Annotated in this window: 42 protein-coding genes (1 of these 42 running past the window's edge); 16 read left to right on the plus strand and 26 right to left on the minus strand. The window is 41.3% G+C overall.

Features of this window, described 5'->3' with window-relative positions; genetic code table 11:
• Positions 1–260 (plus strand): transposase (locus D464_RS0106495; protein ID WP_018910684.1); only part of this gene is annotated, 260 nt, incomplete at its 5' end.
• 502 nt (positions 261–762) lie between these two features.
• On the opposite strand, the gene D464_RS0106500 is transcribed toward D464_RS0106495, so the two are convergent.
• The 6 genes from D464_RS0106500 to D464_RS0106525 all read right to left on the minus strand — a co-directional run bounded on the left by D464_RS0106500 (position 763) and on the right by D464_RS0106525 (position 8,184).
• Positions 763–1,521 carry a succinate dehydrogenase/fumarate reductase iron-sulfur subunit gene (locus D464_RS0106500; protein ID WP_004382960.1) on the minus strand — a complete coding sequence of 253 codons (759 nt, stop codon included), beginning with the start codon at positions 1,519–1,521 and terminating at the stop codon, positions 763–765.
• Positions 1,522–1,568: 47 nt separating this feature from the next.
• A complete protein-coding gene (locus D464_RS0106505) occupies positions 1,569–1,922 on the minus strand; it encodes a four helix bundle protein (RefSeq protein WP_018910685.1) in 354 nt (117 codons plus the stop codon).
• Between the two features lie 110 nt (positions 1,923–2,032).
• Entirely contained in the window at positions 2,033–4,015 is a 1,983-nt protein-coding gene (locus D464_RS0106510; RefSeq protein ID WP_018910686.1) for a fumarate reductase/succinate dehydrogenase flavoprotein subunit, read from the minus strand.
• Positions 4,016–4,052: 37 nt separating this feature from the next.
• Entirely contained in the window at positions 4,053–4,730 is a 678-nt protein-coding gene (locus D464_RS0106515) for a succinate dehydrogenase/fumarate reductase cytochrome b subunit (RefSeq protein ID WP_004382958.1), read from the minus strand.
• A 1,181-nt stretch (positions 4,731–5,911) separates the two neighbouring features.
• Positions 5,912–6,466, minus strand: a complete 555-nt coding sequence (locus tag D464_RS0106520; protein WP_004382956.1) for a DUF3332 domain-containing protein — start codon at positions 6,464–6,466, stop codon at positions 5,912–5,914.
• A 56-nt stretch (positions 6,467–6,522) separates the two neighbouring features.
• Entirely contained in the window at positions 6,523–8,184 is a 1,662-nt protein-coding gene (locus tag D464_RS0106525; RefSeq protein ID WP_018910687.1) for a DUF6377 domain-containing protein, read from the minus strand.
• Positions 8,185–8,417: 233 nt separating this feature from the next.
• Between D464_RS0106525 and D464_RS0106530 the strand changes: the two genes are divergently transcribed.
• Positions 8,418–10,556, plus strand: coding sequence for a glycoside hydrolase family 97 protein (locus D464_RS0106530; protein WP_018910688.1), 2,139 nt, complete (start codon positions 8,418–8,420; stop codon positions 10,554–10,556).
• A gap of 175 nt (positions 10,557–10,731) precedes the next feature.
• Positions 10,732–10,887, plus strand: a complete 156-nt coding sequence (locus D464_RS13925; protein ID WP_234396066.1) for a DUF6377 domain-containing protein — start codon at positions 10,732–10,734, stop codon at positions 10,885–10,887.
• 514 nt (positions 10,888–11,401) lie between these two features.
• Here the strand turns inward: D464_RS13925 and D464_RS0106535 are convergent.
• The 7 genes from D464_RS0106535 to pnp all read right to left on the minus strand — a co-directional run bounded on the left by D464_RS0106535 (position 11,402) and on the right by pnp (position 19,611).
• On the minus strand, positions 11,402–11,908 hold the full coding sequence (locus D464_RS0106535) for an LOG family protein (protein ID WP_018910689.1): 507 nt from the start codon (positions 11,906–11,908) through the stop codon (positions 11,402–11,404).
• A 382-nt stretch (positions 11,909–12,290) separates the two neighbouring features.
• The gene (locus tag D464_RS0106540) at positions 12,291–12,752 is read right to left on the minus strand and encodes a copper resistance protein NlpE N-terminal domain-containing protein (protein ID WP_018910690.1); all 462 of its coding nucleotides are present in this window, start codon (positions 12,750–12,752) and stop codon (positions 12,291–12,293) included.
• Positions 12,753–12,843: 91 nt separating this feature from the next.
• Complete coding sequence (locus tag D464_RS0106545) at positions 12,844–13,320, minus strand: DUF4625 domain-containing protein (RefSeq protein ID WP_018910691.1); 477 nt, start codon at positions 13,318–13,320, stop codon at positions 12,844–12,846.
• A gap of 148 nt (positions 13,321–13,468) precedes the next feature.
• Entirely contained in the window at positions 13,469–14,200 is a 732-nt protein-coding gene (locus D464_RS0106550) for a DUF4625 domain-containing protein (RefSeq protein WP_018910692.1), read from the minus strand.
• A gap of 187 nt (positions 14,201–14,387) precedes the next feature.
• Positions 14,388–16,544 (minus strand): TonB-dependent receptor, encoded by a 2,157-nt coding sequence (locus D464_RS0106555; RefSeq protein ID WP_018910693.1) that lies wholly within the window; start codon positions 16,542–16,544, stop codon positions 14,388–14,390.
• A gap of 261 nt (positions 16,545–16,805) precedes the next feature.
• A complete protein-coding gene (locus D464_RS0106560; RefSeq protein WP_018910694.1) occupies positions 16,806–17,144 on the minus strand; it encodes a hypothetical protein in 339 nt (112 codons plus the stop codon).
• A gap of 211 nt (positions 17,145–17,355) precedes the next feature.
• The gene (gene pnp / locus D464_RS0106565) at positions 17,356–19,611 is read right to left on the minus strand and encodes a polyribonucleotide nucleotidyltransferase (RefSeq protein ID WP_018910695.1); all 2,256 of its coding nucleotides are present in this window, start codon (positions 19,609–19,611) and stop codon (positions 17,356–17,358) included.
• Positions 19,612–20,082: 471 nt separating this feature from the next.
• On the opposite strand from pnp, the gene D464_RS0106570 reads away from it, so the two are divergent.
• On the plus strand, positions 20,083–21,237 hold the full coding sequence (locus D464_RS0106570) for a TlpA disulfide reductase family protein (protein WP_018910696.1): 1,155 nt from the start codon (positions 20,083–20,085) through the stop codon (positions 21,235–21,237).
• 123 nt (positions 21,238–21,360) lie between these two features.
• On the opposite strand, the gene D464_RS0106575 is transcribed toward D464_RS0106570, so the two are convergent.
• Entirely contained in the window at positions 21,361–22,185 is an 825-nt protein-coding gene (locus tag D464_RS0106575; protein ID WP_004382935.1) for an alpha/beta hydrolase, read from the minus strand.
• A gap of 312 nt (positions 22,186–22,497) precedes the next feature.
• Here D464_RS0106575 and D464_RS0106580 point away from each other — a divergent pair, with 312 nt between their 5' ends.
• The 6 genes from D464_RS0106580 (at position 22,498) to D464_RS0106605 (ending at position 29,319) form a co-directional block, all read left to right on the plus strand.
• Positions 22,498–23,034 carry an NUDIX domain-containing protein gene (locus D464_RS0106580; RefSeq protein ID WP_018910697.1) on the plus strand — a complete coding sequence of 179 codons (537 nt, stop codon included), beginning with the start codon at positions 22,498–22,500 and terminating at the stop codon, positions 23,032–23,034.
• Positions 23,035–23,113: 79 nt separating this feature from the next.
• Entirely contained in the window at positions 23,114–25,450 is a 2,337-nt protein-coding gene (gene topA, locus D464_RS0106585; protein ID WP_018910698.1) for a type I DNA topoisomerase, read from the plus strand.
• A 90-nt stretch (positions 25,451–25,540) separates the two neighbouring features.
• The gene (locus D464_RS0106590) at positions 25,541–26,116 is read left to right on the plus strand and encodes a shikimate kinase (protein ID WP_018910699.1); all 576 of its coding nucleotides are present in this window, start codon (positions 25,541–25,543) and stop codon (positions 26,114–26,116) included.
• A gap of 59 nt (positions 26,117–26,175) precedes the next feature.
• Complete coding sequence (gene speA, locus D464_RS0106595; protein ID WP_018910700.1) at positions 26,176–28,068, plus strand: biosynthetic arginine decarboxylase; 1,893 nt, start codon at positions 26,176–26,178, stop codon at positions 28,066–28,068.
• A 269-nt stretch (positions 28,069–28,337) separates the two neighbouring features.
• On the plus strand, positions 28,338–28,850 hold the full coding sequence (locus D464_RS0106600) for an RNA polymerase sigma factor (RefSeq protein ID WP_018910701.1): 513 nt from the start codon (positions 28,338–28,340) through the stop codon (positions 28,848–28,850).
• On the plus strand, positions 28,840–29,319 hold the full coding sequence (locus tag D464_RS0106605; protein ID WP_018910702.1) for a hypothetical protein: 480 nt from the start codon (positions 28,840–28,842) through the stop codon (positions 29,317–29,319). The genes D464_RS0106600 and D464_RS0106605 overlap by 11 nt, the downstream gene beginning before the upstream one ends.
• Positions 29,320–29,477: 158 nt before the next feature.
• Here the strand turns inward: D464_RS0106605 and D464_RS0106610 are convergent, their stop codons facing one another.
• The 12 genes from D464_RS0106610 to D464_RS0106665 all read right to left on the minus strand — a co-directional run bounded on the left by D464_RS0106610 (position 29,478) and on the right by D464_RS0106665 (position 49,206).
• Entirely contained in the window at positions 29,478–30,707 is a 1,230-nt protein-coding gene (locus D464_RS0106610; protein WP_018910703.1) for an anaerobic sulfatase-maturation protein, read from the minus strand.
• Positions 30,708–30,759: 52 nt separating this feature from the next.
• Complete coding sequence (locus tag D464_RS0106615; protein ID WP_018910704.1) at positions 30,760–32,304, minus strand: arylsulfatase; 1,545 nt, start codon at positions 32,302–32,304, stop codon at positions 30,760–30,762.
• A gap of 55 nt (positions 32,305–32,359) precedes the next feature.
• Positions 32,360–32,749 (minus strand): hypothetical protein, encoded by a 390-nt coding sequence (locus tag D464_RS0106620; RefSeq protein ID WP_018910705.1) that lies wholly within the window; start codon positions 32,747–32,749, stop codon positions 32,360–32,362.
• Between the two features lie 501 nt (positions 32,750–33,250).
• Positions 33,251–34,132, minus strand: coding sequence for a carbohydrate kinase family protein (locus tag D464_RS0106625; protein WP_018910706.1), 882 nt, complete (start codon positions 34,130–34,132; stop codon positions 33,251–33,253).
• A 12-nt stretch (positions 34,133–34,144) separates the two neighbouring features.
• Entirely contained in the window at positions 34,145–35,308 is a 1,164-nt protein-coding gene (locus D464_RS0106630) for an MFS transporter (RefSeq protein ID WP_018910707.1), read from the minus strand.
• 176 nt (positions 35,309–35,484) lie between these two features.
• Positions 35,485–37,173 carry a DUF4980 domain-containing protein gene (locus tag D464_RS0106635; protein WP_026284651.1) on the minus strand — a complete coding sequence of 563 codons (1,689 nt, stop codon included), beginning with the start codon at positions 37,171–37,173 and terminating at the stop codon, positions 35,485–35,487.
• 186 nt (positions 37,174–37,359) lie between these two features.
• Entirely contained in the window at positions 37,360–38,955 is a 1,596-nt protein-coding gene (locus D464_RS0106640) for a glycoside hydrolase family 32 protein (RefSeq protein WP_018910709.1), read from the minus strand.
• Positions 38,956–38,968: 13 nt separating this feature from the next.
• Positions 38,969–40,354, minus strand: coding sequence for a DUF4960 domain-containing protein (locus tag D464_RS0106645; protein ID WP_018910710.1), 1,386 nt, complete (start codon positions 40,352–40,354; stop codon positions 38,969–38,971).
• A gap of 2 nt (positions 40,355–40,356) precedes the next feature.
• The gene (locus D464_RS0106650; protein ID WP_024985748.1) at positions 40,357–42,090 is read right to left on the minus strand and encodes a RagB/SusD family nutrient uptake outer membrane protein; all 1,734 of its coding nucleotides are present in this window, start codon (positions 42,088–42,090) and stop codon (positions 40,357–40,359) included.
• Between the two features lie 23 nt (positions 42,091–42,113).
• Positions 42,114–45,215 carry a SusC/RagA family TonB-linked outer membrane protein gene (locus D464_RS0106655; RefSeq protein ID WP_026284652.1) on the minus strand — a complete coding sequence of 1,034 codons (3,102 nt, stop codon included), beginning with the start codon at positions 45,213–45,215 and terminating at the stop codon, positions 42,114–42,116.
• Between the two features lie 216 nt (positions 45,216–45,431).
• Positions 45,432–48,062, minus strand: a complete 2,631-nt coding sequence (locus D464_RS0106660) for a hybrid sensor histidine kinase/response regulator transcription factor (protein WP_018910713.1) — start codon at positions 48,060–48,062, stop codon at positions 45,432–45,434.
• A 55-nt stretch (positions 48,063–48,117) separates the two neighbouring features.
• The gene (locus tag D464_RS0106665; protein WP_018910714.1) at positions 48,118–49,206 is read right to left on the minus strand and encodes a lactonase family protein; all 1,089 of its coding nucleotides are present in this window, start codon (positions 49,204–49,206) and stop codon (positions 48,118–48,120) included.
• Positions 49,207–50,245: 1,039 nt separating this feature from the next.
• Here D464_RS0106665 and rplM point away from each other — a divergent pair.
• The 6 genes from rplM to porU all read left to right on the plus strand — a co-directional run.
• Positions 50,246–50,710, plus strand: a complete 465-nt coding sequence (rplM, locus tag D464_RS0106680) for a 50S ribosomal protein L13 (RefSeq protein ID WP_004382913.1) — start codon at positions 50,246–50,248, stop codon at positions 50,708–50,710.
• A gap of 10 nt (positions 50,711–50,720) precedes the next feature.
• Positions 50,721–51,107 carry a 30S ribosomal protein S9 gene (gene rpsI, locus D464_RS0106685; RefSeq protein WP_004358788.1) on the plus strand — a complete coding sequence of 129 codons (387 nt, stop codon included), beginning with the start codon at positions 50,721–50,723 and terminating at the stop codon, positions 51,105–51,107.
• 223 nt (positions 51,108–51,330) lie between these two features.
• A complete protein-coding gene (rpsB, locus tag D464_RS0106690) occupies positions 51,331–52,143 on the plus strand; it encodes a 30S ribosomal protein S2 (protein ID WP_018910716.1) in 813 nt (270 codons plus the stop codon).
• Between the two features lie 122 nt (positions 52,144–52,265).
• The gene (gene tsf / locus D464_RS0106695; RefSeq protein WP_018910717.1) at positions 52,266–53,264 is read left to right on the plus strand and encodes a translation elongation factor Ts; all 999 of its coding nucleotides are present in this window, start codon (positions 52,266–52,268) and stop codon (positions 53,262–53,264) included.
• A gap of 150 nt (positions 53,265–53,414) precedes the next feature.
• A complete protein-coding gene (locus D464_RS0106700; protein WP_018910718.1) occupies positions 53,415–54,032 on the plus strand; it encodes a fumarylacetoacetate hydrolase family protein in 618 nt (205 codons plus the stop codon).
• Between the two features lie 96 nt (positions 54,033–54,128).
• A protein-coding gene (porU, locus tag D464_RS0106705) for a type IX secretion system sortase PorU (RefSeq protein WP_024985750.1) crosses the window boundary here: on the plus strand, positions 54,129–57,671 show its 5' portion. The gene runs 39 nt beyond the window's last position; only the first 3,543 of its 3,582 coding nucleotides appear in the window; it begins with the start codon at positions 54,129–54,131; its stop codon lies off the right edge, out of view.

The following is a 57,671-nucleotide window of genomic DNA, read 5'->3' on the forward strand; positions in this document are numbered from 1 at the left end:
TTATAACCAAATTGAAAAGTAACATGAAAGGATGTTTAATGAGTGTTTCAGACAGACTTTTACTCAGAAAAAGAGCCATTATAGAAACGGTGAATGATGAACTTAAGAACATTGCACAAGTAGAGCACTCCAGACATAGATGCTTTGACAATTTCATCGTCAACTTATTAGGAGCCATTGCCGCCTATTGTCTGTTTCCAAAGAAGCCTTGTATTAATAATGTACAAAGGACTATGGACACACAGCTTGCATTGTTCTGAATTCGTCGAACTCACGTTAAATTAGGGTGTGGAGGCGGACAGAAGAGGGCGTCTGTCCCTGCGTTATCGTGTCATATCGTGCAGTTAGTCCTAAGACTCTCTAAAAAATATGACGTCGTATTTATAATGATATGATGTCATATTTATTAGATTGTCCTATTACTTTGATTAGTAAGTGATAGGATTGAGGAAACATCGTGGTTGTGCTCTCCTTGTTTATTCCTTATGGATTTATGGCTGTCCCTCGTAGTTCCTGCCTCGTTTTTGCCTTATTGGATAGTCCCGAAATACCCTATTTTATTTTTTATTATAGTTGCTGTCAGTTTTAACATTTGGTGTGATGCACACGTTTTCAATGACTTATGAGGACGGAAGGCGTGACAGATGTGACAGCAAATTCAAAATGCGTCATAGCCATATATACGAAAAGAGGATATGTCAACGGGTGACATATCCTCTTTGTTATGTTCGTGTTAGTAGTTTACTAACCTATTACATCAGATTAATCAGCAAACTTTGCTTTGATGAACTCACGGTTCAAACGAGCGATGTTAGCAATCTTCTCGTTCTTAGGGCATACTGCCTCACAAGCGCGGGTGTTGGTACAGTTACCGAAACCAACCTCATCCATCTTAGCTACCATAGCCTTAGCACGCTTAGCAGCCTCAGGCTTACCCTGTGGCAAGAGAGCCAACTGACTAACCTTAGATGAAACGAAGAGCATTGCTGAACCATTCTTACAAGCTGCAACACAAGCACCACAACCGATACATGTTGCGCAGTCCATAGCCTCGTCAGCATTGTCCTTAGAGATGAGAATAGCGTTTGCATCCTGTGCCTGACCAGTGCGGATTGATGTGTAACCACCAGCCTGAATAATCTTATCGAATGCTGTGCGGTCTACCATACAGTCCTTGATAACAGGGAAACCAGCCGAACGCCATGGTTCAACAGTGATAACATCACCATCGTTGAAACGGCGCATATAGAGCTGACAAGTTGTTGCGCCACGCTCTGTCTTACCATGTGGAGTACCATTAATATATAGTGAACACATACCGCAGATACCTTCGCGGCAATCGTGATCGAAGACGAATGGTTCATCACCAGCCTCTATCAACTCCTCGTTAAGGATGTCAAGCATCTCAAGGAATGAGGTGTCGTCTGGGATGTTCTTCATCTCATGTGTATCGAAATGACCCTGATCCTGTGGACCGTTCTGCTTCCAATACTTAATTGTGAATGATATATTCTTTGCCATTGTATTATGTTTTAGTTGACAAGTAAACAAGTTGTAAAGTAAACAAGTTATTTGTTCAGAGATTTAATCAAAGACGTTAGCATCCTAATTATGCCTTGGGTCTTATCGCATAGTTGCCGTGCAAGTTCTGTCGGGATATACCCTAAGTCTTTTGATAGAATCAATTGAGTTTCTAACTCACACGCAGAACCTAATGATATACTAAGGAATCTCTCAGTCTCACGAGTATGGATTCTGCCATAGCCTTCTGCTATGTTCGAGGGAATTGATACAACGGCTCTACGCATTTGGGAAGCTAATCCGAATAGTTCCTCCCGTGGATATATCTTTGTAGCCTTATATACTTCTAAGACAAGTTCCATTGCTTTCTGCCAGACGATCAAATCCTTGTGAGTATTCATCGACCTTGTTTGTATTACATCTTGTATATTGTCTGTATTATACTAATAGAATATGTTTAAGGCAGAACAAGCTAACAACTTGTCAACTTGTCCTCCCGTCAACTCGTCAACTAGTTTTTATAATTACGTGTTTGTACCTTGATTGCCTCATACTCGAGAGGTTCCTTGATAAGCTCCGGAGTCTTGGTGTCATCACCCTGATACTCCCAGCAACCAACATAGAAGAAGTTCTCATCGTCACGCTTAGCCTCACCTTCCTCAGTCTGGTGCTCCTCACGGAAGTGACCACCACAGCTTTCCTCACGATGTAATGCGTCATAAGCTACGAGTTCACCCATAAGGATAAAGTCACGGAGGTGGATAGCCTTATCAAGCTCAACGTTCAAGCCTTCCTTCTTACCGGGGATAAAGAGATTAGAGTTGAACTCCTCGCGAAGAGCCTTCAACTGCTTGAGACCTTCCTCAAGACCTTCCTTGGTACGACCCATACCTACATACTCCCACATAATATGACCCAACTCCTTGTGGATAGAGTCGACAGAACGCTTACCATGGATATTCATCAAGCGATCAATCTCTGCATTAACAGCCTTCTCAGCCTCTTCAAACTCAGGACGATCCGTTGGAACCTTGCCCCAGAGTGCCTGATCAGCGAGATAGTTCTGAATAGTATAAGGCAATACGAAGTAACCATCAGCAAGACCCTGCATCAAAGCAGAAGCACCAAGACGGTTAGCTCCGTGGTCAGAGAAGTTACACTCACCAATAGAGAACAGACCGGGAACGGTTGTCATCAGCTCGTAGTCAACCCAAATACCACCCATTGTGTAGTGGATAGCAGGGAAGATCATCATTGGATTGTAGTACTTCACGCCGTTAATCTCATTTGCCAACTCACCTGGGTTGACGTCTGTAATCTCCTCATACATATCGAAGAGGTTACCATAACGCTGCAGAATTGTATCAATACCGAGGCGGTTAATAGACTCAGAGAAGTCCAAGAACACAGCCAAACCAGTGTTGTTTACACCGAAGCCCTTATCGCAACGCTCCTTAGCAGCACGTGAAGCAACGTCACGAGGTACGAGGTTACCGAATGCTGGATAGCGACGTTCCAAGTAGTAGTCGCGGTCTTCTTCTGGAATATCAGAGCCCTTCTTTGTACCAGCCTGCAATGCCTTAGCATCTTCGAGCTTCTTAGGAACCCATATACGACCATCGTTACGCAAAGACTCTGACATCAATGTCAACTTAGACTGCTTGTCTCCATGTACTGGAATACAGGTTGGGTGAATCTGAACGTAAGATGGGTTAGCCATGTAAGCACCCTTACGATAGCACTGAACAGCAGCTGTACAGTTACAACCCATAGCGTTGGTTGAAAGGAAGTAAGTGTTACCATAGCCACCAGTAGCGATAACTACGGCATTCGCTGTGAAACGCTCCAACTTACCAGTCACAAGGTTCTTAGCAATGATACCACGTGCGTGACCGTCAACGATAACGATGTCTTCCATCTCATAACGTGTATAGAGCTTTACCTTACCAGCCTGAATCTGTGCACTTAATGATGAGTATGCACCAAGCAACAACTGCTGACCTGTCTGTCCCTTAGCATAGAAGGTACGGCTTACCTGAGCACCACCAAAGGAACGGTTAGCCAACATACCGCCATACTCACGAGCGAATGGCACGCCCTGAGCAACGCACTGATCGATGATGTCGTTAGACACTTCTGCCAAACGATAAACGTTCGCTTCACGTGCACGATAGTCACCACCTTTCACTGTATCATAGAACAAACGGTAAACAGAGTCACCATCGTTCTGATAGTTCTTAGCAGCATTGATACCACCTTGTGCAGCGATTGAGTGTGCACGACGAGGGGAGTCTTGGATGCAGAAGTTCAATACGTTGAAGCCCATCTCACCTAGAGAAGCAGCTGCACTGGCACCAGCCAAACCGGTACCAACAACGATAACATCCAGTTTCAGTTTATTCTTTGGGTTAACCAAACGCTGATGTGCCTTGTAGTTAGTCCACTTCTCGGCTACAGGACCTGCTGGTATTTTGGAATCTAATATCTTTGTCATGATTGTTTTGAATTTAGTTTTCAATTTAGATACTTAACTATGCAAGGCTAGGAGCACATCCGAAAGCGAATGCGAGTACTACAATAAGGAAGCACAACATCAATAATGTCACATAGACAAGACCGATTGTCTTCCAGCGATTGAACCATACTTTACCATTGACACCTACTGTTTGCATAGCACTCCAGAAGCCGTGTGAGAGGTGGAACCACAATGCACAGATCCAGATAACATACAGAACTACGTACACAGGATTGGCAAATGTATCCTGAATGAACGCAAAGCCGTCAGCTGGGTGATGTGCTACTGTCATCCCAACAAGCTCTGCAAACATCATGTTATACCAGAAGTTGAACAAGTGAAGAGCGATACCAAGCAAGATGATGATACCCAATACGAGCATGTTCTGGCTTGCCCACTCCACCTTTGCAGGCTTTTCTGTGACTGCATAACGGTTGTCGCCACGTGCACGACGGTTCTGTGCTGTAAGGATGAAGGCGTAGACAATGTGACAAACAGCCAATGCGCCAAGACCAACTGTTGCAACAACTGCATACCAGTTAGCACCCAATAGCTCACAAATCATATTGTAGGCACTACCTGAGAAGAGCGCTACAAGATTCATACAGCAGTGGAACGTCATGAATAGAATAAGGGCTATACCCGTCACGGACATAATCACCTTTCTACCAATAGATGAATTGATTAACCACATAAATGTTTTGATTTTAAATATTTAAACTGTTAGAATTATTACTTCTAATGGTTATCAGGAGGCAAGATAATTATTAACTCCCACCTAAAAGACTTCGTTCTCTCCGAGAGATACCAAAAAGTTGGTATGCAACGAGGGCTATTTTGCTGCAAAAGTACTATATTTTAATGATTTAACAAAGCTATTTCATCAAAATGTATAGTATTTAGACTTAAAATAAGGAAACGCTATCTATCCTAACAAATGAGGATAGAATAAAAGTCATAAAAAGCCTTTTTCAATCCTATCTTTTTCCTATTTAAAATCCTATTTATCGTCCCTTATTTTCAAGAAGAAGTTCTGTCTGTTTCGTCATAGTTATGTTCTATCAGATTGCCAAGCCTTAGGTCAATCTCAATCATAGTTTCTTACTATCGGAAAAGAGGCTTCTAAGAACGAGAAAATAGATTAAAAAATCCAGAAAAATGAATTAAAGTAGAACTAAAAATAGTCTATTTTCCTAAGTAGATAAGTCTCTTTTCAAAGATAGACAAGTGTTTTCTCCGTTATTCATAGGTGTATTCTGTGTTTTTATCTCTGTTTTCTTATGTGTGAATCAGCTATTCTTCTTTTATATAATTCATCGCTTCGAAGTTATACAATTCATCGCATCAAAGTAGGGACAGATGCCCTCATCTGTCCGCCAGTTGCCCCCTACATGATAACCCGTTAGGCAATATCCCTCTCTTCAGAGGGGCTTGGAGAGATTTCTGTCAGTTGTATTTGGGCGGACAGACGAGGGAGTCTGTCCCTACTTGTAAAATCTCATTCCCTCTCTATATCAATGGTTATTGACTAAAAGGAAGTAATGGAAAGGAGGGTAAACAGTGCCACTTTCTACAGAACCAATAACTTGCAAACTTGTCAACCATTCACCTCGTCAACTTGACCTAATACCTCGTCAACTTGTCAACCAGCCACTTCGTCAACTTGATCTCATCATAATTTTGAATAAAAGAACCATGTTACTAACCATTCTGTTCTTATGTTACTTTGTCTTATCTGTGCGTTACTAAAACAAGATGTTTCTATGCTCTCTGTCTTAATTGAACCGTTACTCTGTCCTAAAACTACATGAAAATAGGGACACACAAGCTGTGCATCCCTATGAATCTATACTTTGTTATGGTATTTATATCGGCTTATCGTCTTGCCATGAAGTAGCTTGTACCAGCCTGTGCCTGCTGAAGTTCATACAAACCAGTGGCATCTGGCGTTACATCAACCGTCAAACCGTTGTTGAGGAAAGCCTTAACAGAACCATTACCATTAAACTGGATCACCTTCTGCTCTTTGCCTTCTGCATTCATATACCATGTGTTCTCTTGCTTATTATACGTGAAGTAGTAAACCTGACCATCGGGTTTTGTGATCTGATAACCATTCTCTAAGTACTTAACAGCATAGATGAGACCATCGTCACCTTTGATGTTTCGGGTCTTACCAACACGATTGGCAACAGGGTTGTCACCCGTCCAGAACTCAATAGAATTAAGTACTAACGTGTCTGCCATACCGCAGAATGCGTATGCAGGAGATATTACTAAGAAGATAATCTCATTGATGAACTTAGACTTAGTGGCGTGTTTATTCCACTGCGCAAGCTTGTTGAACAAGGCAAATGAACCTACACAAGAACTCATGAGGGTTGCTGCTACGAGCAAGCTAACCACTGTTTTAATACTTTTTGTCGTCATACTTTTTGTTTTAAAGTGAATAATAATAATGTTGTTAATTAATTTGTTGTTTCTTATTAGTCGTTTTCAATGATCGTACACAGCTTTGCCACTTCCGCTTCAAAGTCTGTTTTGTTGATAGCTTTGGCTTTAAGTGCAGAGCGATAGTTGTATATTGTCTGTGGAGAATAGAACAGTAAGTCGGCTATCTCGGCACTTTCTTTCACGCCAAGGCGTATGAGTGCCATGATACGTTGGTCTGTTGTTAACTCGTTGGAATGGGTGTTTTTTATCTGATAGTTCGCTTTTAAGAGTGCATTTAACTCTTTCGTGAAACTTGGATAGAGGTCTAAAAAAGCCTTATCAAAGCGTGAGAGGAATGTAGAAGCATCCTCTTCGGAGAGCCGTTCGGATGAGAGTTGACTCAAGAGTTCGCTTGTTTGGTTGGCTTTTATCTTCCTTTTCACCAGCGTTTGTTGCCGTTTTAAACGTGAGATATACTTTGCGCAGAGGTCGATATACAGCTTTGCCAGTCCTTCCCGTTTACGGTTTGTGTCCATTAATAGGGCATTTAGCTTGTGTAACTGGGTGTTCAAGTCTTTCTGTCGTGTGTTAAGTTCCGACAAGCTATCATTGTTCTTTTGTAGTTCTCGTTGTTGCAAACGTAGCCGTTTGGTCTGTTTTACAATGTAAGTGATGGCTACGAGGAGGAAAAGAAGGAGCAGTGAAACAGCTATGATAGCGATCATTTGTACCCGATTACGTGCATTCAAGGTCTGTTGATAGCTGTTGACAATGACTGGCAACTTGTTTGATATCTCAATAATGCGCAGTCGGTTGTTATAGAAACGCGCATCTTCCAACGACTTCTGAATATACTCCTGTGCCCGATCAATTCGGCTTTTATCGTGCTCAAAGATGTACATAGCGAGCGTTTGTAAGGCGTAATTCTCCATCGTGCAGTTCTCTGCATCAGCGATACTAGACAATAGGAGATACTTTTCTTGCTGATCCGTTCGCCCTTTATTGGCGTAGTTACCAGATAAGGCAAAGCATGCCATGGCAAAAAAACGTGAGTGGGAGGGAAGCTGATGGATTGCTTTTAGGTAATGCAAGCGTGCTTTCTTCGGGGCATTCAGTACGAAAACGCAATACTCGCCGTAGTAGTATTCGTAAGTTTTGGCGGTTTCATCGCAATAATCCATAGCTTTAATCAATGCTTGCTTAGCTTTCTCACGATGGATGGGAGCGTATTTCTGGTCATTACAAAAGTCTGCCCAATAGGTGTGAATACGGAAGATAGAGAAGTAAAAGTCGAACTTTTGAGTATTATCCAATGCCGTTGTATCCACTAAACTCATGGTTTCTATAGCCTCACCATATAATCCGCCAATAGAAAGAAGTTCTGCTTTATGAATGAGATTATTGTTATAATAATAGGTGTTTGCCGTTTTCTCTGCCAAGGTGATGCCCTTGTCAAGGTAAATCATAGCTGAATCAAATTGGAAAACATAGTATTCTTGATAAAGCAAGTCGTATGTTTGCAATCGTTTTAAAGCCCCTCCTTCCGTAAATAATCCCCTTTTTATTTGATTAATAGTCTCATTCTTTCTTTTAATATGAGCCGTTTGCTGGCTCAAGAGAAGGTCTAACTTCTCTTGTAAATATTGTGTTTCATTGTCAGCAAAGAGTCCTGTTGGCAATGCTAGTAAGGATATATATAAAAGTAATCTACGCATCTTTTAATCCTTTCTGACTGCAAAGATAATACATTATGATCAATTAAAAGGTATCTACCTGATATAATTATTATACTTATGAAAGGACTTGATTGATAACATCCTAAGTGACTCTACTTGTCTGACTCGTCTACTTGTTGATTACTCAAAGAACCTTTTATCCACTTTTTTAGTTATCTTTGCAAATAGAGATAATTAAAAATTGAAATCCAACTTATACTTTTAACAAAACAATGAAGAAGACCAGTATTGCCCTTATAGGGCTTTTGATGGGAATGGCAAGTTATGCTTCTGCGCAGACGGTGACCTCGCCTAATGGAAAGATAGCAGTTAAGTTCTCACTTACAGGTAATGGTGTGCCAACCTATGAGATGACTTACAAAGGTAAGGAAGTCGTTAAACCCTCTCATCTCGGTATAGAACTAGCAAAAGACAAGCACGCTAGTAAGGGGCTAAATGAGACTAGTTTGATGGATGGCTTTCAAACAACTAACACCAAGACAACTACCTTTGACGAAACATGGAAGCCTGTTTGGGGAGAGACTTCAACGATTCGTAACCATTATAATGAGCTTGAGGTAGACCTTAACCAACCGAGTAGTAAGCGCAACATCATCATTCGTTTCCGCGTTTATGACGATGGAATGGGATTGCGTTATGAGTTCCCACAACAGAAAGAGTTAAATTACTTCGTTATAAAAGAGGAACACACGCAGTTCGCAATGGCTGGTGATCACACTGCATGGTGGCTCCCTGGCGACTATGACACACAAGAGCAAGAGACGCAGGAGAGCAAGCTCTCAGAGATACGCTCACGTTTCCATGATGCTGTGAATTGGACTAACTCTTCTGTAGGAGTGTTCTCAGAAACGGGCGTTCAGACCTCTTTACAGATGAAGTCAAACGATGGTCTCTACATTAATATACATGAGGCTGCATGTGAAAACTACGCTACGATGCACCTTAACTTGGATGATAAGAACATGGTGTTTGAGTCTTGGTTGACTCCAGATGCTACTGGTTTAAAAGGCTTCATGCAGACACCTTGCACAACACCTTGGCGTACGGTCATGGTGAGCGATGATGCTCGTGATATGTTAGCAAGCAACTTGATTCTCAATCTCAATGAACCATGTAAGATTGAAGATACCTCTTGGATTCATCCAACTAAGTATTGTGGTGTATGGTGGGAAATGATAGCTGGTGGTAAGTCATGGGCTTATACCGATGATTTCAACTCTGTTAAGCTCGGTCAAACAGACTATGCTCATGCCAAACCAAACGGTCATCACGCTGCAAACACAGCCAACGTGAAGCGATACATAGACTTTGCTGCAGCGAACGGATTGGATCAAGTGTTGGTAGAAGGCTGGAATATCGGTTGGGAAGACTGGTTCGGGCACTGGAAACAAGATGTGTTTGACTTCGTAACTCCCTATCCTGACTTTGATATCAAGGCTCTTAACGAGTACGCCCATTCGAAGGGTGTGAAGCTGATGATGCACCATGAGACCTCTTCAAGTGCTCTTAACTATGAGAGACACTTAGAGGATGCGCTCAACCTGATGAATAAGTACGGTTATGATGCAGTAAAGACTGGATATGTCGGAGACATCATTCCACGTGGTGATCATCACTATTCTCAATCAATGAACAACCACTACATGCACGTAATTAAGGAGGCTGCAAAGCATCATATCATGGTGAATGCACATGAGGCAACGCGCCCTACAGGTCTTTGTCGTACTTATCCAAATATGGTGGGCAATGAGTCTGCACGTGGAACAGAGTACGAAGCGTTCGGAGGAAGCGACCCTAACCACACTGTGATATTGCCTTTCACACGCTTACAGGGCGGTCCTATGGATTACACTCCTGGTATCTTAGAGACACAACTGTCTACTTGGTGCAGCAACAAGAGCTGGGTTCACACCACACTCGTTGGTCAGCTCGCTCTTTACCTAACAATGTATAGTCCATTACAGATGGCTGCCGACCTTCCAGAGAACTATCAGAAGTACAACGATGCATTCCAGTTTATTAAGGATGTAGCCGTTGACTGGGACGATAGTCGTTATCTTGAGGCAGAACCAGCACGCTATATTACAGTTGCAAGAAAGGCTAAAGGCACCAATAACTGGTTCGTTGGAGGTAAGACGGGACTTGCTGCTCATACGAGCAACATCAAGTTAGACTTCCTAGACAAGGGTCGCAAATATGAAGCAACCATCTATGCTGATGCTAAGGATGCCGATTATGAGAAGAATCCAAAGGCGTATACTATCACAAAGCGTAACGTTAAGAAGGGGGATGTTCTTAAGTTACAAGAGGCTCGAGGAGGTGGTTTTGCCATTAGTATTAAGGCTCTTTAAAGAGAATGAAACACATTACGTGTAAATAAAATATTGGCGAGTCGCATGACTTATACTGGTTTCCACGGGTTATTCTCGTGCCAGTCATAAGTGTTGCGACTCGCTATTTTATCTCTCTTGAATACCCTTTTTCCCTTGAATATACTAAAGACTTAGAGTGTACGTATATATATTGATGAATTCAGTTAATAGGTATTTTCCAACCTTTGCAAAGGATTTTAATGCTCTATTAAAGCCCAACGAACAGATCATACCGAGGCAATTAAGACGCCTGTCAACTAATCTTCGCATTTTCGCCTTCATCCGTCTTGGCGTAAAAGAGGTGAATTGATCTGCTCATTCCAGGCGTTGTTCCAAGACCACCATCTATGCTTATCGCTCGCGAGTACGCCTTAAATCTATCAGTCCTGATAAGTTTGATGATTAGGTGATGGAGCTCTGATCAGTTAAAGATAGCATTGAGAAATATTATAGCTGATAGTGAGAATAGACGATAAAGTAAGTTTTTATCGTTATATTCCTACTATCTATTGAAGTATTTCCACTACTTTTATTCGATGGAATGGGGCTTTAGTAGTTTTCTTTCCCCTGCTTTCCTGTGGTCTTGTTGATGCCTTGTTATTCAATAGGAAACGCCCCTTTATGATGAAGCTAATATCCGATATACTTTGTAGATAGGCTCTTTTAATCAGAAAAATAATCTATTTATTCAGCTATTTTAGTCTATTTATAAATTATTTTTAATCTATTTTTTATTGAACGAAAACCCATTTCGCAGTAGACGTATCGTCTCCGTACTATTAAAGAGGCACTCTCTTGGCATGTAGGACACATAGAATACACTTCTAAAAGACTTCCTTTACCTCTATAAAGTCATGGTAATCTCCACGAATCATGTTGCGTTGCTGGAGATCATCTAATAGGGCGATAAGACTATTCCAAAAGCCTTTCATATTGTATAGAACCACCTTTTTATGATGATAACCGATAGTGTGTGAGGCCGTAATAGTAAATAGTTCGTCAAGAGTTCCTATCCCACCGGGTAGTACGTAGAACACATCTGCACGCTCCATTATGATAGCTTTGCGGTCTGTGAGGTCTTCGCAAGGGATCTCTACATCCACGTAATCACTCATTCTGCGCCCTTCCTCCATGATACGAGGGATGACGCCGATGGTTCGCCCACCTGCTTCATGAACGGACTTACCGATACATTCCATCAGACCAGAGTTCCCTCCTCCATATACTAAGGTGTGCCCATTCTCGCCAATCCATCTTCCCAGCTCCTCTGTCAATCGGAAGTAATCTGGATCGATGTTGTTATTTGCTGAACAAAATACTGCTATCTCCATCTTATTGCCTATGTTTTTGTTAGTCTGCAAAGATACTAAAAATAGATGAATTGAGTACTGACTATTGCTTTCTAATTCATTTCCTTGCTTCTATGAGAGTCTCCCCAATCCTTTCCGAAAGGAGGAAATGTCTCCCACGAGGCGTGGATGTGACCTGAAATAACACCCGCAAAGTAGGGACAGACGAGGGCATCTGTCCCTACTTTTCAGCATCATTTCAAGCAGAAGTAATCATAATTTTGAATTTTTGAATTATGAATTATGAATTAAGAAGAGGGGCTTGTCGGGAAACAAAAAGGCTACATAAGCGATTGTGCAAATGGTTGCAAATCGGCTTACGTAGCCCATGTTTTAGTTTTTAAAAACCTTAAGTCTATAAGAATTACTTCTTTAGCTTCAAGTCATAATTCATGCCCTTGCTGTTAACAGCAGGCTCTTCAAAGTCAGAGTTAACCAATCGGAGGGTTGAATCATTCACTACGAGAAGGTTGGTGGTGTTGCCCTTGCCCAACTCAAACTGGTAGTAAGTATTCTTCTTACCCTTAACATCCTTCTCTACTACCTTATACTTACCAGTGTAGCTGTAAGTGGTGTCTACTTCTGTATCAGACTTCATATAAGCCTCTGAAACGCTGTAGCCATTGGTTGAATCTTTCGCTAATGCGACATGATACTTGATACCTGCAACGTCTGCAGCAGGTGTCATTCCTTCATAAACTGATGAGTCAGCTGCAGCAGAATCCTGCGTTGTTGAATCCTTACTCTCTGCGTTTGTTGTAGTCTTGCCATTGTTGCAAGCTACCATAGCTGCGCATGCAGCTACCAATAACATTACTTTTTTCATAACTTTCTATACATTAGTATGTGATTAATCTTTATACTCTTGGGCTGCAAAGATATTATATTTTCTTTGAAAGAAGCAAGTTTTTTAACCTTTATTTTATCTTTATAGCCATTGCACGCAATTGCTGGTTGCCAGTCTTATCGGTAACTCTAATGACGAAGTGATAGTCTCCTGGGTCAATGTCTGTTGGTATTTCGATATCTTGCTTAGCATCGAAAGACTTACTTCCGCTAGGTATCTTGAAGCTTTCATCATAGTGGAACGGTTTTACAGGCGCCTTCTTTGGATCCATAGAACAGCCTTGAGCCTGTGTGCCATGTGTGTGATGGTCAAAGTTGTTGTGTATCTCTATGTTGTAACTACCTAATTCGTCATTATCAGTAAGGCGATAACGGAAAGGAATAATGCCTCCTCTTTGAAATACATCACAATCCATTGGAACGGCAGTAATGCCTTGATCGGTGATAGTTGGTAGTTGGTTGTCTTTTACAATGTCGTCGTTATTGGTGCAAGCTACTGTTCCGAGTAGCATTGCAGCGGTTGTTAAACCGAATAAAACCTTTCTCATAAGTCTCTTGTTCTATGTTCGTTCGTTGTTAATTAGTTGGTTCTTCGTAAAGATGTAAGGTATATGTGCCCGCCACCTCATAGAAGGGTAGGGCGGACACATGTGCTGTTTACTCTTATTGTTATTGATGAAGAATATTACAAGGAAGTTATTTTACGATAAAATCCTCAATCTCTTCGGTTGTCTCGCGACCATCAACATCCTTCACAGTGAAGTGTATGTGGTACTTTCCTGGTTTACATTCAGCAGGTACAGTAAGCTCTTTGTTAAAGGTAACCTTACCTGTTTTGCCGTTGAGATCATTGACATCCATCTCATGTTCCTTGTCTCCGTGGAACTCTACCTCAATCTCTTTAATGGCTGACGTTGTCTCTATGTTGGCTTGGAAAGTAAGCTTTTCATTAGGTGCAGCGGTCATCTTGTTTACCTTTAGATTGGTTATCTTCGGTGCCTTAGGATCGACAGCCTTCTTCTTTAACTGGATCTTTTCACCGATGTAACGAGTGGTGTTATCAACCGTTGTAACTGCAATAATACAAGTATATTCACCTTCTTCGAGGTCGTTTGAGAGCTTGAGATGTTCATGGAACTTGGTGTTTAACACGCCAACATACTTTGCATCTGTGTATGATTGAAGCTTTACTTGCCTATTATCCTTTAATAGGGCAACTTGGATAACACGGATTTTTGCACTTGAGACAATGTCACACTCAAGGTGAATATCACCTCCGATGATACCTATCTTGTTGTTGTCATGACCGAACTCTGGGTTCTTAAACTCAATAGTACTTGGTGTAACGTCATCGTTATCACATGATGTCAACACCATTGCAAACACGCTTAAGAGTGCTAAAGCACCAATAAATAATTTCTTTTTCATTGTTTAAATTGTTTTAAGTAAGGCTTTCACCTTGTTTTGTAAATTAGTTAATTGTATATAGCGAAATGTTAATTAACATTTTAGGAAAGGGTGTCATGGAAGGAAGGGGGGCTACCCCTGAATGCCTACCATAACTATCCCTTCACCTTCTCAAATTTGATTTATAAGATTAAGTGCTATTTCTTCTTTAGAAGTCCAGCCCTACCATTAATGCTACATTGCGTCCCGGTTCGGGCACATCGATGAGTCGATAGAAGCTAGTATGGTCGTAATACTTTTGGTTCAAGAGGTTTTCTGCATTGAGATTAATGCGTAGTTTCTTGTTACCGAGGTTGAAATTCTTTCCTGCATTGAGGTTTAGAGTGTAGTAACCTGGAGTCTGCTTCTCTGGTGGAACTATATTGTTTTGCCTGCCAGTGACATGCAAGTTGAATGCTACAAACCCCTCATTACCCATCTTCTCACGACAGAAATCATACTTGATAGTGGCATCTGCTGACCAAGGAGTGCTGAATGGGAGGGTGTAACCCTTCTTTGCTCCTGACAACTGTTCGGCATATAGATACTCACCCTTTAGTTCCGTGCTTAGAGAAGGGAGTATCTTCCAGTTTAATTGTAGCTCTGCTCCATAGCGAATCACGCGACTTTGTGTATAAAAATACCATTGTAAGCCTTCGTAGTAATCGGGAGTTGGATTCATGTAGATGTAGTTCGGGAAGTAATTGAGGTAGGGATCGAACTGAACGGAAAGTCGATCATTGCCCCAGTGAATACCTGCATCCATTTGATAAGACTCTTCTGGTTTGAGGTCTGGATTACCTTTCTCGTATCTAAAGATGTGATAATTGACACCATCTGTACCGAGTTCCTTTGGTATTGGAACACGGAAACTCTTACCGATATTGAGCTTCAATATCCATTGCTTGACTGCATAGTTTACACCAGCTGACCATGTCAAGCTATTGAAAGAACGGCTAAGATTGATGGAACGTTCCTTATATACGGAGTCAGTAGCATTGATTGGTGTCTTGAACCAGTCGTTGTAACTGTGCAAGTGAGTATGTACGTGGTCATAACGAACACCAGCATTCAAAATCAAGTCGTTCGTCACTTTAAAGCGGTCGAAGGCGTAAACTCCGAACGAGGTAGTCTCAAAGTCTGGAATAATAAAGCCCCATCCTGCACGGCGGTTATGCTGATATTCACTGTTGATACCTGTTGTCAGTGTGTGTCGTTCACCCATTGTGAGGCGCATAATGACGTTGGCTGTGTAGGTATCTTTCTTAAATTCGCGCTCAAGGGTATGTGGGGGAATTGGCATATAACCATGTGATACCGCTTCTGCAAGCTCCTTTCTATGGTTGTTCTGATAGGCTAGGTTGGCTTCAAGGGCTAGGTTGCCATGTTGATAAACAGTGTGGCTCATTGCCTTAAAATGGTTCACACTCTGATAGGGTAAGTCGATGTCTCGACGTGACTTGTCATAGTCAATACTTGACAATCTGACCTCCAGACCATGTGCATTAGCAAAGAATCCGCTCTTTGAATATGTATCAGAAAACTTCAACTCTGTATGGAAGTTATAATGCTTGTAACCAATGGTTACACTCCCATCACGCTCTAATCCAGCTGTGTTACGAAGTCTTTTCTTATAGAGAGGGATGTCGTAAGAGAAGTACTGAATACTATTGGTTGGTACTTTGTAATCGGCATAATCAATGTAAGTCGCGTTTGCTTTCCAATAGAAATGCTTACCGGTTCCTTGCAAACGGGCTGCTGCTCCAATTGATGCGTTATTGCTTCTCGTGAAGAGAGAGGCACTTCCTTCAAATGGTTTTGTAGGTATGAAGTTGGTGTAAAGGTTGATAACTCCACCAATAGCGTCCGATCCATAGAGTAGAGCAGCTGGTCCTTTGATCACTTCGATACGGTCGATAGCGAACTGATCAATCTCTAATCCGTGGTCATCTCCCCACTGTTGTCCTTCATGTTTGATGCCATCTTCGGTTACAACCATTCGATTAAAACCAAGTCCACGTATCGTGGGTTTTGATTGTCCGGAACCGATACTCATTGCCTTAACTCCAGGTATTCCGCTGAGTGATTGCATGAGACTTCCAGTGAAGTTAGTCTGTAAGTACGATTTGTCAATATGTATGGTATTGACTGAAGATGACATTTGTGTCTCTTTCTGACGATCGCCTAATACGGTGACATTTTGCATAACAATACTACTATCAACGTCGCTTTTTTCTTTCGCTGGAACGACTATTGAAGTGTGTTGTACGGCTACTGCTGTCACACAGATAGGTGATAGAACGAAAGCTAAAATAGCTTTATTCATTATCACGTGTTCTAATATTTAAATAAAAGAAATGCTGTTTCAACTCTCCTTTATATGCGTTGGAAGCAATATAAAAGAGGGTGTTTGTGCGCCATGACGACAGATTATAGACTTACAATAAGGTGTATTCTCCCCTATACGAGAGGATGCAATATTACGCTATTATCCCTGTCGCGATGACGGAAAGAGGGCTTAATAAAAGATAATAAACTGATAATCAGGAAGACTAATAACAGTGATTATCATTTATGAACGTCCCCTTTAAAAGCGTACAGGGGGAGCTCTAAGGCTGGTGACTTCTACTTCTGGGCGTACATAAGAGATGTGCGTAAAAAGGAAGAGGAAGCCCAATAAGATAGGGGTTGCTGTTGCAAGCAAGATATCCGCACCTTTTACAAAGTTGAAAAAGGCAAAGTGACAGATGGAACAAGAATCAGGATTGTGGCTTTGACCTTGTTGTCCTGTTGCGTGATGACCGTTAGCAAGCTCAGTTTCAACCTGACATACATGCACAGACTTTACTACCATTGGCAACATGAAGAGTGCCAACAGCAGCCATGCAATAAATGTCTTTTTTGCGTTATAAGCCTGCTTTGTCATCTATAATCTATCTATTTGGAAGCAAAGTTATTTATTATTTCGTTATGAAGCAAGTATTATCTTTCCTTTTTGATATTCTTAACATTGAAGTTGAGAATACCAATTTTGTTGGTTAGTATAGGTCGATGGGTATTTAACTATTGGATATAAAATACCCTCGAAAAGCCAAGTAGTGGGCTTTCCGAGGGCAAGGTATTATGGAAAAATCTTATTAATTGTTATTCTCTACATCGTTATTCTCACGACGTGGACGACGCTCTTCATGACGATGTTCACCATCACGACGTGGACGACGTTCTCCTCTTGGGCGACGTTGAGGCTCTACATAACCCTCTGGCTTCTCAAGCAATACACGACGAGAAAGCTTGTACTTACCAGTCTTAGGATCGATGTCGAGTAATTTAACCTTAATCTTGTCGCCCTCCTTGATACCTGCTTCTTCAACTGTCTCAAGACGCTTCCAGTCGATTTCAGAGATATGGAGCAATCCATCTTTACCTGGCAGAATCTCTACAAAGCAACCGTATGGCATGATAGAACGTACAGTTCCTTCATATACCTCGCCAATCTCTGGAACCGCAACGATTGCCTTTATCTTACCAAGAGCAGCATCAATAGAATCCTTGTTAGGCGCAGACACCTGTACCTTACCAATTCCCTCTGTCTCTTCGATGGTGATAGTAGCACCTGTTTCTTCCTGTATCTGCTGGATAATCTTACCACCAGGACCAATCACTGCACCAATGAACTCCTTTGGAATCTCCAATTGGATAATACGTGGAACTTGTGGTTTCATTTCCTGACGTGGCTCTGCGATAGTCTCTGTCAATAGGTTAAGAATATGCTCACGACCAGCCTTAGCCTGCATCAAAGCCTTCTCCAAGATTTCGAATGATAGACCATCACACTTGATATCCATCTGTGTTGCAGTCAAACCATCCTTAGTACCTGTAGTCTTAAAGTCCATATCTCCTAAGTGATCCTCATCACCAAGAATATCGCTCAATACGGCATATTTGTCCTCACCTGGGTTCTTGATAAGCCCCATTGCAATACCAGATACAGGCTTCTTCATTGGGACACCTGCATCCATCAATGCCAATGTTCCTGCACAGACGGTAGCCATTGATGAAGAACCATTAGACTCAAGAATCTGGCTAACTAAGCGTACTGTGTATGGGAAGTCTGCTGGAATCTGACCCTTCAAAGCGCGCCATGCAAGGTGACCATGACCAATTTCACGACGACCAACACCACGTTGCGCCTTAGCTTCACCAGTACAGAATGGAGGGAAGTTATAGTGTAAGAGGAAGCGTTGATAGCTCTTATCTAACACGTTGTCAACCATCTTCTCGTCCATCTTGGTACCGAGTGTACAAGTTGATAAAGACATCGTTTCACCGCGTTGGAAGATAGCACTTCCGTGTGGCATTGGTAGAGTATCTACCTCACACCATATTGGTCGAATCTCATCCGTTGCACGCCCATCCATACGCTTGCCAGTGTCAAGTACACTGCGACGCATAGAGTCACGTTGAACATCAGCAAAGTATCTTTCTATTTCTGCGTGTTTTTCTTCGAGGTCGTCTTCACTTAAGTCAGTGTGTGCTGCATCGTATGCTTCAATGAAATCAGACTTTATTTTCTCGTAGGTTTCCTCACGATGCTTCTTATCGTTGTCACCGCTTTGAGCCTCAGCATAGCAAGCATCGTATGTCTCTTTGCGTACTTGTTCGCGTAAGTCTTCATCATTGATTTCGTCGTCATACTCACGTTTCACGTCAGTACCACATGCCTTAGAAAGCTCTTCCTGCATCTCACACATAGGTTTGATAGCCTCATGTGCTGCCTTCAATGCGCCTATAAGATCTTGTTCAGAAACCTCATCCATCTCACCCTCAACCATCATAATGTTGTCCTTAGTGGCACCCACCATGAGATCCATGTCTGCATGTTTCATCTGCTCGAAGGTAGGGTTAATGACATACTCACCATTAACACGTGCAACGCGCACCTCTGATGTAGGATAATCAATAGGGATGTCAGAAGCTGCTAAAGCTGCTGATGCTGCAAATCCTGCGAGAGCGTCTGGCTGATCAATGCCATCGGCTGATAACAGCATTACCTGTACATAAACTTCGCAGTGATAATCTGATGGGAATAGTGGGCGAAGTACGCGATCCACAAGGCGTGAAGTAAGGATTTCATCGTCATTTGCTTTGCCTTCGCGTTTGGTGAAACCACCTGGATAACGTCCTGCTGCAGCATATTGCTCGCGATAATCAACTTGCAAAGGCATAAAGTCTGTACCCGGAACTGCCTCTTTAGCTGCACAAACAGTGGCGAGAAGTACTGTGTTGCCTATGCGGAGCACTGCGGCTCCATCTGCCTGCTTTGCAACCTTTCCGGTTTCAATTGAGATGGTTCTTCCATCTGGCAATTGAACTGTTTTCGTAATTACGTTCATCTAAAATTTTAAAATACTTATTGTTTTGACCAACATCTAGGGAACAAAAAGTGATATATACGTAAGGTTTGATACCTTCTAACGTCCCTTTTCACGCATCCCTTCAAAATTAATCTGTGCAAATTTACCTATTATATATGTAACGGACAAATAATTAGCTATTTATTTTCGACTGATGCTCTTTATCTTAGAGAATAATACTATAGCAAATAAAATAGCCTTATGAGCTAAAGAGAGAAGATCTCTTTCTAAACTTATTTGGTGGTTGCGTAAATTGACGTAAAGTTTCTTGTGAGGTAGAAATGAGGCGTAGGAAAAAGAAAAATGGAACAATCAGAAGATTAGGAGAGAATACTTTGTTATTTATATTTCACTTTGATAATATTTGATACTAATTGCTTTGCTGTTTTATCAATTTGAGTTACCTTTGCACGAGACATTAAAAGTTAAGAACGTAATATCTATTAATCAATGAAGCATACTATCAAAAGAATATTCGTTGCAGGAATCATAGCAGTGGGGGTAATTGTGCTGGCTAGTTGTGCTGGTGAGCAATTTCATGTAAATGGTTCCATCGCAAATGCTAAGGATTCAGTGCTCTATTTTGAGCATAATGGACTAGAAGGCTTCTCTACTGTCGATTCTGTTAAGCTCGATGAAAAAGGCGGTTTTTCGTTCTCTTCAGATAAGGTTGATAACCCAGAGTTCTATCGATTACGTATAGCCGGACAGATTATTAATATCGCTATAGACTCTACTGAAACGGTAAATGTGCAAGCTACTTATCCGCAGATGGCAACAGATTATTCTGTAAAAGGTTCTTATGAGAATGAGAAGATAAAAGAGTTAGCGTTGAAGCAAGTTGACTTGCAAGCTCAATGTCAAACTATTTATGCCGAGCGACCGGATATTGCCGACTCTTTAGTGAATGTTCTTGTTAGTGGTTATAAGCAAGACGTGTCACGTAATTACATCTTCAAGGAGCCAATGCGAGCTTATAGTTATTTCGCTCTGTTCCAGTATATTGTTGTTGGAAATGAGGCTCGTTTGATATTTGATCCTACTAAGGATGCTAAGGATAATAAGGTGTTTGGAGCAGTTGCAACGAGTTGGGACACTTATTACCCAGGTTCGGAGCGTACACAGAACCTGCATAATATCACCATCAAGGGTATGAAAGACGAGCGAATTGTGCAAGCTCAAAGTAAGCCTGTAGAGGTTGATGCGAAGGAGATGTGCGTTATTGACTTGCCATTACGCGATAATCGAGGTGTAGAACATCATCTTACTGATTTGAAAGGGAAGGTTGTTCTGCTTGACTTCCATGTCTTTGCAGCTGAAGGATCAACTGAGTATATTATGAAAATGCGTGAACTTTATAACAAGTATCATGATCGTGGATTAGAGATATACATGGTTTCCCTCGATGATAACGCCCATTTCTGGAAAGAACAAGTAGCCAGTCTTCCGTGGATAAATGTTTATGACGATACGGGTATCAGTCGTGCATATACTGCTCCAGCGCAGACTATGCCAATCATCTATCTCATTGATCGTGGTAATAACGTAGTGAAGAATCCTTCACAGATAAAGAATCTAAGTGAGGAAATAGAGAGACTATTATAATAAAAGGTTGTAGATTTAATAAGGAGGGTGTGCCAATAACTTTTGACACACCCTCTTACGTCTTATCTGTATAACAGTTTACTGTTAGTATTTCGTTTCTATGGATACAGCAGGGGAAAGTACTTAAAAGCTCTTCAACCATGCCTTGAGATCCATCATCAGTTCTTCGTGATAACGGAAACCAATCTTACTACCCCAACCATGACCACCACCAGGGTAAACATGGAGTGAAGCACGAACATCATTGCGATAAAGTTCCGTGTAGTAGTTGACACCATTTGCAGGTGGAACAGTATCATCATCGTCACTAAGAGCGATGAATGCGCGAGGAGTAACACGACTAACGTTCATATCTGCACTGTATTTCTTCTCGTCACGCTTGCTTGGACGCTTACCTAAGAAGTTGATACGACTACCTTCATGTCCATAGCCTTCTACCATCGAAATGACAGGGTAGAAAAGAATTTGGAAGTTTGGCTTTGCCTCACCTTGGCTACATGTTGCAATAGTTGCTGCAAGGTGTCCACCAGCAGAAAATCCCATGATACCAATGTCATTACGGTTAATCTTCCAACTGGTAGCATTCATACGTACCAACTTCATTGCTTGTTCGGCATCAGAAATAGGTACATTGGGTTCGCCATGTGGTAAACGATACTTTAGAACGATGGCAGCTATACCTTGATTCTGGAAGAATTCCCCCCAATCATAGCCTTCTTTATCCATAGAAAGAGAGGTGTATCCGCCACCAGGGCAAATGACAACAGCGCGCCCAGTGGCTTCTTTCTCTATTGGAAGGTATACACGTACCTTTGCTGTGTCCTGTGGATCGCCGTTATCATAAGGTGGGCGACCATTATAGAGTTTAACATCAAAAGCCCTCTGAGCCGACATTGACATTGCAATGGCAGCTAATCCAGCTACAAGAAAAAGTTTTCTTAATTTCATTCTAATATAATGTTTATTTGATTCTTATCCGCTAAGATGTAATAATCAAAACTTTAATTAATAATGACGGTTGAGCCTCCTTCGCTATCACCTGATTGTAGCGCATTGTTGCAAAGATAACAAAAAGAAAGGATTAAACTATTGCATGTTTAGAGTTTTTAGTATATTTGCAGGCAGAAGAAACAAAAGGCATAGTGCCTAAAGGTATTTTAAAGATTGCGAGGTTTCTGTTAATAACTGTTCTTGAATAGCTCATTTAATGTTGAAGAAGTTGTACCCTCACAATTCATCATTCATTCCCAATCATAGTCTATGCACGTATTAGAGAAGTTTAAGTATTGTCCTGTATGTGGAAGTAAGCATTTTGTTGAACAGAGTGAAAAGAGTAAACGCTGCGAGAGTTGTGGCTTTGAGTATTTTCTAAACCCTAGTTCTGCGGTTGCAGCCTTTATTATGAACGATAAAGGTGAGCTCTTAGTGACACGAAGAAAGTTTGATCCAGGACGTGGAACGTTGGATCTTCCCGGTGGTTTCTGTGATATTGGTGAGACGATCGGAGAAGCTTTAGCACGTGAAGTAGAGGAAGAAACGAACCTTATCATCAAAGAAAAGCATTATTTCTGTTCGCTTCCAAATAAGTATCGTTATAGTGGCTTTGATATTTCGACATTGGATACTTTCTTCGTTTGTAAGGTCGAAGATGAGGCGAAGTTACGTCCCGCAGACGATGTATCAGAAGCCGTTTGGACGCCTCTAAAGGATATTCACACAGAACAATTTGGGCTTCGCTCTATCCGACAAGCCCTTCATGATTTTCTTCAGAGGCATACTGAATACTTAAAAAAGTAGAAAATTTATCTATTAAATAAGGTGTAAGCAAAAAGTTTAAGTACTTTTGCGCTCTTGAAAAAATGTACAATTAGTGATTATGCAAGAGAATCTGGTAATAGTAGAGAGTCCTGCAAAGGCTAAAACAATTGAGAAGTTTCTTGGTAAAGACTATAAGGTGATGTCTTCTTATGGTCATATTCGTGACCTTAAGAAGAAGGAGTTGAGCATAGATCTCGATACGTTGAATCCCGACTATGAAATCCCTGACGAGAAGAAGAAAGTAGTTAGCGAACTGAAGAAGAATGCTAAAGCAGCAAAGAAGATTTGGTTGGCTTCCGATGAGGATCGCGAGGGAGAAGCTATTAGTTGGCACCTATGTGAGGTGTTGGGACTTGATGAAGAGAAGACCAGTCGTATTGTTTTCCATGAGATTACCAAGCCTGCTATCTTGAAGGCGATAGAGACTCCACGTCATTTGAATATGAATTTGGTCAATGCACAACAAGCTCGTCGTGTATTGGATCGCCTTGTTGGTTTCCGTCTTTCACCTGTTCTTTGGCGAAAGGTAAAGCCAGCTTTGAGTGCAGGTCGTGTACAGAGCGTTGCTGTTCGACTGATTGTTGAACGAGAACGTGAGATTCAGAACTTCCAAGCAGAACCTTATTATCGATTGAATGCTATTTTTGCTGTGACTGGAGAGGATGGTGCAAAGAATGAAATTAAGGCCGAACTGAATAAGAGATTCAAGACACATGATGAGGCTATAGCATTTTTGGAGTTGTGTAAGACGTCAAAGTTTACGGTTTCATCGATAACGAAGAAACCCTTAAAACGTACGCCAGCTCCTCCTTTCACTACGTCTACTCTACAGCAGGAAGCTGCTCGTAAACTTGGATTTACTGTTAGTCAGACTATGATGGTGGCGCAACGTCTGTATGAAGCAGGACGTATCACTTACATGCGAACCGATAGCGTTAATCTTTCGGCACTAGCCATTAATACAAGCAAGGCTGAGATTGAACGCTTGTATGGAGTAGAGTATGGTAAAGTTAGAAAGTATCAAACGCATAGCAAAGGTGCTCAAGAAGCACACGAGGCTATCCGTCCTACTTATATGGAGAATGTTTCTATTGATGGAACAAGTCAAGAGAAACGACTTTATGACCTTATTTGGAAGCGTACCATTGCTTCTCAGATGGCTGATGCACAGATAGAGAAAACAACGGTAAATATCACTTTAAGTACGGAAGAAGGTAAAAGTCAGACAGATTTGCAGTTCATTGCAAATGGTGAAGTTATCGCTTTTGAAGGCTTCTTGAAAGTTTATTATGAGTCTACTGACGATGAAGATGGAAATGAAGAATTATCACATGCATTGCCAGTAATACATGAAGGTGAAGAGTTGGAACGTCGTGAAATAGTCTCAACAGAGCGTTATTCTCAAGGTCCAAATCGTTATACGGAAGCCAGTCTGGTTCGTAAATTGGAAGAGCTGGGTATCGGTCGTCCTTCAACTTATGCCCCAACTATTTCAACCATCCAGCAACGTGAATATGTTCAGAAAGGTGATCGTAAGGGTGAGGAGCGTAAGTATGCCGTTGATTCTTTGCTTGGATTGAAGATAACATCTAAGAACAAGAAGGAAATGGCAGGTGCTGATAAGGGAAAGTTGATACCAACTGATGTCGGTATCGTTGTTAACGACTTCCTGATGGAGAACTTCCCTGATATCATGGACTACAACTTTACTGCCAAAGTGGAGCAAGAGTTCGATAAAATCGCAGCAGGTCAAGTAGAGTGGAATAAGGAGATGAAACTCTTCTATCAGAACTTTGAGCCAGAGGTGGAGAAGGTTATGAATGCCCGTTCTGAGCATAAGGCTGGTGAGCGAGAACTAGGTATAGACCCCAAGAGTGGTAAACCTGTATTCGTAAAGATTGGTCGTTATGGTCCTGTTGTACAGATTGGTAGTGCTGATGATGAGGATAAACCGCGCTTCTCACAACTCCCTGCTGGTAAGAGTTTGGAGACTATTACTCTTGGAGAGGCGTTGGAATTGTTTAAGTTGCCACGTACGCTTGGACAGTTTGAAAATTCTGATGTAGTTGTTGGTGCTGGTCGTTTCGGACCGTATGTACTTCATGATAAGAAGTATACATCAATTCCTAAGGGAGAAGATCCATTAACGATAACACTTGATGCAGCTATTAATCTTATTCAGACGAAACGTTTACAAGAGGCACAACGTCACTTGAAGACTTTCGCAGAAGATGCCAAGATGGAGGTTATGAGTGGTCGTTATGGACCTTATATAGCTTATGATGGCAAGAACTATCGTATGCCGAAAGCCCTTCATGATAAGGCTGCTGAGCTAACTTATGAACAATGTATGGATATTGTTAAGAATGCTCCAGAGCCAAAGAGAAAGAAGTAAGGTTGATGGTGTATTTTCTATAATATAATGTCCATCACATTCATTTTAATATACAGAAGAAGTATAATGGAACGTTAAAGTATCGTGGGCATGTCAGACAATAAGGCTGGAAACATACCGCTTCGGATTATTCTTATCGGCTATATGGGGTCTGGAAAAACTACCATTGGGCGTGCTTTATCGAAAGAGCTAAATATCCCTTTCTATGATCTTGACTGGTATATAGGGAGTAGGATGCGTAAGACTGTAAAGCAGATCTTCGATGAAAAGGGTGAAAATGGCTTTCGAAAGATAGAACAATCCATGCTTCATGAGGTGGCAGAGTTCGAGAATGTTATCCTCTCTTGTGGTGGTGGAACACCTTGTTTCTTCGATAATATGGATTATATGAACGCCCAGGGAGAGACGATCTACTTAAAGGCTACCCCTGATGTGTTATATGGTCATTTAAAGATGGGCAAGTCTGTTCGCCCTCTATTATTGGATAAAACGCCTGAGGAAGTAAGCCTGTTTGTTCGCAAGCAATTGCAAGAACGTGAACCATTCTACACCAAGGCAAAGCATACATTAGACGTTAGTTTGATGGATAACTATGCGAAGATACAAATATCGGTTGATGGTGTCTGTCAGTTGTTATCATTGGATAAGACTTTAAACACGTGGTAGTGTGTAATTACAATAGAACTTATAGTTTAAAAAAGATATACAAGGGATAGAGAACTAAAATGAAAAAGTGGACGATTGAAGATTCTCAAGAGTTGTACAATACCTCTGGGTGGGGTACTTCTTATTTTGGTATTAATAGTAAAGGGGACGTCTATGTTACACCATGTAAGGACAATACACAGATAGATTTGCGTGATGTTATGGATGAACTAGCCCTGCGTGATGTTACTCCCCCTGTATTACTTCGTTTCCCAGATATCCTTGATAATCGAATAGAAAAGACTTCTTCTTGTTTTGAGAAGGCTAAGAAAGAGTATGATTTTAAAGCTGAGAACTTTATCATCTATCCTATTAAGGTAAATCAGATGCAGCCAGTTGTAGAGGAGATTATCTCTCATGGGCGCAAGTTTAACCTTGGTTTGGAGGCTGGTTCGAAGCCAGAGTTGCATGCAGTAATCGCTGTGCAGTGCCAGAGTGATTCGCTCATTATCTGTAATGGATATAAGGATCAGAGTTATATAGAACTGGCTTTATTGGCACAGAAGATGGGTAAGCGCATCTTTATTGTTGTCGAGAAGCTCAACGAGATAGACCTCATCGCTCGTGCAGCAAAGAAACTTAACGTTAAACCAAACCTCGGTATTCGCATAAAACTAGCATCTAGTGGCTCTGGAAAATGGGCAGAGAGTGGTGGTGATGCTTCAAAGTTTGGTCTTACTTCTTCTGAACTTCTTCAAGCCTTAGAGACGCTTGATGCGAAAGGCTTACATGATAGTTTGCGTTTAATACACTTCCATATCGGTTCACAAATTACAAAGATTCGTCGTATTCAGACGGCTCTTAATGAGGCAGCACAATATTATGTGAACCTGAGAAAGATGGGTTATAATGTTGACTTCGTTGATTGTGGTGGTGGACTTGGTGTCGATTACGATGGTACACGTTCGTCCAGCAGTGAAAGCTCAGTGAATTATAGTATTCAAGAATACGTCAACGATTGTGTTTACACCTTTGTTGATGCAGCTAACAAGAGTGATATTCCACATCCAAACATTATTACAGAGAGTGGTAGAAGTTTGTCAGCTCACCATTCAGTACTAGTTATTGATGTTCTTGAAACAGCTTCTTTACCAGAGATGTCGGAAGATTTCGAGGCGAAGGAGACCGACCATCAGTTGGTAAAAGACCTTTATGATATCTGGGATAACTTAGATGCTCGTAATATGCTAGAGGATTGGCACGATGCAGAACAGATTCGTGAAGAGGCTTTGGAATTGTTCTCTCATGGTATGGTAGATCTTCGTACACGTGCTGAAATTGAAGCAATGTATTGGAGTGTATGCCATGAAATCAACAATTTAGCAAAGAACATGAAGCATGTTCCTGATGAATTGCGTAACATGGATAAGCTTCTTGCAGATAAGTACTTCTGTAACTTCTCCCTTTTCCAGTCTCTTCCTGATAGCTGGGCAATAGATCAACTGTTTCCAGTGATGCCAATCCAACGTCTCAATGAGCGTCCGAGTCGTAATGCCACGTTGCAAGATATAACCTGTGACAGCGATGGTAAGATTTCAAACTTTGTCGCTATGGGACGTAGCAGTCATGTATTACCAGTTCATCCATTGAAGGCAAATGAGCCTTATTACCTTGGTGTTTTTCTTATCGGAGCTTATCAAGAGATTCTGGGAGATATGCATAATCTCTTTGGTGATACTAATGCTGTACATATCTCAGTGAAGGACGGGGGATATCATATCGATCAGATCTTTGATGGTGAGACTGTAGAAGAGGTCTTGGAGTATGTTCAGTACAACCCAAAGAAGCTTGTCCGCCAACTGGAGATATGGGTTACTAAAAGTGTAAAGCAGGGTAAGATTTCGTTAGAAGAGGGTAAAGAGTTCCTTAGCAATTACCGCAGTGGACTCTATGGCTATACTTACTTAGAATAAAAAGCTCTCTCTCAATGGAAGAGGTAACCTTTTCTTAGATAATGATAGACGCATGGTTCCTATGTCCTGATATAGTTTCTTTAATGTAGACATACGAACCTTACGTCTTTATTCGATAGAGAGATAGAGCCTTGTTATTATGGTTAATTTATGATGAAGGGTTGAGGGTAAATCGTAGTAAATGTGTTAATGAAGATTAAAGAATGAACTTTTGACCTCTTCCGTTGTAACTTCTACCTAACTATAATCGTCATTTAAACAGAGAGAAGATGAAGAATATCAGTTTCCGAGATGATGTCTTACCGTTAAAGAACGAACTCTTTCGGCTTGCACTTCGTATCACACTCAATCGGTTTGAGGCTGAGGACATCGTACAGGATACGCTGATTAAGGTTTGGAATCGTCGATCAGATTGGTATGACATAGACTCTATTGAGGCGTTTAGCTTGACGATATGTCGTAACCTCTCACTCGATCGCATCAAGAGAAAAGAGAATAATAACGATTCTTTAGAAGATGTGAAAGGAGCAGAACCTTTGGCTTCATCTAATCCACAAGACCGAATGATTCAAGCGGATAGGGTGGGTCTCATCAAACAGATAGTGGACTCACTTCCCGAGAAACAACGTAGCTGTATGCAGCTAAGAGACTTCGAGGGGAAATCTTACAAAGAGATTGCAACGATCTTGGATATTACTGAAGAGCAAGTAAAGGTGAATATCTTTCGAGCACGACAGGCGGTCAAACACAAATATATGAAACTAGATAATTATGGATTATAAGTACATTGAACAGTTACTGGAACGCTATTGGCGTTGTGAAACTTCTCTCCAAGAAGAGGAGATTCTACGTGCGTTCTTCTCTCAAGAGGACATTCCAGCAGCTTTACTACCTTATCGTGACCTCTTCACCTATGGTCAGAGAGAGAAGGAAGAGAGCGTACTGGGCAGTGACTTTGACCAAAGGGTATTGAGTATCATAGAGAAGGATGAGCCTGTGAAAGCACGTGTTATCACGATGCGTCATCGTCTAATGCCTCTCTTTAAGGCTGCAGCTGTGGTCGCAATTATCCTCACTTTGGGGAATGCTATGCAGGTGGCTCTCTCTGACGAGGATGCTTCACGTGCAGTACCAAACACAGCTACTGTCAATAAACCCCATAAAGGTCCTTCCGTTGCAAAGGCAGACTCAATGAAAGTGGATACCTTGCAGCATAAGATGCAGACGTCTGTGTCATCCATAACAAAGTAAGACAATTTCTATGCTTTCTCAATAAATAATCATTTAAAAGTAAAACAACTCGAGGCCGTGAGGTTTCAATATTCTCTCAAATTTTTCATAAATAGTAACGTAGAAGAGCTGGTATTCATTAAGAGTATCGGCTCTTCTGTTTCTTAATAGACGTATGTTTAGATTGCTTCTAACTGGTCCGCGACTTTCATGACATTGGCTGGTGGACGTTGATTCAGTAGTTCGTTCTTCATGTAGTCCATATATGGAGCAATGTGTTGGAAGAACTTCTTATACCCTTTGCAGAGGTAGTTAAGACCAGAATTACCGTATTTGTCCTTTATAAATCGGTTCTTCGGACATTCTCCATGACAGGCAAACTCCCATTCACATTCACGACATTGACGGGGAAGGGAAGCGTGCTTGAGTTTGCTAAACTGCCGTTGTTTTTCACCATAAAGCATATTCACCAGTGTTTGACTCCTTATATTACCAAGTTTGTAATCAGGGAACACAAAGTGATCACAAGAGTACACATCTCCATTGAACTCCATTACTCCTGCATGTCCACACTCCTTTGCATACACACAGATACCAGGTGTTTGTCCCACCCAGTTAGCCAATATACAATCAAAGATCTCCACGTAGGTTTGTCCCACATCATTGCGTACCCACTCATCAAAGACAGCACACAAGAAGTTCCCCCACTGCTCTGGTGTAACTGAGAAGTCCGCTATTGGCAACTCTTCCTTATCGGTTAGAGTCGCTAGATGTCGCCCGTCCTTGTGTTGTACAATACGCTCTACAATGGGTGAAATCTGTATGAACTGGCATCCAATCTCCTTGAAGAAGTGATAGAAGTCGAGCGGATAATCAGCATTAAAATCGTTTACTACAGCCATAGCATTCCATTCCACGTGGTGCTTCTGGAGCTGTTTAATCCCCTTCATAACCTTTGACCATGATGGACCATTGCGTGCTGTGCGTCGGTATTCATCGTGAAATTCCTGTGGACCATCAATCGATACACCTACAAGCCAGTTGTTTTCACGTAGGAACTCACACCATTCATCAGTCAATAACGTACCATTTGTTTGTATAGTATTGCTTATTCTGCGCCCATTAGCATACTTCCGTTGCAGGTCAACTGCCTTTTTGAAGAAGGATAGTGGGCGCATCATCGTCTCTCCCCCATGCCATGTAAAGAGCACTTCATTCATGGTTTGAGTATTGATATATTCCTTTGTGAATCGTTCTAATAGCTCTTCTGTCAGTATGCGAGTTGGTGTGTTCTTATAGAGATTCGCCTTTTCAAGATAATAACAATACTCACATCTGAGGTTACAGGAAGCCCCGACGGGCTTTAACATGATGTATAAGGGGTGTGAAAATGGCGCTATTGTGTTCATGTCTATGTGTCTTTTCTTGTCTTACTTATCCTTACCTACATTTGTTTAATTGTCATCTTTTATCCAATGAGGGCATTGTAATAGGGAAAAGTTCACTATTCGTATGCTCTTTCTGAGCAATTTCTATCATCTTCTGTACGATATCTGGATGCTCATTTGCTATGTCATGATCCTCGTGAAGGTCGTTTGATAGATTGTAGAGATGCGGTATTCCATGAATGGTAATCAGCTTCCAATCTCCCATGCGAACGGCAGTTTGATCCGTTTCTGCGAACTCCCAATAAAGATAAGGATGCTTCTTTTGTCCGATTCCATCGTTTATGAGCGTAGGAAGAATTGATATTCCATCGAAGTAATCGATAGTCTTTTTCTTATTACGATAGCATCGTACATAATCCTTTACGCCTGCCATTTCAGCGAAAGTAGGCATGAGATCATAGAAAGCAAAGGGTAAATTACTCTCTACACCAGCCTTAATATGTCCATTCCATCGTGCAATAAAAGGTATTCTGATACCTCCTTCGTAACATTGTCGTTTAATACCTCTTAGCTTTCCATCGCGGTTGAAGAACGAAGGATCAGCTCCACCTTCCTCGTGAGGACCATTATCACTGGTAAAGATAACGAGCGTGTTGTCTGCAAGACCTTTCTCATCCAATAGCTTGAGAATCTCTCCTACGTATGAATCAAGGCGTGTTATCATTGCAGCAAACTGTGCGTGCGTGTGAACAACGGCGTTATATCGTGAGCCTTCTTGCCCTCCCCACGTCTTATCAGTGAAGAACTGCTTCTTATAAAACGCCACTAACGAGTCGTCTGGTTGCACAAGTTCGGCATGAGGAAGCGTATAGGTGAATACTCCAAAGAATGGTTTATCCTTCGTTTGAGCCTTCAGCCAGTCCATAGCATGCTGGTGGATGAGGTCAGCCGAGTATTGCGTGCGTTTAAAGTATTCGTCTCCAAACATCGGATGATTGATGTTTTCTGTCAAAATAACACGTTTCACCGCCGTATCTCCTCGTTCTTTGTAGTATTCGTTGAGGAAGTTTGGATAATAAAGGTGGGCTTGGAATTGACAAATATAGCCATAGAAATCATCCACTCCTCGCTTGTCTGGTGTTGATACAGAGCCTTCGTAACCTCCTGCCCACTTACCGAACATCCCCGTTCGATAGCCATTGTCCTTCATTATCTCTGGTAAGATAATGTGATTAGGGTCGTATGGATGCTGTCCAACAACGCTGAAGTCTTTGTTTTCCCCATAGTAAACAGGCTTGCTATTCTGCCAATATTCCTTGTTACCACGCACCTCCGTGTGTCCCGAGTGTTGCCCAGTCATCAGGCAAGCACGCGATGGGGCACTCACAGGTGCACCTGCATAAGCCTGTGTGAAGCGCATTCCTTCCTTTGCCATTCGGTCTATATTAGGCGTAAGGATATACTTTTGACCATAGCAACCGAGGTCGCCATAGCCCATATCGTCACACATTATATATATAATGTTAGGCTTCTGTTGCTTCTTAGGAGTCATAGCATTGCCCTGTACACAGCCTAATGCTGTTATTGGCAAGAGTGTTTTTGTTAGTTTTGAAATCATATTAATAGGTTTTAGGTTTTCGTTATCTGTTTTTAAAAAGAACTTCCATTCTCTTCTACCAAACCTCCTCTCCATCACTAAACGACAATGGGAAGCGACGGATAGTATCGGGTTGGATGATTGAAAGAGTTGTATTTCCTTTCTGTTTCACAACCCTGTTTCCAGCCCTTAGGTCTTTATCGGTTATTGCCCAGAACCTCGTTATTTTGTGCACACGTGTGCGTCCGTCTCGGTCGATACCCTCTACTTGGTATTCCCGAGAAGACTTAAAGGACACCACTTTGAAGTCGAAGGTTTGCTCCTTAAGATACGCTATGTACTCTGAACGAGTGTCCCTTAAGCAATCGTAGAAGAATGCATAACCAAACAAAACATAGAGTATTACTTTTATAATTTCAGCCTTGTAAAGGTCTAAATAAGCAATATAATAGCTCAGATTGTGCATAGGCTATGATGGATCCATTGGTTATGTGCAAAGATACAAATATTTTCTTTTAATTGAGACAAGCATTGGTTATAAATTAGATGAGGCTTCTTCTCCATTTGAAGAGGGCGTTCCTTTGAAATGAAGGAGGCGTTCCTTTGATGCGAGAAGAGCCTTTCCTTGATGCAAGAAGGCGTCTGCTTCTTTGCATTCTTTTGTTCCTTGCTAATGAACCATTGTCTTGTTACGTTTGATGTTCACCTCTGCTGTGAAGTACCTCATCGTTCTTCTAAAGACATTCCCTCCTTTCGGAGAGTCTTGCGGGAGGCTGTGAGGGACGGAAAAGCGTATTAGATGAAAGATAAAACAGCGTTCAAACCAATAAAAAGCCCGAATTAATCGATGATTAACTCGGGCAAATGAGGATTATCCTGAACATCTTTACCCCAAACCTAATTATGTTGTTTTTATTGTGTTGTTGTTACCCTTTGGTGTAGCAAAGCTCTTTTAACGATGATCCTATTACTTAATTCTATCCAACATTACCTGTGGGATCTTAGGCATAGCACCGTTTTGTGTGCATACATAAGCACTTACCTCAACTGCTAACTTATGTGCTTCAGGGATGCACATACCAGCGAGAATAGCTGAAGTAAAGGCTGCTGTGAAAGAGTCACCGGCACCGACTGTATCGGCAACATCTATCTTTGGTGTCTCTTGGAATGACTGAATGTTAGGTGCGAAGACGTATGAACCATTCACGCCACAGGTCAGTACGAGCATATCAAGGTTATACTTGCCCAATAAAAGCCAGCATTTGTTCTCAATATCAAGACCCGGATAGCCAAAAAGACGCCCAAGGGTGATAAGCTCCTCATCGTTAATCTTGAGGATATTAGCATGGTGGAGCGAGTTAGTGATAATCTCCTTCGTGTAGAAGTTTTGGCGAAGATTGATGTCAAAGATCTTTAAACAGTCTTTTGGAGTAGCCTCCAAGAACTTCTGGATGGTCTGTCGACTGACACTACTACGCTGTGCCAATGAGCCAAAACATACGGCACGACAATTCTTTGCAGCCTCCTCTATTTCGGGAGTAAAGGGTATATTGTCCCATGCCACACCTTCTTTGATATCGTATGTTGGTACTCCCTCGCTGTCAAGTTCGACCTGCACAGTACCTGTCTGATAGTCTACTTCAGGCATAATATAGTGTACGCCCTTTTGGTCGAAAGCATTGAGAGTTTCCTTACCTAAGGCATCATTGCCCACAGCACTTATTGCTAACGAGTCGTGACCGAACTGTCCTGTATGATAAGCGAAGTTTGCTGGTGCCCCACCAAGCTTCTTTCCTTCAGGCAGACAATCCCACAATGCCTCTCCGAGGCCTACGATTACTTGTTTCATAAGCTCTTTCTTTTATTTGTTGTTCATCTTTGGAATATAGCTAAAGAGGTACAATACCCCAATAGCCATTATGAGTACAGCACCGAGCTGTTGGTTCATAGCATCGCTGGCAAAGCCCATAAGGAGTGGGAAGATGGTACCTCCAAAGAGTCCCATAATCATCAATCCACTTACTTCGTTCTGCTTATCTGGAACGCTCTGAAGGGCTCTTGCGAATATCATAGAGAATATATTGCTATTGCCATAACCTACAAGTGCGATGGCAACATATACTGCTGTATCACGTGTTCCAACGCCTAACCATATCATAGCAATAGCCATCATCAATACCGAAATAGTGAAGAATACCTTATTATTCATTACTCTCAAGAAGAATGAACCAGTAAGACATCCAAGCGTACGGAATATGAAGTAGAGTGAAGTAGCAAATGCCGCATCATTTAAAGTCATACCGAATCGCTCCATAAGGATCTTCGGTGCGGTGGTATTAGTACCTACATCGATTCCTACGTGACACATGATTCCAAGGAAGCTAAGCAATACGATTGGTTTACCCAATAGACTTAAGCATTGCATGAAAGAGCTTGCTTTACCCTCAATAGGCTCTTCTTCGATAGGAGTTGAGAAGAGTAAGAGAGTGGCAAGAATACCAATTAGAAGATATATAGGGAATAGGACACGCCATCCGAGACCAAAGGCTGGGATGCTTGCCTGCGCTCCCCACATGGCAAGATAGGGTGCCATGAATGAGGCGATAGCCTTAACAAACTGTCCAAAGGTGAGTGTTGAAGCAAGATTTCCACCCTTCATAACAGTCGAAACAAGCGGATTCAACGATGTTTGCATCAGTGCATTGCCAATACCAAGGAGTGAGAACGATACGAGCATAAGCCCGTATGACTCGCCAAAGACGGGTAGTAGCAATGAAAACAAGGTGATGATGAGACTGAGTAAGACTGTCTTTTTACGCCCAATCTTATTCATTAACATACCAGTTGGCACTGAGAAGATGAGGAACCAGAAGAAGACTAGAGATGGAAAGACGTTAGCTGTGGAATCAGTTAGGTGTAAATCGTCCTTTACGTAGTTAGAGGCAATACCTACCAAGTCCACAAAGCCCATTGCAAAAAAGCATAGCATGACAGGCAGCATAGCCAGTTTATTGGTTTTCGACATAATGTTTAAATTTTTAGTTCGTGTAGTTTAATTGTTCTGGATAACGCTTGCAAAGTTATTACTTTGCGGTGGAAAGGGATTGAAAATTCCGTTCATTGATACCAACAAATGCTTCTTTAATATGATTATTTATAGGTAAATGAACGAATTATTCACACTCTCTTTAATCCTTACTATTAATCTTTTAGTGCGTGGATCTTTACTTTGCAACCCTTAGCAATAACTTTGTCGTATGGCTTAGAAGGGAAGACAAGATTGGTCATTGATACCTTTCCATCAATATCGAAAGCCTCAACACTGTTGCGATCAACAAATATCTGCATACCTTTGATTATTCCATTAGTTGGCGCAATGGTCTTTGCTTTAAAGTCCTTGTGGAAGTCTATGAGACCACTCTGTGTGCGATCCATACTGAATGTACCATTCTTTCCATTATAGACCATTGTTACATGTTCGTCTTTGTCATTACTCAAAACGATGGAGGCATTGCTCTTGATGTTGGTTATCTCTATGTAGGCAGCAGCCTGAAAACGCCCCGATGGTTTCTGCTCGAAAGCTGTGAGCACCTCTGGAGATGGTTTAATGCTGAGGTAATCTTCACCGTTATAATTGTAAAGACCTACATCTCGTGGCAAACCATTGGCTGAACGGAACTGTTGAGTAGGTACTTGATTAGCATACTGCCAGTTACTCATCCATGGAAGAACGACTATTCGACCATTAGGAGCATTGCTAAACGATACCGTGGCATAGTGATCTTTTCCATAATCCATCCACTTTGTCACCTCAGGCTTTGATTCGCAAGTGAACTTATGACCATCGAATGTACCAACAAAGTATTGTGTTGCACTACCACCAAAGGGACCACCTGGGTTGATGTTACAAATAAGTACCCACTTATCACACATCTTTAACAGGTCAGGACACTCCCAAACACCTCCATGATTACCATATCCTTCACCGAAGCTACTCTCATACTTCCAGTCCTTCAAGTTCTTAGAACTATAGATATTCATCTGTTGTCCAGCTGCAAGAATAAGGTTCCATTGCTTTACATCATCGTTCCAAAAGACATTAGGATCGCGGAAGTCGGGTACATCACTTGTGATGATTGGGTTATTGGCATACTTCTTAAAGGTCATGCCATTGTCTGTGCTGTACGCAATACTTTGTGTTTGTGCAGCCCCAGCAGATGTATAAAAAGCAACAACAGCGTCCTTTCCAAATCCAGCAGAGTTCTCTTTGTCAATAACACTACTACCACTGAATATGGTACCAAGGGCATCTGGCTGTATTGCTTCACCTTGATTTTCCCAGTGCATGAGGTCGGTAGAGGTGCTATGTGCCCATGTCATGTTCTCCCACTGCGAACCGTATGGATTGTATTGATAGTACAAATGCCATACACCATCCTTATAGAACATACCATTCGGGTCGTTCATCCAACCATAAGCTGGGGTGTGGTGATAGATAGGACGGAACTTCTCACGGTTCTTAGTGTCGAATACGTTAGTCACTTTTATATCCTTCCAACAAGCAAAGTCATTAATTAGTCCAATGCTACGTTTATCTCCCGTGAATTGGATGTCAAGCAATACATCACCGCTATACTTGCTAATGTCAAGTGGAACAATATAATCAGTTTTATTGATGGCGAGCTTACAGTTGAGCTCTTTCACTACTTGGTTGTCCTTGATAACACGAATGTGCGCATTATTCTCATCCTCTTCTACTGGTAGAAGAATGTACTTATCTGTTGTCATAATACGCTTGATTGCGTGATTCTGGCTTAAGAATGATTGTGCATGCATAAGCGTAGTACTTGTAAAAAGACATATAGCCAATGTCATTAACTTTCTTTTCATCGTAGGTTGTGTGTCGTTGTTTGGGTTTCTGATAGACAAAGATAGTAATTTTATCGAATAAGTAGAAAAGAAATAATCGTCCATTCTATGATGTTTTCGCAATACTTAGCAAGTTCTCACGGAATGAACGACTTTCTTAGAAAAGTATCTTTTGTACTATCTTCATCGATGAAATGAGTGATAATCTTAATACTGACTTACTGTGAGATCTGTGATGGTAACGTTGCCACCATAGTTATTGATACTCCAGCAGTTCTTCTGTATTCCATAGATACGGTTGGTGTAACAACATACATTATTGATGTACATTACAGCAATACTATTGTCCGTATAGATGGTTACATGATATATATTGTCACTTGGACGAGCGAAGTTATAGCCGTCAATCCCTGCTATAAAGCCATGACCACCGGTCCCTTCTTCTTCAAAGTTGACCTTACGTGTTTGGTCATTCTCGGGATTTACAATCATAGAGTAATACTTCTCAGAGTCGGTACCACGTACAAATGATATACCGAACTTGTCCCAGTTATTAGAGGTTGTAACCGTGAAGGTAATCTTATTGTGATAGCCGAGACGATTGAAGAGAAGATAAGAATCACCTGAAAGTTTATAGCCGTTGGTGACATTTTTAATGCCATTCTCACTTTTAGCCATAACCTTTACCTCTTGTTTCTTGGTGTATTTCTCACTGACACCTTTTACTTCTCCTAAGGTAAGAGTGCCATCGGCATGTTGTATGAGACGATGTGCAACTAGGTTACCAGCCCATTCGGGTTCATTAGGAGCTGCACCAACTGCAGTATTATCCTTGCCAGGACGTGTTGGACACCAGCCCCAGATGTAGCGATTCTGACCATCACTAGCAGTCTTTCCTGCATAGAAGGCACGACTGTCTAAGAAGCCCTCATGAGCATCAGGCCATAAACCTGCATCATTTTGTGTGCAGGCTCTCAATTCGTCAAGAGTTCTACCCTTAAAGTATTGTACACGGCGGATAGCAGCATGTTTCTCACTATAAACAAGATACCACCAGTCCCCCATTTTAAACACATCTGGGCACTCATAGAATCGATCCCACATCATGGTCATAAACGTTCCAGCATGGCTCCATGTCTTGAGATCATCGGATGTGAACTCTGCTAAATGCCCTTTGCTACCTTTCAATGTAGCGACAAGCATGTGCCATTTGTTATCGTCACCTTTGAAGACAAAGGGGTCACGGAAATCGTTCTTACTATATCCGTAATCATCCCCCTTTAGTCGGAATGTGCGATTTTTAGTCCATGTCTTGAAGTCAGATGATGTTGCCATCATCACCATCTCACCATTATCTGTAGCAGTTGTTTGGTATCGGTGTCCTGTATAGAAGGTGTAATACAATCCATCAGCATCATTATAAACTGTTGATCCAGTGCCCAGTGCCGCATCTTGTTCATTAATACCACCACAGTGAATAAGTTCACCAAGAGACTGATAGTTGGCTGCATCTTTAGTTTCAACAGCCCAAATAGGATGATAGGTGCCAGCTTGATTAGGTCGGAAATCTTGTAGATACATCACCTTAAAGTCCTTTGCTTTGGGGTCGAAGAATGGCATAGGGTCTCCAACATAACCAACAGCTGGCTTATAGAAAGTGCTTTGTGCCACTTCATCGGTAGAATTGAAGTAGGTTGCAGTATCCCAGTCTTTCTGATCTACTATGGTCTTGTCATCGCTACAGCCCGTTAACGGGGCTGTTAAAGTTACGATGAGTGCGAGAGAATATATAATAGTTCTCATTTTTATTAAACTTTTAATGATTCATTAAATAGTTGAATGCGTTCTGTGTCATCTTAGCGATATTGTTGTGATAGTAGGCTGGAACATCATCAATGCTATACCAGTCATAACATCCGGAACCGATACATAGTATCTTACCTTTCGTTCCTATTGCAGGGAATTCCCATGCAACGACAGCACCATCACCACCATAAGCCAGATCTTGTGCACCTGTTTCTGTGCGCCACTTAGCTAAGTTGTCATATCCTCCCCAGTCTGTACCAATATGCCATTGAGCGGTAGAGTTCGTGATACGATAGTTTGCGTCACAAGTGTAAACAGAGTTTGGCTCTCCACTCTTCATTATAAGGTTTTGGAAGAGAGGGTGGGTAGTGTGTCCTTGAATAAAGAAGTTCCAAGGTCCATTTGCTTTTTCTGCATCAGCTTCATTTTGTCCCCAACAATTATTAGGGGCAGCATTGTTTGTTACAGCGCCAATCTCTGCTGGCATGTTGGTAGCATATCGAGTGAAGAGGAAAGAACCACCATTATTATAATAGTCTCTTAGGGCAACAGCTGCATTGACGGCTTCTGGTGCATTTCTTTCAAATGCTTCTTTTCCGTCAACGCCACCATCTTTATGATAATGCCACCAAATGACTTTACATTCACTGAGGTCTACAGAACCATTCTTAATATCAGAGAATGATGCGTAGAGAGAGTTTGGAATGTTTTGAAGCATCCACTTACAAGCTGTTAACTCCTCTGGATTAAGCTCGTTCATAGTAGCTGGTAAACCAACGAAGACGGCGGTTGGCTTGCCTATAGCTGTTACCTTTACAGTGTATTGGGCAGATGCTGTATTATTGGTAACTGTGAATGTAACAGGGTTTGTGAAGTCTGTCGCGATACCATTAGCTGGGCTGACCTTTGCATTTTCACTCAATCCAATTGTTGGTGTAAGAGAATGGAGGTCAAGTGTATTAGGAACATAGACAGAGATGATCTTATGTGCCTCATCGATGATACCATTGTATATACCATTAATCTTAAATGAGGTTATTTTTGCCTCATCTCGTAGAACCTTGATAGTCCAATTGAGGAAGACATCACCATTCTTAATGCTTAACTGCTGTGCCGTGAGCATATTGAGCTTGTCGCCCTCTTTGATGTTACTGGTGGCACTAGCACTTAGTTTGAGTGTGGTGACCTTCATGTTTGTGACATCGTAAGTCTCAGGTACACGTACAGTAATTGTTCGTGAAGCCAGGTCTACGATACCTTTATAATTATCCAGTACAATGTTTTCGACTGAACATGATCCGTTTAATTGCAGGTCTGAGGTGTTCTCGTCACTGCAGCTACTTAAAGCTAAGAAAGCAATAAGAGCGATAAATAGTGTTGTTATTTTCGTTTTCATAATTACCACTGACCAATGTTTTGTTTGTAATGTTTATTTGATGCTGCTATTTGTGCGTATGGAATAGGTAAGTACTCATTCTTGTTTTTTGTAAAGTGAGCACTGCTATAGATTGAACAATCATTTGCTTCTTCTGCATAATACTTATTGAGGACGCGATCAGCCTCACCCCATCTAACAAGGTCAAAGAATCTTTCGGACTCCATGCCCATCTCTAAGCGACGTTCCATTTTGACGATGTTGAGAGCTTCAGCCTGACTGTAGGTTCCTGTGTATGGCATAATATTTATTCTTACACCATAGTCACTCTGATAATTGCTGATAGCACCTGTGCTTTGCTTAGCTCGATTGCGAATCTGATTGACAATATTGATAGCTTCATTGATACGACCATCATTTAGTTGAACTAAAGCTTCGGCGCGTTCAAGGAGAACATCAGCATAACGGAAGACAATACGGTTCTCAGATGTACCCCACCATGCTCCTTTCTTCAGATAAGGACTCTCTGGGTCAACATTCTGTTTCAAAGTTACGTAATAGCCATATAATCCATTGCTTCTACTCCATATAGCAGTCTTATCCATTATAAACTTAGAGTTAAACTCATAAGGCAAACCAGGAATACCTACGGTAAGGAATAAACGTGGATCAGCATAATCGGTTATCTTGTTATAGTCATGATTATTGAAAGTACCGATATATGGATGTCCATTCGCATCTGTACGATAGGCATTAACAAGATTTTGACTTGGTTTATAAAAATCACATCCTCCATCAGTTACACCAGGAATATTTGGAACAATTAGTCCATAACTCCAGTTGAGATTACCATTCTTAGTTCCATCATTAATGGAATATTGCATTGCCCAAAGACTTTCTTTACCATTTTCGTATTGTGGTTCAGGTCTAAAGTTATTATGGAAATCATTCTCCAAACCATAGCCACCAGCTGAATAGATTGCTGGATCACTAAACTGAACAGCTTTCAAGAGATCATCCTTTGAGATGCTTGTAACTTCATTTGTATTCTCATTGTCTTGGTGATAAGCCTTATACATGTAGACTTTCGTGAGGAATGCTGAAGCAGAAGCTTTGGTTGGACGCCCTTTATCAGCCTGATGAACGGGCAATGTGTTATAGGCTTCCATTAGGTCATCAATAATAATTTGCCAGCCTTGGTCGTTTGTATATTGACGATTAGAAAGTGTGTTGTATTGCCCTGTTTTGAGGTTAGGATCTGTAATGAATGGTATGTTCTTATATAATCGTTTCAATAAGAAATGACCATACGCACGCAAGAATTTCATCTCTGCCAAACGTTCATTTTTTTGAGGATAAACAGAGCTATTGACTTGTTCAAGAAGTGCTATTGCCGTGTTGGCACGTGATATACAATTGTATAATCTCTGCCACATATCACTGATATTCCAGTTCGTGGTCAATACTCCTTGTTCTATTTCGAGCTGATGGAACACATCACCATCACTGGTTCCATTGCCACCTTTATAAGCATCATCACTACGGACATCATAGTTCCACATTGAGAAAGAAGAGTTAATATCTTCTGCTGAAATAAATATAGCGTAAGCTGATATTACTAGCTCATCAGCATGATTAGCTTCCTTTACTTGCTCATCACTTAGCGTTGCTTGTGGAGTATGTTCATCTAAGAAGTCTGAACAACTTGTCATACTAAGAGTAGCGAGCACAAGTGCTGAATATATTACTTTTTTCATATTATATTGTCAGATGATAATTGTTAGAATGTAACGTTTATACCGAATGTGATATTGAGTGGAATTGGGTAACCATAGTTTGGATTCTCTGGATCAACACCCGTAAAGCTCTTACTATGTATACTTAATAAGTTCTGCGCACTGAGGTAGAAACGTAAACGTTGCATTGCAAGACGATTTGTCATACTCTTTGGCAGATTATATCCTAACTGAATAGTACGTAACTTTAAGTATGAGCCATTCTCCACCCAATAAGTAGAAACACGCTTCTCATTATTATTATCGGAGAGTGAGAGAGCTGGAATATTACTATCAGGATTGGTTGTACTCCACGCATTTAACAAACGTTGTCCCTTGTTTAGGAAACCAATATTCAAACCAGCCCAAATATCAGTCTGCTTCTTTAAGTCAGAGATAATATCTACACCTTGTACGCCTTGCCAGAACATTGTGAAATCAAAGTTTTTGTATTCAAGATACACATTAAGTCCATATGAGAAGTCTGGTGTTGGGTCATAAATCCAGTCTTGGTCTGCTTCTGTAATGATGTTATTTCCATCCAAGTCTTTCCAACGCATACGTCCAAGGGATGCTCCATCCTGTTTTGCATGATTATCAATTTCATCTTGGCTCTTAAAGATTCCATCAGCGACATATCCAACTTGTGCACCCATAGGATGACCAATAACACTCTTCACACCATTACCACCAAAGGTTCCATTGGCATCAACAGTTGATGGCAAAGCTGTAATCTTATTACGATAAGTACTAAAGTTACCTGTTATGTCATAATGAAAACCTCCATTGGTTGTCTTACGATACCCCAAATTAAGTTCAACACCACGATTCTCCATAGCACCAGCATTAATCCACTGTGTACTACCTTCTCCCATAGCAGCAATACCGGCCATCTGAACAAGGATATCCTTAGTCTTTTTATAATACCAATCAAAACTTCCATAGAGTGTAGAGTTGAACATAGCGAAGTCCAAACCGAGGTTAGTTTGATAAGTTGTTTCCCATTTGATATCATTGTTACCGAGTTGGTCACGTTTAAATCCACTTGGCAATTGACGACCACCATTAGTTCCAGCTATATCGTATGATGTACCATAACTCTGACCACCATTTTCATTTACTCCATAGTTACTAACATATATGGTATAACGCGCAATGTTAGAAATCTCTTGATTACCAGTCGCTCCCCACGATGCTCGAAGTTTTAAATCATTCAACCATTGTGCGCTCTTTAAGAATTTCTCCTGATTGATACGCCAGCCCAAAGAGATTGATGGGAATGTCGCATAACGATTGTTCTTACCAAATCGTGATGATCCATCATAACGAAGGGTAAATGAGGCTAAATACTTGTCTGCATAATTATAATTCAGTTTACCAAAATAAGATATTAACGAGTATCCACCTCCACCACCATAGGCTTGTGCAGTACCAGTACCAGCATCAGGCCACATGTATGTAGGGTTAAGAATAAGGAAGTCTTCTTTATATCCAGAGAAATAGTTATCATCTTCACGATTCAACTCAATACCTGCCATAGCGTCTACACGGTGTAAACCAGCTTGTAGATTGTAAGTCGCAATAGCATTCCACATCCACTTTGTCCAGTGTTCCTGTTTGGCCTCAACGGCATTCTTAGAATTGGCGACATTTCCTTCTGTGATTGGATAAGTGAAGAATCTCTGTTGTTTCTGGGCATAATCCAAACCAAAAGTTGAACGGAGATTAAATCCTTTAAAAAGGTGAAGGTTAATGTAAGCATCACCGAAAGTACGCCAATAAATATAGCGATTATCACTGTTACGATACAAACGAGCCACAGGGTTCTCACGGTCAGGATAACCACCAACAGGACCTGCGTAAGTTCCTTTCTCCGTGTAAACAGGAAGAGAAGGATTGAATTGAAGAACGTTCTCAAGGAACCCTCCAGGGGCTTGTACCTCTGATGTACGATTCAAGGTGAAGTGTTCGCCAATAGTCAAAACATCTTTTATCAACTTATATTCAGTATTCATACGAGCTGAATAACGATCAAAATCTGATGTTTTAATGATACCTAAGTTTTTATAATAACCTAAAGAAAAATAAGAAGAATGACGATCAGAACCACTACTAACTGCTACATTATAGTTTTGAACAACACCTGTACGTGTTGTCTTATCAAACCAGTCTGTATCATCAGCTGGTGTAGTACCTGCGCCATCAAGATATTTACGCATACTAATGTTATTCAACACTGGATTACCCTGTGCGTTGTACCCCCAGTCATAACGATAACCCAAACCGTTAGTATTGGGATCCATACCATCGTTTACATAAGCTTGCCACATTACTTGTCCGTATTGCTTCGCATTAAGTACATTCATCTTGTGAGCATACATTGATGCCGCAATAGAAGCATCAATATCTACATTTACTCTTCCTTCTTTACCTTTCTTTGTGGTAATGATGATGACACCATTAGCCGCACGACTACCATAGATAGAAGCAGAGGATGCATCTTTCAAAACTTGGATACTCTCGATATCACTACCGTTTAACTCATGCATACCGGCCTTTGTCGGTACACCATCAATGATATAAAGAGGGTCATTGTTGTTCAGAGTTCCAATACCACGAATACGCACTGTGGCTGATCCCGAGGGTGAACCATCTGCAGAGATATTCATACCCGGAACTCTACCTTGCAATGCCTTCATGGGGTTGTTTTCGTTCTGTTTAGCTAGTTCGTCAACACTAACTACTGATACGGCACCTGTAAGATCAGCTTTACGTTGGGTGGTATAACCCGTCACAACCACCTCGTTCAGTTCACTTGCATTTGTCTGTAACTGCACTTTTAAACCAGTGCCAGCTTTTACTTCCACGTTCTTATAGCCCACATAGGAGACAATAAGTGTAGAACCTTGAGGGGCTTTAAACATGAAGTTTCCATCAATGTCGGTGATAGTTCCATTTGATGTGCCCTTCTGTACCACCGATGCACCGATAACAGGTTCTCCCTGTTCGTCAATCACTTTACCACTAACATCTAAAGTTTGCGCCATAGCTCCAGCACAATACATCAGAAGTAATAGGCTCGTGATCACTCGTAATAATTGTTTCATAACTTTTAATAGTTAGTAATACTAAATTAAAATTTTTGGTTTAGTGGCACAAAGATAAGTAATGGTAATATCCTTTCCATATAATAATCGTTCTCTGAATATAATAAATGTTACATGAAAAAGATATTAATAAAAAATGAACGATTTGTCTATTATCTTAAATCAGACAAATCGCTCATTCTATTGAAGCATTCGAGAAGATTATACCTCTGTTTCTCATTTCTTTGGATTCTCCCCAAACTCATCTTTATAGCACTTCGAGAAATAACTGGGCGTAGAGAAGCCTACGGCATAAGCAATCTCTGACACTGTACGCTCAGTAGTTTGTAGAAGATGGCGAGCACGAGTAAGACGAGCTTTACGTAATATTTCTACAGGAGAATATCCCGTAAGAGCCTTTACTTTTCGATAGAGTTGTACACGAGAAAGCCCGATTTCATCGCCAATTTGCTCTACACTTAAATCACTATTGGCAAGGTTTTCTTGTATAATCTTTCGTAATTGTTTAAGGAAAGACTTGTCCGTTTCATTCGATAAATTCCCGATTTCATCGTCCTCAACGCCTTTTGACCATATTTGATTCAACTTCTTCCTACTTTCTATAAGATTATCAATACGCGAGAGAAGTAAACGAAGAGAGAATGGTTTTGAAATATAGGCATCTGCCCCATGCTCATACCCTTCTGCACGTTGTTCATCCATACTACGTGCTGTTAGTAAAATAACAGGAATATGACTGATGGCTTTATCTGTTTTCAGCTCTTGACAAAACTCTAATCCATCCATCACAGGCATCATAATATCCGACAGAATGATGTCTGGGACAGTTCTCCTCGCCAGTTCTAAACCGCTTTTTCCATCAGACGCTTCACTCACATTATACTTTTGAGATAGTACTGACCTTAGGTAAGTGCGAATATCACTGTTATCATCAATGATCAATATCTCTGGTTTGTCAGCCTGATAAGGCTGTATGAGGTCATCAATATGTCTTGCCTGATTGGGTATCTCTTGTGTATTGGATGCCTCAATTACCTGCTCTACTGATTCTGTTAATAACTCACTAATCTCCCCCTCTTGTTTAACAGGGATATTGATGGTAAACGTACTACCTCCTCCTAGCTTACTTGTGGAACTTACTTCTCCGTGATGTAACTCTGTGAAAGCTTTCACAATAGCCAACCCAATACCCGTTCCACGACCCGCATTTTTAGCTTGATAAAATCGGTTAAAGATATAAGGTAGTTCATCAGAGGCAATACCACAACCATTGTCTGTCACACTGATTACAACCCGTCCATCCTTTTCTGTGGCTTTTAGCTGTATTTCTCCCCCCTCGGATGTAAATTTCAACGCATTACTAAGAAGGTTATAACAGATACGCTCTATCTTATCTTGGTCTGCTCTAAGCATGATTGTATCAGGAGCATCCAAGCTGATAGTGATATGCTTCTTTTGTGCAGAGGCACTGAAAAGCGTGATCCATTGTCTCATGTTCTCCGTCAAATTAAAGTCAGAGAGGCGAAGCTCCATCTTTCCACTCTGCACTTTACGGAAGTCTAGTATCTCACTGACCAATTGTGTCAACACCAAAACATTACGTTGTACAATCTGGAGCATACTCCGTTGTTGTGTGTTGAGATTATCGTCATGAATGATATAATTTACAGGGTCAGCAATTAGTGTGAGTGGTGTACGTAATTCATGACTGATATTTGTAAAGAATTGCAGTTTTGCTTTTATGGCCTCCTCTTCTATTCTCCGGCGCATGAGAGTGGTTCGATAGATATAAACCATGATTCCTATCAACAAGAGAAGAATAATACTAAAGAGCACAATGTACATCTTTTGGTGATTATATTGTACCAAGTAAGTATCTACTTTCCCATGCAGTGCGTTGAGACGAGCCGTTTGCTTGTTCATTTCCTCATTTTGCATGAGTAGAACATTGGCATTACCTTTTGTCACTAATGCTCCTTTCAGATAGTTATCACGCTTGTAGGGCTTTTTCTCAAGGATATTCAATGCCAATTGCATAACGGCATCACCACGCGTAGGATAGATGTAGGATGCTTCTAAATTGCCATCCCGCACATTCTCCATACCACCTCCTGGAACAGGGAGAGCATCTATTCCGACAATCTTTATCCCCTTTGCTCCATGCTTCCTAATGGCTTGCAAAGCTCCCAAGCCCATACGGTCATTCTGTGCGAAAACGTATTGGATAGGCTCTTTTGCTTGTGTGAGTACACTGTCCATAGCCATTACGCCACTCTCTTTTACCCAATCTCCATGCTTACGAGCAATCACTTTTACCCCTGAATAATCCTTTAGTGCATCCATAAAACCACGATCACGTTCTATGGCGGGCGATGATGCCTTCAATCCGCAAATCTCTACGATATTGCCTTTCCCCTCAAGTTGTTGAGCGATGAAATGGCCTATTTCGTGTCCTGCTTCATAGTTGTCGGCACCGATGAAAGCTGTATATTTCTTAGAATCGGTCTTACGGTCGAAAAGAATTATGGGTATGCCTCTGTCGTATGCTTTATCAATAACGGCAGAGATCGTATGCACTTGATTCGGAGACACAATAAGGAGATCAACTCCTTCATGGATGAACTCATTGATTTGCTTAGTCTGTAAGCGGTCGTTATCATTGGCAGATGCAAACTTCAAACTCACGTTGTCATGTTGATAAGTGCTCATAATAAGTTCGTTGTTCAACTTATTACGCCATATATCTTCCGAGCATTGCGATACGCCAATAACATATCTCCTCTCGTTATTAGCCGTACAAGCGGAGAGGAGAATGGTAAGAAGGGCGATCCAAATATATTGTCTCATATCATATTCGGTTTTAGCATTGTACCTTTTTAATGTACAAGTAAGGCTGATATGATTATAAGAATCTTATACAAACAGGGTGGCTCAAATAAATGTCTTGATTGGTGTTTTTAAGAAGCCCTGTGTTCTTATCACGTGAAAAAACTTGAATCTTATTAGCATCACGACAAGCCACCAGGAGGAATTTACCATTGGGCGTGATGGCAAAATTACGAGGATGTTTACCAGTTGACTGTTTGCCTACTCGCGTTAGCGTTCCATTGCCATTCACACGGAAGATAGTAATGCCATCCCCTTTTAGGCGTGTACTAGCATAAACAAAATTACCGTCTGGGCTGACATGAATATCAGCTCCGCCTTGTGCACGAGCATCATCAGCCACTAGCGTTTGGATTTCCTTCAGCTTCCCTTCTTTATAAGTGAACACCGTCACTTTTCCTGACAATTCGCTTATAAGATAAGCATATTTACCATTGGGAGAAAAAGTGATATGACGAGGACCGGATCCTGCCTTTAGATGAGCGGCTATACCATAATCCTCAAGTTTTTTCTTATTCTTGTCATAATAGAAGCTAAGAATCCGATCCCCACTAAAGTCCGTTGAAAGAATATAACCATCAGGGGCAAAGATAGCACAATGCGCATGAGGCGTATTCTGACGCGTCTTGTTGGGGCCGCCTTTTTTACTACTTACCATAAGAAGTGACTTATCCAACGTACCATTCTTTAGGATGGGGAATACTGAAATTGTACCACTAGAATAGTTGGCCGTGAGCGCAATCTTCCCGTCAGTATCAACATAACATGGATCTGCGCCATGCGTCAGTTGAGAGTTCATAAAGCCGAAATCGCCCTTTACAGGATCAAAGCTGATGGCATTAAGTGCTGCTGTGGCATTGTTTTTCTCGCTTACAGCATAGATAAAACGCCCATTCTTGCTGAAGGTGAAGTAAGAGGGATTGTCGACTTTTAACGAACTGAGTTCCTTTGCAGAACCGTTAGAATCATCAAACGAGAAAGAATATAAGCCCTTACTTCCTGCGTCAGTATAAGTACCAACAACCATCTTAATGCCGTTTTCTGCTCTAGTCAAAACAGGGATAAGAGCGAATATAAGTCCTAATAAAATAGCTTTTGTTTTCATTGAATGAATGTTTATAGGTGTTTGTTTGTTATTCAGAGAACGCTATTAAGCAATGCCATACAAGGATCTCCAAACGCTTGCAAAAGTAAGGAAAAGTTCTAGAAAGATTCGGCTTTTTTACTTTTTTGACTTCATGGTGCAGATTTTTTAATTTTGACTAGGTTTTATTAAAAAGGGTTTAAGTCATTCGAAAACATATCTGTTCGTTCTGCACATTACAGGTCAATGGTTTTTAATGTTCAATGCAAAGATACGAAGAATCGAGGAAGAAAGCAAGGAAATGATGGTGACGAGAGGGAATTTTTGCACAAGAAAATGATGTAAAAATTTATAACTTTCTAGTAATCAACATGATACACAAATCCATCTTTCGCATTAACGGGTTGACAAGTGAACAAGTTAATAGAGATTATTGGTACAACAAGTAAAAAACAAAATGTAGTAATAACTGGTTCACTCGTCAACTTGTTCACTTGTCTACTTATCCCCATCTCGATGAAATCGGGCTTTTTTGAAGATTATAAACGTCAGAGAGGAAAAATAACTCCAGATGAGGGACTTCATTATCTCGTATTAAGTCCTTTTTTGTCAGAGTGTAAAACTGTGTCTTTTAATCTCAAAAAGCCTATCTATATTGCTCTAAAATCTATCCCCATTACGCTAAAAGCCTCACTTTTGCCCCTGTTCCACCATAATATTTTAGAGGTTTTAGAAATAGCATTTTGAAGATGAAAAAGCATTATCACAAGAGTATTTTTACCATTATAGATGATAAAACAAAGCACGATTTTTTATTATTGGGGAGGATAAGAAGAGGATGATTGGTTAAATAATCGTAAATAATACAGAATGATTATAGGAAAAGTATATATATAAGGTAGGAAATAATTACCTTTGCAGTCCGATTATTATAGGGGTACTCTTAGAGCCCCATACGATGCATGTTAATAGTGTTGTCTTTGGCCGGGCGACATGGTTAGGTAAGGCATGTTCGTGAATAGAAAACGTTTTTTAGTAGTAAAATTATTAATTTTTTAGAATGGACACTTTAAGTTACAAGACTATTTCCGTTAACAAGGAAACAGCTAAGAAAGAGTGGGTCGTTATTGACGCAAGCGATCAGATTGTAGGTCGCCTTTGCTCTAAAGTGGCTAAGTTACTTCGAGGAAAGTACAAGCCAACTTTCACTCCACACGTAGATTGTGGTGACAATGTAATCATTATCAATGCGGCTAAGGTTGTATTCTCTGGTAAGAAGGAGACTGATAAGGTTTACACACGTTATACTGGTTACCCTGGTGGTCAGCGTTTTAATACTCCTGCACAGCTTCGCGCTCGCAAGAATGGTATTGACAAGATGATTCGTCACGCCGTAAAGGGTATGTTACCAAAGGGTCCTCTAGGTCGTCATTTGATGGATAACCTTTATGTTATCGACGGTACAGAGCTCAACGGTCTCGAGGCACAGAAGCCAAAGGCAATTGATATTAACCAGTATAAATAAAAGGAGAAAGATGGAAGTAATTAATGCAATTGGTCGCCGTAAGAGCGCAGTCGCTCGTGTTTACCTCTCAGAGGGCACCGGTAAGATCACAATTAACAAGAAAGATTTAACTGAATTCTTCCCATCAGCTATCCTGCAATACGTGGTTAAACAACCACTGCAGTTGCTCGGTGTAGAGGGTCAGTATGACATTAAGGCTAACCTCGATGGTGGTGGCTTTACAGGTCAGAGCCAGGCATTGCGTCTTGCTATTGCGCGTGCATTGGTAAAGGTTAACGCAGAAGATAAGAAAGCACTAAAGGATCAGGGATTCTTGACACGTGACAGCCGTACTGTTGAGCGTAAGAAGCCAGGTCAGCCAAAGGCTCGTGCTCACTTCCAGTTCAGTAAGCGTTAATATTTTCTTTGATCTTTATAACCTTGAGAATTTATATGTAACATTTAGCATGTTCGTATTAAAGACATAAAAGGTCGAAGATCAAAAGAAAAAAGAGTTTAGTATCTAAATTGATGAGATTCCTTTATCGGGGGACTACTCATTGATTGATTCTAACAAGCCTGACGAAGCTTATTCGTCAAGAAAGAATTAAAAAGAAAGTAAACAAGTAAAATTAAACAACATGTCAAGAACAAATTTTGACCAGTTATTGGAGGCAGGATGCCACTTTGGTCACCTCCGTCGTAAGTGGAATCCAGCAATGGCGCCTTATATCTTCATGGAGCGCAATGGTATCCACATCATCGATCTTCACAAGACTGTGGCTAAAATTGATGAAGCCTCAGAAGCACTCAAGGGCATTGCAAGGAGTGGAAAGAAGATCTTGTTCGTCGCTACTAAAAAACAAGCTAAGGATGTTGTAGCTGAGAAAGCTGCATCTGTTAATATGCCATACGTTAATGAACGTTGGGCCGGTGGTATGCTGACCAACTTCCCTACAATCCGTAAGGCAGTTAAGAAAATGACGAACATCGACAAGTTGATGAAAGACGGAACATTCTCTAACCTCTCTAAACGTGAGTTACTCCAGATCTCTCGTCAGCGTGCAAAGCTCGAGAAGAACCTTGGTTCTATCTCTGACTTGACTCGTTTGCCATCTGCACTCTTCGTCGTAGATGTAATGAAAGAGCACATTGCCGTTAAGGAGGCTAACCGTTTGGGCATTCCTGTTTTCGGTATTGTTGATACCAACTCTGATCCTAAGAACATCGATTATGTTATCCCTGCAAACGATGATGCAAAGGATTCTGTAGAGGTTATCCTTGGTGCTTGCTGTGAGGCTATCGCAGAAGGTCTTACTGAGCGTAAGGCTGAAAAGGCCGATGAGAAGGCTAATGCAGAGCAATCTGAAGTAGCACCAGAGGCTAAGCCAAGGCGTGCACGTAAGACTGAAGAGGCTTCAAAGGCACAGAAAGAGGCATCAGCTTCTGAGTAATTAAATGAAACATAGTGGGCGCTGGTGAGTGCTAATGAGCTTCTATATTAATTATGACATGAAGTTTATTATCCCTCATCAACGCCCACATTATTTAATAATATTAGAAAGGAAAAACAAAAATGGCTGTATCTATTGAAGATATCAAGAAGCTCCGCGCTATGACTGGCGCAGGTTTGGCAGATGTAAAGAAGGCTCTCACAGAGGCTGAAGGCGACTTTGACAAAGCAAAGGAATTGCTTCGTGAGCGTGGTTTAGCTATTGCCGCTAAGCGTTCTGACCGTGAGACATCAAATGGTTGTGTGCTTGTAAAGCAGGTTGATGGCTTTTCTGCTATGATTGCTGTTAAGTGTGAGACCGACTTCGTGGCTAATGGTAAGGACTTCATTGCATTGGTTCAAGAGATTTTGGATGCTGCTATAGCAAACAAGTGCCAGAGCCTTGATGAGGTTAAGGCATTAAAGCTTGCTAATGGTGAAGACGTATCTACTGCTGTTCAACAGCGCTCTGGTGTAACTGGTGAGAAGATGGAGCTTGATGGCTATAACTTCCTAGAGGGTGAGAATGTATCTGTTTATGATCACATGAACAAGCACACTCTTGCTACTATGGTTCAGCTCAATGAGAATAATGAGGATGCTGGTCACAAGATTGCTATGCAAGTAGCTGCTATGAAGCCAATTGCTTTGGATGAGGCTTCTGTACCCCAGTCTGTAAAGGACGAAGAGTTCAAGGTGGCTATTGAGAAGACAAAGGAAGAACAGGTTGAAAAGGCCGTTATAGCAGCTATAAAGAAGGCTGGTATCAACGCAAACTTGGTTGATAGCGATGATCACATCGAGTCTAACATCAAGAAAGGTTGGTTGACTCGTGAGGAAGCTGATAAGGCTATTGAGATTCGCAAGACAGTTGGTGCAGAGAAGGCCGCTAATCTCAATGAAAATATGATCCAAAACATTGCTAAGGGTCGTTTGAATAAGTTCTTCAAAGAGAGTTGCTTGGTTGACCAGGAGTTCCAGTTCGGTGATGGTGATAAGCAGAGCGTTGGCGAGTGGCTTAAGGCTCAAGGTAAGGATCTGAAGATTATTGCTTACAAGCGTTTTACACTCTCCGCAGATTAATTAACGTATATCGTTAAAGCGAAATAAACTAGGAGTTGTAGGAAAGCCATCAGGCTCCTGCAACTCTTTTTTAGATTATTAGCTCATCAGAATCATGTCTGTCCATATTGATGGGATCAATGGTTGTGGATGAGATAAGCAAGATAATATATGAAGATATTTGCTGTCGGCATGAATTATGTCGGGTACAATAAATTACTAGGTGAGCCGTTATTAAAGCAAGATGATCCTGTTATCTTTACTAAAGCAGACTCTTCTCTATTGAAAGATAGAAAACCGTTCTTCATTCCAGATGAGTTAGGAACGATAGAATATGAGGCTGAAGTCGTCGTAAGAGTATGTCGTTTGGGTAAGTCTATATCCGAGCGTTTTGCCCCTCGATATTATGATGCTGTGACGGTGGGTATCGACTTTACGGCACGTGACTTACTAAAGAAACTGAGCCAGCAAGGGCTTCCTTGGGATATGAGTAAGAGCTTTGATGGTGCTGCGGTAATAGGCGAATGGGTGTCAAAGGATAAGTTTTTAGATGTTCAGCGACTCAGGTTCCATCTTGATGTCAATGGAGAGACGAAGCAGGAAGGATGTACGAGCGATATGATCTATAAGGTGGATGAAATCATTAGTTATGTCAGTCGGTTTTTTACCCTCAAGACTGGCGACCTTATCTATACGGGCTGTCCTGTGAGTGGAACTCCTGTTCATATCAACGACCGACTGGAGGGATATATAGAAGAACGTAAGGTGCTCGATCTCCATTGCAAGTAAAGAGATAGAAAGGGACTTTCTTAGTACGAAGTATATAGGTTGTGTGGTTCTGAATAGAAACCTTTATAACCATTAAAATGAATGATTAAGGCAATGATGAAACGAATAACAATACTCTCTTTCATCTTTCTGTTAGGCTGTATCACGATGAATGGACAACAGAGGAGATTCTTCAATCTAACGGTTGAGGACGTTACGATTGACTCGCTTTTACCTCATTTCCATTATGCTATACCCATTGGAGAGAATTATGCAGACTCCACCTATGAACTAGAGATACGCTATCCCGAGTTCATAGATATGAGTCATGAGGATATACAACGTTATAATGCGCTCACCAAACAGGTACCACCAACATTGCCAGAGATACATCAACAGATGACGGTCGAGCGTAAGAAGGGTGTGTTGGAGTTCTCCTTAATGCCGATTGTAGAGCGTGATGGCAAGAAGCAGTTCCTTGTTAGCTTTATGATGGCACTCACTTCACGTCCGAAGTCGTTGAATGCTAAGAGAGGAATGAAATCTATGACATCTACTAGAGCTGGTGGGCTTACGACTTTAGAGGTATCCAATCGTTATGCTAACCATTCCGTCTTGTCTACTGGCAAGTGGGCAAAGATACGTGTCCCAGCTGATGGTGTGTATCAATTAAGTAATGACTTGATTCGACGAGCTGGATTCACCAATTTAGATAAGGTGAAAATCTATGGCTATGGTGGACATCTCCAAGATGAAGAACTGACCGCTGATTATATCATATCGCATGATGATTTGAAAGAGGTTCCAACCTATACAATTCATGGAAAGAGGCTCTTCTATGCTAAAGGTTCTGTTAGTTGGGATAGCAATTCAGCCACTCGACGCACTCGCAATCCCTATTCTGATTACGGATATTACTTCCTCACAGAAGATAACACAGGAGTTCCTGCGTCCATATCAGATAGTACCACCTTCTTAAATAGCTTTTATCCATCAGCAAATGACTACCACTCATTGCACGAGGAAGATAACTTCAGTTGGTTTAATGGTGGTCGTAATCTCTTTGAAGAAACCCCATTAAAATTAAACGAGAGTAAGGTCTTCACTTTAAAGAATAAGACAAAAGCCAGCACAGGTATCTTGACTGTAGCTGTGACAACAGGTGATTACACATCAACCATCAAGGTGGAAGCCAACGGAAAAGAACTCGGCGAGATACATATTGCTCCAGGTGATTCCTTTGATAAAGGTTATGAGGTTATCAGAGACTATGCTGTCTCAAATCTCCAAAGTGTAGATAGCATCCGACTTACTACGATTTCTGGCGGTCCAACAAGGCTCGATTATCTCACAATGACCTATCCAACGCCTGCCCCAGCATCTTCACTGAATACATCGTTCCCAACTCCGGAATATGTCTATAATATCACCAATCAAGACCATCACGCTGATGATCCAGTCAATATGGTGATTATCATCCCAACAAGTCAGAAGCTCTTACAACAAGCTGAGCGCCTAGCTGATTTCCACAGAACACATGATAATATTTCTGTACGTGTTGTCCCTGCTGACGAACTATACAATGAGTTCTCCAGTGGAACACCTGATGCAATGGCTTACCGACGTTACATGAAGATGTTGTATGATCGTGCTACAAATGCACAAACTATGCCGCAATCACTCTTGCTCTTTGGTGATTGTGTATGGGACAATCGCATGAACACCAGCTCTTGCCGTCTATTAAATCCCGATGATTACCTACTTGCTTACGAGAGTGAGAACTCATTTAGTGAGACCGACTGTTATGTTAATGATGGATGGTTCACACTGATGGATGATGGTGAAGGAACTGATCTTCTACGTCAAGATAAGGAGGATCTTGGTGTTGGGCGATTCCCCGTTACCAATGCTATTGATGCGAAGACACTCGTTGACAAGACCATTAATTACGCATTGAATAAGAATGGAGGAAGCTGGGAGAATGTACTTATGTTCATGGGTGATGATGGAAATAATAATCTCCACATGCACGATGTGAATGAAACAGCCGAATCAATATCATCTGCCTATCCTGCTTATCAAATAAAGAAGGTAATGTGGGATGCTTACCCTCGAATCTCTACTGCTACGGGTAACACCTATCCAGAAGCTAGTGCTCTTATCAAGCAACAGCAAGCACAAGGAGCATTAATTATGGATTATGCAGGGCATGGTAAAGAAGATCAGATTTCACATGAAGCAGTACTCCGACTTGTTGACTTCAAGAACTTCTCCAATACAAATCTTCCGTTATGGATTACTGCCAGTTGTGATATTATGCCCTATGATGGTGTGATTCCAACTATCGGTGAAGCGGCTATGTTGAATAGCAAAGGGGGGTCGGTAGCATTCTGGGGAACGACTCGTACGGTATATGCTTATTATAACAAGGCTATCAATACTGCCTTCTTAAAGCATGTGCTAAGTCTTACAAACGGGAAGCCTACCACACTCGGTGAGGCGCAACGACTCGCAAAGTGCGAGCTAATCAACTCTAGTAGTGACCTTACACCAAACAAACTGCAATATGCCCTCTTAGGTGATCCAGCTTTAGCCCTCAACCTCCCAAAGTTGCAAGTGAACGTAGAGTCAATCAATGGTCAGGCGGTTAGTGCTGGTAGTACTATCCTTATTAAAGGTGGCTCAATCGTGAAGGTGAAAGGCTCTATTACAAAGGATGGTAATAAGCAAACGGACTTCAATGGGCTCATCACTGCGGTCGTAAGAGATACCAAAGAACTCGTAACCTGCAAGAAACAAGATCAGTCTGCCGATGTAGCCTTCACCTATTACGATCGTCTGAAGACGCTTTACAATGGCAAGGATAGTGTGCGCAATGGCGAGTTTACACTCACTTTCGCTGTACCACGTGACATCAATTATACCTCTGGTACGGGCTTAATGAACTTCTCTGCTATCAACGAAGACCATTCTCTCATGGCGCAAGGATATGAAGATAGATTCAATATTGATGGGTCAGAAGTTGTCTATAACGACTCTATCGGACCATCTATCTATGCTTACCTCAATTCTCCTTCTTTTGTCGACGGAGGCAAGGTGAATAGCACTCCTTACTTCGTGGCACAGATAACCGACAAGGATGGTATCAATGCGTCTGGCAATGGGATTGGTCATGATATGCAGTTGTGCATAGATGGTAAATTGACACAAACCTACCTCCTCAATGATAACTTCCGTTATGATTTCGGCAGTTATACTTCGGGCACAACGGGATACAGTCTACCCGAACTATCAGAAGGACCACACACCTTGCAGTTCCGAGCATGGGACATCCAAAACAATGCGTCTACAGTAACGCTCCACTTCAATGTAGTCAAAGGGCTTGCCCCCGATATCTATAGCGTCAGTGCATCGAAGAATCCAGCTTACAACGAGACAACCTTCATCGTATCGCATAATTACATGGGTTCGAATGTGGATGTAGAGATAGAAGTATTCGACATGAGTGGACGCTTACTCTGGCGTCACGTGGAGTCAGGCATATCATCAGGTAATGCCATCTCAACCAACTGGAACCTGATAGTAGATAATGGAACACGATTGCAAACAGGCGTCTATCTCTATCGAGTTCGCCTCAGTTGTGATGGTGCAACTAAGGTG

It is taken from the genome of Prevotella veroralis DSM 19559 = JCM 6290 (genome assembly GCF_000377625.1).
GTDB lineage: Bacteria > Bacteroidota > Bacteroidia > Bacteroidales > Bacteroidaceae > Prevotella > Prevotella veroralis.

Bases quoted from the DNA above. Each gene is read 5' to 3' on its own strand.
- D464_RS0106510 (WP_018910686.1), bottom strand. From the start codon at position 4,015: ATGACAAAGATATTAGATTCCAAAATACCAGCAGGTCCTGTAGCCGAG.
- D464_RS0106515 (WP_004382958.1), bottom strand. From the start codon at position 4,730: ATGTGGTTAATCAATTCATCTATTGGTAGAAAGGTGATTATGTCCGTG.
- D464_RS0106615 (WP_018910704.1), bottom strand. From the start codon at position 32,304: ATGATTTCAAAACTAACAAAAACACTCTTGCCAATAACAGCATTAGGC.
- D464_RS0106545 (WP_018910691.1), bottom strand. From the start codon at position 13,320: ATGAGAAAGGTTTTATTCGGTTTAACAACCGCTGCAATGCTACTCGGA.
- D464_RS0106620 (WP_018910705.1), bottom strand. From the start codon at position 32,749: ATGCACAATCTGAGCTATTATATTGCTTATTTAGACCTTTACAAGGCT.
- D464_RS0106575 (WP_004382935.1), bottom strand. From the start codon at position 22,185: ATGAAATTAAGAAAACTTTTTCTTGTAGCTGGATTAGCTGCCATTGCA.
- D464_RS13925 (WP_234396066.1), top strand. From the start codon at position 10,732: ATGAATTCAGTTAATAGGTATTTTCCAACCTTTGCAAAGGATTTTAAT.
- D464_RS0106645 (WP_018910710.1), bottom strand. From the start codon at position 40,354: ATGAAAACGAAAATAACAACACTATTTATCGCTCTTATTGCTTTCTTA.
- D464_RS0106610 (WP_018910703.1), bottom strand. From the start codon at position 30,707: ATGAACACAATAGCGCCATTTTCACACCCCTTATACATCATGTTAAAG.
- rpsB (WP_018910716.1), top strand. From the start codon at position 51,331: ATGTCAAGAACAAATTTTGACCAGTTATTGGAGGCAGGATGCCACTTT.
- D464_RS0106560 (WP_018910694.1), bottom strand. From the start codon at position 17,144: ATGACAAAGCAGGCTTATAACGCAAAAAAGACATTTATTGCATGGCTG.
- D464_RS0106525 (WP_018910687.1), bottom strand. From the start codon at position 8,184: ATGCGTAGATTACTTTTATATATATCCTTACTAGCATTGCCAACAGGA.
- D464_RS0106540 (WP_018910690.1), bottom strand. From the start codon at position 12,752: ATGAAAAAAGTAATGTTATTGGTAGCTGCATGCGCAGCTATGGTAGCT.
- topA (WP_018910698.1), top strand. From the start codon at position 23,114: ATGCAAGAGAATCTGGTAATAGTAGAGAGTCCTGCAAAGGCTAAAACA.
- pnp (WP_018910695.1), bottom strand. From the start codon at position 19,611: ATGAACGTAATTACGAAAACAGTTCAATTGCCAGATGGAAGAACCATC.
- speA (WP_018910700.1), top strand. From the start codon at position 26,176: ATGAAAAAGTGGACGATTGAAGATTCTCAAGAGTTGTACAATACCTCT.
- rpsI (WP_004358788.1), top strand. From the start codon at position 50,721: ATGGAAGTAATTAATGCAATTGGTCGCCGTAAGAGCGCAGTCGCTCGT.
- D464_RS0106660 (WP_018910713.1), bottom strand. From the start codon at position 48,062: ATGAGACAATATATTTGGATCGCCCTTCTTACCATTCTCCTCTCCGCT.
- D464_RS0106600 (WP_018910701.1), top strand. From the start codon at position 28,338: ATGAAGAATATCAGTTTCCGAGATGATGTCTTACCGTTAAAGAACGAA.
- D464_RS0106505 (WP_018910685.1), bottom strand. From the start codon at position 1,922: ATGAATACTCACAAGGATTTGATCGTCTGGCAGAAAGCAATGGAACTT.
- D464_RS0106655 (WP_026284652.1), bottom strand. From the start codon at position 45,215: ATGAAACAATTATTACGAGTGATCACGAGCCTATTACTTCTGATGTAT.
- D464_RS0106605 (WP_018910702.1), top strand. From the start codon at position 28,840: ATGGATTATAAGTACATTGAACAGTTACTGGAACGCTATTGGCGTTGT.
- D464_RS0106500 (WP_004382960.1), bottom strand. From the start codon at position 1,521: ATGGCAAAGAATATATCATTCACAATTAAGTATTGGAAGCAGAACGGT.
- tsf (WP_018910717.1), top strand. From the start codon at position 52,266: ATGGCTGTATCTATTGAAGATATCAAGAAGCTCCGCGCTATGACTGGC.
- D464_RS0106570 (WP_018910696.1), top strand. From the start codon at position 20,083: ATGAAGCATACTATCAAAAGAATATTCGTTGCAGGAATCATAGCAGTG.
- D464_RS0106700 (WP_018910718.1), top strand. From the start codon at position 53,415: ATGAAGATATTTGCTGTCGGCATGAATTATGTCGGGTACAATAAATTA.
- rplM (WP_004382913.1), top strand. From the start codon at position 50,246: ATGGACACTTTAAGTTACAAGACTATTTCCGTTAACAAGGAAACAGCT.
- D464_RS0106580 (WP_018910697.1), top strand. From the start codon at position 22,498: ATGCACGTATTAGAGAAGTTTAAGTATTGTCCTGTATGTGGAAGTAAG.
- D464_RS0106625 (WP_018910706.1), bottom strand. From the start codon at position 34,132: ATGAAACAAGTAATCGTAGGCCTCGGAGAGGCATTGTGGGATTGTCTG.
- D464_RS0106650 (WP_024985748.1), bottom strand. From the start codon at position 42,090: ATGAAAAAAGTAATATATTCAGCACTTGTGCTCGCTACTCTTAGTATG.
- D464_RS0106640 (WP_018910709.1), bottom strand. From the start codon at position 38,955: ATGAGAACTATTATATATTCTCTCGCACTCATCGTAACTTTAACAGCC.
- D464_RS0106530 (WP_018910688.1), top strand. From the start codon at position 8,418: ATGAAGAAGACCAGTATTGCCCTTATAGGGCTTTTGATGGGAATGGCA.
- D464_RS0106665 (WP_018910714.1), bottom strand. From the start codon at position 49,206: ATGAAAACAAAAGCTATTTTATTAGGACTTATATTCGCTCTTATCCCT.
- D464_RS0106590 (WP_018910699.1), top strand. From the start codon at position 25,541: ATGTCAGACAATAAGGCTGGAAACATACCGCTTCGGATTATTCTTATC.
- D464_RS0106535 (WP_018910689.1), bottom strand. From the start codon at position 11,908: ATGGAGATAGCAGTATTTTGTTCAGCAAATAACAACATCGATCCAGAT.
- D464_RS0106550 (WP_018910692.1), bottom strand. From the start codon at position 14,200: ATGAAAAAGAAATTATTTATTGGTGCTTTAGCACTCTTAAGCGTGTTT.
- D464_RS0106520 (WP_004382956.1), bottom strand. From the start codon at position 6,466: ATGACGACAAAAAGTATTAAAACAGTGGTTAGCTTGCTCGTAGCAGCA.
- D464_RS0106635 (WP_026284651.1), bottom strand. From the start codon at position 37,173: ATGAAAAGAAAGTTAATGACATTGGCTATATGTCTTTTTACAAGTACT.
- D464_RS0106630 (WP_018910707.1), bottom strand. From the start codon at position 35,308: ATGTCGAAAACCAATAAACTGGCTATGCTGCCTGTCATGCTATGCTTT.
- D464_RS0106555 (WP_018910693.1), bottom strand. From the start codon at position 16,544: ATGAATAAAGCTATTTTAGCTTTCGTTCTATCACCTATCTGTGTGACA.